The organism is Streptomyces sp. NPDC047028 (assembly GCF_040644095.1).
In the GTDB taxonomy this organism is placed as follows: Bacteria; Actinomycetota; Actinomycetes; order Streptomycetales; family Streptomycetaceae; genus Streptomyces.
Genome location: NZ_JBEYVS010000052.1, coordinates 1 through 43,620, shown reverse-complemented (window position 1 = coordinate 43,620; position 43,620 = coordinate 1). Strand labels below are relative to the sequence as shown.

The 43,620-nt window shown below is 70.5% G+C and carries 42 protein-coding genes; 7 read left to right on the top strand and 35 right to left on the bottom strand.

Features of this window, described 5'->3' with window-relative positions; all coding sequences use genetic code 11:
* Positions 1-324 precede the first annotated feature (324 nt).
* From ABZ854_RS32310 to ABZ854_RS32205, 22 genes are all read right to left on the bottom strand, one after another.
* Positions 325-3,831, bottom strand: a complete 3,507-nt coding sequence (locus tag ABZ854_RS32310) for a hypothetical protein (protein WP_361218109.1) — start codon at positions 3,829-3,831, stop codon at positions 325-327.
* Positions 3,831-4,283, bottom strand: a complete 453-nt coding sequence (locus ABZ854_RS32305; RefSeq protein ID WP_361218106.1) for a Tad domain-containing protein — start codon at positions 4,281-4,283, stop codon at positions 3,831-3,833. Before ABZ854_RS32305 ends, ABZ854_RS32310 begins: the two co-directional genes overlap by 1 nt.
* Positions 4,280-4,762: a TadE family protein gene (locus ABZ854_RS32300; protein ID WP_361218103.1), complete on the bottom strand. Its 483-nt coding sequence runs from the start codon at positions 4,760-4,762 to the stop codon at positions 4,280-4,282. The genes ABZ854_RS32305 and ABZ854_RS32300 overlap by 4 nt, the downstream gene beginning before the upstream one ends.
* Positions 4,741-5,166 (bottom strand): TadE family protein, encoded by a 426-nt coding sequence (locus ABZ854_RS32295; RefSeq protein WP_361218100.1) that lies wholly within the window; start codon positions 5,164-5,166, stop codon positions 4,741-4,743. The genes ABZ854_RS32300 and ABZ854_RS32295 overlap by 22 nt, the downstream gene beginning before the upstream one ends.
* Positions 5,166-5,504 carry a hypothetical protein gene (locus tag ABZ854_RS32290; protein ID WP_361218098.1) on the bottom strand — a complete coding sequence of 113 codons (339 nt, stop codon included), beginning with the start codon at positions 5,502-5,504 and terminating at the stop codon, positions 5,166-5,168. The genes ABZ854_RS32295 and ABZ854_RS32290 overlap by 1 nt, the downstream gene beginning before the upstream one ends.
* A 41-nt stretch (positions 5,505-5,545) precedes the next feature.
* On the bottom strand, positions 5,546-6,430 hold the full coding sequence (locus ABZ854_RS32285) for a type II secretion system F family protein (protein ID WP_361218095.1): 885 nt from the start codon (positions 6,428-6,430) through the stop codon (positions 5,546-5,548).
* Entirely contained in the window at positions 6,427-7,380 is a 954-nt protein-coding gene (locus ABZ854_RS32280) for a type II secretion system F family protein (protein ID WP_361218092.1), read from the bottom strand. Before ABZ854_RS32280 ends, ABZ854_RS32285 begins: the two co-directional genes overlap by 4 nt.
* Positions 7,377-8,867 carry a CpaF/VirB11 family protein gene (locus tag ABZ854_RS32275; RefSeq protein WP_361218089.1) on the bottom strand — a complete coding sequence of 497 codons (1,491 nt, stop codon included), beginning with the start codon at positions 8,865-8,867 and terminating at the stop codon, positions 7,377-7,379. The genes ABZ854_RS32280 and ABZ854_RS32275 overlap by 4 nt, the downstream gene beginning before the upstream one ends.
* The gene (locus tag ABZ854_RS32270) at positions 8,857-9,684 is read right to left on the bottom strand and encodes a hypothetical protein (protein ID WP_361218086.1); all 828 of its coding nucleotides are present in this window, start codon (positions 9,682-9,684) and stop codon (positions 8,857-8,859) included. The genes ABZ854_RS32275 and ABZ854_RS32270 overlap by 11 nt, the downstream gene beginning before the upstream one ends.
* Positions 9,684-10,391 carry an SAF domain-containing protein gene (locus tag ABZ854_RS32265; protein ID WP_361218084.1) on the bottom strand — a complete coding sequence of 236 codons (708 nt, stop codon included), beginning with the start codon at positions 10,389-10,391 and terminating at the stop codon, positions 9,684-9,686. The genes ABZ854_RS32270 and ABZ854_RS32265 overlap by 1 nt, the downstream gene beginning before the upstream one ends.
* Positions 10,392-10,421: 30 nt before the next feature.
* On the bottom strand, positions 10,422-11,309 hold the full coding sequence (locus ABZ854_RS32260; protein WP_361218081.1) for an ATP/GTP-binding protein: 888 nt from the start codon (positions 11,307-11,309) through the stop codon (positions 10,422-10,424).
* Entirely contained in the window at positions 11,303-11,911 is a 609-nt protein-coding gene (locus ABZ854_RS32255) for a hypothetical protein (protein ID WP_361218079.1), read from the bottom strand. The genes ABZ854_RS32260 and ABZ854_RS32255 overlap by 7 nt, the downstream gene beginning before the upstream one ends.
* A 548-nt stretch (positions 11,912-12,459) precedes the next feature.
* Complete coding sequence (locus tag ABZ854_RS32250) at positions 12,460-13,353, bottom strand: replication-relaxation family protein (RefSeq protein WP_361218114.1); 894 nt, start codon at positions 13,351-13,353, stop codon at positions 12,460-12,462.
* Positions 13,354-13,370: 17 nt separating this feature from the next.
* Positions 13,371-15,998 carry an ATP/GTP-binding protein gene (locus ABZ854_RS32245; protein WP_361218077.1) on the bottom strand — a complete coding sequence of 876 codons (2,628 nt, stop codon included), beginning with the start codon at positions 15,996-15,998 and terminating at the stop codon, positions 13,371-13,373.
* Positions 15,974-16,354 carry a hypothetical protein gene (locus ABZ854_RS32240; RefSeq protein ID WP_361218074.1) on the bottom strand — a complete coding sequence of 127 codons (381 nt, stop codon included), beginning with the start codon at positions 16,352-16,354 and terminating at the stop codon, positions 15,974-15,976. Before ABZ854_RS32240 ends, ABZ854_RS32245 begins: the two co-directional genes overlap by 25 nt.
* A gap of 275 nt (positions 16,355-16,629) precedes the next feature.
* Positions 16,630-17,739: a bifunctional lytic transglycosylase/C40 family peptidase gene (locus ABZ854_RS32235; protein ID WP_361218071.1), complete on the bottom strand. Its 1,110-nt coding sequence runs from the start codon at positions 17,737-17,739 to the stop codon at positions 16,630-16,632.
* A 38-nt stretch (positions 17,740-17,777) separates the two neighbouring features.
* Positions 17,778-20,552, bottom strand: a complete 2,775-nt coding sequence (locus ABZ854_RS32230; RefSeq protein WP_361218069.1) for a hypothetical protein — start codon at positions 20,550-20,552, stop codon at positions 17,778-17,780.
* A 1-nt stretch (position 20,553) separates the two neighbouring features.
* The gene (locus tag ABZ854_RS32225; RefSeq protein WP_361218067.1) at positions 20,554-20,892 is read right to left on the bottom strand and encodes a hypothetical protein; all 339 of its coding nucleotides are present in this window, start codon (positions 20,890-20,892) and stop codon (positions 20,554-20,556) included.
* On the bottom strand, positions 20,892-23,582 hold the full coding sequence (locus tag ABZ854_RS32220) for an ATP-binding protein (RefSeq protein WP_361218064.1): 2,691 nt from the start codon (positions 23,580-23,582) through the stop codon (positions 20,892-20,894). Before ABZ854_RS32220 ends, ABZ854_RS32225 begins: the two co-directional genes overlap by 1 nt.
* Positions 23,579-24,160: a hypothetical protein gene (locus tag ABZ854_RS32215; RefSeq protein WP_361218061.1), complete on the bottom strand. Its 582-nt coding sequence runs from the start codon at positions 24,158-24,160 to the stop codon at positions 23,579-23,581. The genes ABZ854_RS32220 and ABZ854_RS32215 overlap by 4 nt, the downstream gene beginning before the upstream one ends.
* Positions 24,157-24,498 (bottom strand): hypothetical protein, encoded by a 342-nt coding sequence (locus ABZ854_RS32210; protein ID WP_361218058.1) that lies wholly within the window; start codon positions 24,496-24,498, stop codon positions 24,157-24,159. The genes ABZ854_RS32215 and ABZ854_RS32210 overlap by 4 nt, the downstream gene beginning before the upstream one ends.
* Positions 24,495-25,424 carry a conjugal transfer protein gene (locus ABZ854_RS32205; protein ID WP_361218056.1) on the bottom strand — a complete coding sequence of 310 codons (930 nt, stop codon included), beginning with the start codon at positions 25,422-25,424 and terminating at the stop codon, positions 24,495-24,497. Before ABZ854_RS32205 ends, ABZ854_RS32210 begins: the two co-directional genes overlap by 4 nt.
* 683 nt (positions 25,425-26,107) lie before the next feature.
* Here ABZ854_RS32205 and ABZ854_RS32200 point away from each other — a divergent pair.
* Positions 26,108-27,571, top strand: a complete 1,464-nt coding sequence (locus tag ABZ854_RS32200; RefSeq protein WP_361218053.1) for a hypothetical protein — start codon at positions 26,108-26,110, stop codon at positions 27,569-27,571.
* A 239-nt stretch (positions 27,572-27,810) separates the two neighbouring features.
* Here the strand turns inward: ABZ854_RS32200 and ABZ854_RS32195 are convergent, their stop codons facing one another.
* A complete protein-coding gene (locus ABZ854_RS32195; RefSeq protein ID WP_361218050.1) occupies positions 27,811-28,458 on the bottom strand; it encodes a hypothetical protein in 648 nt (215 codons plus the stop codon).
* Here ABZ854_RS32195 and ABZ854_RS32190 point away from each other — a divergent pair.
* On the top strand, positions 28,457-29,002 hold the full coding sequence (locus tag ABZ854_RS32190) for a hypothetical protein (protein WP_361218048.1): 546 nt from the start codon (positions 28,457-28,459) through the stop codon (positions 29,000-29,002). The genes ABZ854_RS32195 and ABZ854_RS32190 overlap by 2 nt on opposite strands.
* A 150-nt stretch (positions 29,003-29,152) precedes the next feature.
* Entirely contained in the window at positions 29,153-30,364 is a 1,212-nt protein-coding gene (locus tag ABZ854_RS32185; protein ID WP_361218045.1) for a UDP-N-acetylglucosamine--N-acetylmuramyl-(pentapeptide) pyrophosphoryl-undecaprenol N-acetylglucosamine transferase, read from the top strand.
* Here the strand turns inward: ABZ854_RS32185 and ABZ854_RS32180 are convergent.
* Genes ABZ854_RS32180 through rfbB form a run of 4 tightly spaced genes read right to left on the bottom strand, consistent with a single transcriptional unit; the run spans position 30,318 to position 33,754 of the window.
* Positions 30,318-30,656 carry a low molecular weight phosphotyrosine protein phosphatase gene (locus tag ABZ854_RS32180; protein WP_361218041.1) on the bottom strand — a complete coding sequence of 113 codons (339 nt, stop codon included), beginning with the start codon at positions 30,654-30,656 and terminating at the stop codon, positions 30,318-30,320. The two genes, ABZ854_RS32185 and ABZ854_RS32180, sit on opposite strands and share 47 nt — an antisense overlap.
* Complete coding sequence (locus ABZ854_RS32175; RefSeq protein WP_361218039.1) at positions 30,638-31,735, bottom strand: aminotransferase class I/II-fold pyridoxal phosphate-dependent enzyme; 1,098 nt, start codon at positions 31,733-31,735, stop codon at positions 30,638-30,640. The genes ABZ854_RS32180 and ABZ854_RS32175 overlap by 19 nt, the downstream gene beginning before the upstream one ends.
* Positions 31,732-32,739 carry an ATP-grasp domain-containing protein gene (locus ABZ854_RS32170; protein WP_361218037.1) on the bottom strand — a complete coding sequence of 336 codons (1,008 nt, stop codon included), beginning with the start codon at positions 32,737-32,739 and terminating at the stop codon, positions 31,732-31,734. Before ABZ854_RS32170 ends, ABZ854_RS32175 begins: the two co-directional genes overlap by 4 nt.
* The gene (rfbB, locus tag ABZ854_RS32165; protein WP_361218034.1) at positions 32,732-33,754 is read right to left on the bottom strand and encodes a dTDP-glucose 4,6-dehydratase; all 1,023 of its coding nucleotides are present in this window, start codon (positions 33,752-33,754) and stop codon (positions 32,732-32,734) included. The genes ABZ854_RS32170 and rfbB overlap by 8 nt, the downstream gene beginning before the upstream one ends.
* 252 nt (positions 33,755-34,006) lie before the next feature.
* Between rfbB and ABZ854_RS32160 the strand changes: the two genes are divergently transcribed.
* Positions 34,007-35,275 carry a helix-turn-helix transcriptional regulator gene (locus ABZ854_RS32160; RefSeq protein WP_361218032.1) on the top strand — a complete coding sequence of 423 codons (1,269 nt, stop codon included), beginning with the start codon at positions 34,007-34,009 and terminating at the stop codon, positions 35,273-35,275.
* A gap of 188 nt (positions 35,276-35,463) precedes the next feature.
* On the opposite strand, the gene ABZ854_RS32155 is transcribed toward ABZ854_RS32160, so the two are convergent.
* From ABZ854_RS32155 to ABZ854_RS32130, 6 genes are all read right to left on the bottom strand, one after another.
* On the bottom strand, positions 35,464-36,369 hold the full coding sequence (locus ABZ854_RS32155) for a hypothetical protein (protein ID WP_361218029.1): 906 nt from the start codon (positions 36,367-36,369) through the stop codon (positions 35,464-35,466).
* A gap of 110 nt (positions 36,370-36,479) precedes the next feature.
* A complete protein-coding gene (locus ABZ854_RS32150; protein WP_361218027.1) occupies positions 36,480-36,833 on the bottom strand; it encodes a hypothetical protein in 354 nt (117 codons plus the stop codon).
* A gap of 65 nt (positions 36,834-36,898) precedes the next feature.
* Positions 36,899-37,930 carry a phosphoadenosine phosphosulfate reductase gene (locus tag ABZ854_RS32145; protein WP_361218024.1) on the bottom strand — a complete coding sequence of 344 codons (1,032 nt, stop codon included), beginning with the start codon at positions 37,928-37,930 and terminating at the stop codon, positions 36,899-36,901.
* A 36-nt stretch (positions 37,931-37,966) separates the two neighbouring features.
* Positions 37,967-38,575 carry a DUF6248 family natural product biosynthesis protein gene (locus ABZ854_RS32140; protein ID WP_361218021.1) on the bottom strand — a complete coding sequence of 203 codons (609 nt, stop codon included), beginning with the start codon at positions 38,573-38,575 and terminating at the stop codon, positions 37,967-37,969.
* Positions 38,572-39,204, bottom strand: coding sequence for a hypothetical protein (locus tag ABZ854_RS32135; RefSeq protein ID WP_361218018.1), 633 nt, complete (start codon positions 39,202-39,204; stop codon positions 38,572-38,574). The genes ABZ854_RS32140 and ABZ854_RS32135 overlap by 4 nt, the downstream gene beginning before the upstream one ends.
* Positions 39,205-39,285: 81 nt before the next feature.
* Positions 39,286-39,456 carry a hypothetical protein gene (locus ABZ854_RS32130; protein ID WP_361218015.1) on the bottom strand — a complete coding sequence of 57 codons (171 nt, stop codon included), beginning with the start codon at positions 39,454-39,456 and terminating at the stop codon, positions 39,286-39,288.
* Positions 39,457-39,660: 204 nt separating this feature from the next.
* Between ABZ854_RS32130 and ABZ854_RS32125 the strand changes: the two genes are divergently transcribed.
* Both ABZ854_RS32125 and ABZ854_RS32120 read left to right on the top strand, forming a co-directional pair.
* Complete coding sequence (locus ABZ854_RS32125; RefSeq protein WP_361218013.1) at positions 39,661-39,990, top strand: hypothetical protein; 330 nt, start codon at positions 39,661-39,663, stop codon at positions 39,988-39,990.
* Between the two features lie 148 nt (positions 39,991-40,138).
* Positions 40,139-40,465 (top strand): nucleoside triphosphate pyrophosphohydrolase, encoded by a 327-nt coding sequence (locus tag ABZ854_RS32120; RefSeq protein ID WP_361218011.1) that lies wholly within the window; start codon positions 40,139-40,141, stop codon positions 40,463-40,465.
* A gap of 132 nt (positions 40,466-40,597) precedes the next feature.
* Here the strand turns inward: ABZ854_RS32120 and ABZ854_RS32115 are convergent, their stop codons facing one another.
* Both ABZ854_RS32115 and ABZ854_RS32110 read right to left on the bottom strand, forming a co-directional pair.
* Positions 40,598-41,935 carry a methyltransferase domain-containing protein gene (locus ABZ854_RS32115; RefSeq protein WP_361218008.1) on the bottom strand — a complete coding sequence of 446 codons (1,338 nt, stop codon included), beginning with the start codon at positions 41,933-41,935 and terminating at the stop codon, positions 40,598-40,600.
* 15 nt (positions 41,936-41,950) lie between these two features.
* Complete coding sequence (locus tag ABZ854_RS32110) at positions 41,951-43,021, bottom strand: LysR family transcriptional regulator (protein WP_361218112.1); 1,071 nt, start codon at positions 43,019-43,021, stop codon at positions 41,951-41,953.
* A 208-nt stretch (positions 43,022-43,229) separates the two neighbouring features.
* On the opposite strand from ABZ854_RS32110, the gene ABZ854_RS32105 reads away from it, so the two are divergent.
* Complete coding sequence (locus tag ABZ854_RS32105; RefSeq protein ID WP_361218005.1) at positions 43,230-43,586, top strand: hypothetical protein; 357 nt, start codon at positions 43,230-43,232, stop codon at positions 43,584-43,586.
* Positions 43,587-43,620 lie beyond the last annotated feature (34 nt).

Below are 43,620 nucleotides of genomic sequence, written 5' to 3'. Positions count from 1 at the left end.
CACGGCACTGATCGCCACATCCACATTACGAAGAGCCTCCCGACGTGGGAAAACGCCGGTGGTCATGCCCCTAATCAGCGGTCTGTCAGTGCCTCCGGAGCCGGTGACACCACCCCCCAGGCCATGCACTCGACAAGGGGAGGCAGTCATGCCAACTCCGAAGGCCGGTAGCCCTGTTGCGGGGCTACGAAGACGGTAATGGGGGGGTGGGCGCAGCCGCCCGCCGGGGTTCAGCGAGGCGGCCTTGAGTGAACTGCTCGCTCACGCGGCCCGGGACGTTGCGTCCAGCCAGTAGCGGGCACCGCGCGGCCCTGCACCCCACGGCTACGGAGCTTTGGGTACCGCCGTGCCCGAGCCGTTGAGGAGCTCGTTGATGAGCTGCGTGGTCTCCATCTCCAGGGAGCAGTCGAGCGCGTGGTTGACTTGCTGGACGCGGGAGATGGCCATGTGCAGCCCCTGCCGGTTCCCGGCCGCATACTCGATCCTGAGCCAGTCCCGATAAAGGAGCTCCGCGGTGTCGTCTACGTCGAGGCCGGTTGCGATGGCCTGGCGGGCGGCGCTGAGGTCGTGGTGCGGGCCCGCAGGGGTGCGGTAGGTGGCCACTGTGTGTGCTACGTCGATGATGCGCGTGACCATTTCCTGCTGGTAGGGCTCGGCCCAGGGCAGGGCCTTGCCACCGAAGGGCCGGCCGCGTACCAGAGTGAGTGCCTTTTCCAGGTGGGTCAGGCCGGAGGGGCCTTGCGGTAGGGCGTGTTCGACGAGTTGCAGGAAGTGGGTCCAGTCGCAGCGTACTGCTGGGGCGAGTTGGTAGGAGTCGGTGCCGGATTTGCGGCGTGGGACGTAGGGGTTGCCGGCGGGGTCGTTGCCCAGGGAGCGGCGTAGGCCTTGGAGGCGGGCGTTGAGGGTGCTGGTGGACCAGGGGCTGATGGGGTCCATGTCGGTGCACAGGGCGTCGGCGCTGCGGCCGGGCTTGAAGATCAACAGGGCGGCGAGTTGTGCCATGCGTGGGCCGTGGCCGGTGGCATCGACGCCGGTCACCTCGATGGGGCCCAGCACTCTGATCTCCGGAGCGGGTGCGTCGTGAGCTTTGCCCTCTCCCGCTTCTGTCATGGGGTGTCCCTCGAGGGCGGCGTCGTGGTCGCTGCCTCTCGTGTAGTCGTGACCGGCGGTGGACTCCAACCGGGTTGCCGGCGCGGGAGCCGGGCGCGGGGGCGGGGACCCTGGGGGAGTGCGTGGTGGGCCGGGATCGTCGGCTGCCGGAGTTGCGGGCGTGGCGTGGGGTAGGAGCCGTAGTCCGGCCGGATCGGCGTTAGCGGCCAGCAGCGCCGGGAATACGTTGCCGCCGGCGTCGGAGGCCGCCGCCAGCGATCCGCTCGGGACGGTGGCGGCCGCGGTCCCCGCCGACTCCTCCCGCGCAATCTGCTCAGGCTGCTGCGCGCGGTCGGACTCGTCCGGGACGTCTTGCCAGGGGCCTTCGGCCGGATGGGATGCCTGCCCGGATACCTTCAACGCGGTGCTGATCTGCAGGTAGGCGGCATGTTCGAGGCGCTGCACCGTGATGTCGGTGCCGGCGTAGTCGAGGTTTTGCGGTTCGTGGAGGGAGGCGTTGAGGATTTCTGCCTCGGTAAAGTGCGCGGCCGCTGTACTCGCGGGTGCGATCAGAGTGACGGGGACAGTGCCCGCCTTGTCGATGAGGTCGGCGAACTGCCAGGCGGTGTCCGTGTCCAGAGGCGACGCGCACAGGAGCAGGTATGGCTGATGCTGGGTTTCGGGCATTTGGTGTGTTTCCAGCAGCCGTTCGCTTAAGTCGCGTAGGGCGTGCGCGGCCTGTCGCATGTGGGCGATGCGTGCGGTGGGTAGCAGGTGTGGCAGGTCTTCGCCGAACCCGACGGTGACGATCTCGGCTTCGCTTGCCCATGGGCTCATTGCGAGTTCCAGGGCGAGGGAGGTGCACACCTCGGTGATGTGGACGGGGTTGCCGTCGAGCAGGAGCGCGGGCAGGTGGGCGAGGTTGAGGAGCAGGAGATCGCCCGCCTCGGTGCTGCCGATCGTGACCAGCCCGGGATACGGTGCGGGCACCTCGCGGGCGTCGTCTTCGTCCAGCACCTCGGCATCGGTGGGCAGGGCCCACCATCCGCCCTGCCCCAAGACGAAGGGCGCCGCAGGGCCCGCGGTTGGATCTTCGGGCAACACCTCCACCGAGCGGGCGCCGATCCGGGCAGCCCGCAGCGCCGGCAGGATCGCGACCTCCTCCTGGGCCGCCTGGTGGGCGAGCGTTCGCAGCGCCACGTCCAGACGGACAGCGCCGCCCGGCTCGGCGGCCGCCGCCAACTGGGCCTCGGCCGTGGACGTCTGTGACGCGATGGCGATCTTCTCGCCGGGCCTGCGCCGGCGCCGCTGCAGCGTACGGCGCAGTGCAAGAGCACCGGTGATGGCGGCCGCCAGCAGCGCGCCGGCACCGAGAACGGTGCGCAGGTTCAGCGGGCTGGCGGTCGGAGCCGTCGCCGGGGTCTCGGACGCCGTGGAGGCGGGTGAGGAGCCGGCAGTGGAGCCGGACGTTGCAGTCGACGCCGACGGTGAGGCGGCAGTGGGAGGCGCGCTGGCGCTGGGCTCGGGGGTCGCAGAAGCCGTCGCCGAGGGCGACGCTTGATCCTGTCCGGGTTGTTCGGAAGAGCGACGTGCCGGTGCACTGGGAGTCGACGACCGCGGTGTGGGCGTGGTGGTCTGGCTCGGCGCGGGCGTCTGGTTGGTTGCCGTGCCCTCGCCGGACCTCTGCTCACTGCCTGGCTTCTGGCCGGCCGCCGGGGGAGTGGTCTTCTGGCTGCCCGCCTCATCACCCCGGTCATGGTCTTGGGGTGGCTGGTCGGGCTGGTTGCCGGGCACGGTGACCTGCTGCCCTGCGTAGATGACGTTCGGGTCGGTGATCGCGGGCAGACCGTGCGGCTGTTCCTGGCCCCTGCTGGCCTTGAAAAGCTCGGGCCATTGGTCTCCGTCGCCGAGTTCCTTCTCCGCGATCTTCGACAGGTAGTCGCCCGAGCGGACTGTGACGACGTGCTCACTCTTCTCGCCGGCAGCCGGCGCAGCCTCACTCAACTGCGTACGGAGGCCTCCCACTCCAGCTGATGTGTCGGGCATCTGAAGCTGCCAGCCGGGCTGCAGGAAGCTGTTCGCACGGAAGGTTGTGCCGTCGGCCATGGTGTGGCCGTCGTTCAGGGCGGCGATCTCCCGCCACCTTTCGCCGTCCCCCAGTTCCCGCTCGGCGATGCCCCACAGGCTTTCCGCGGGCCGGGTCTCGCGCACCGTGTACGTGGTACGGGACTCACCGGACCCCCGTGTGTTCGTCACCGAAGCGTGAGCCTGATCGGTTTCGGCTGCGGGCCGCGCCGGGGCCTGTCCGGGGATCCGGGCCGCGGTGGTGGCCGGGGCGGCCTGGGCGTCGGAGGCCAGCGCCGAACCCGTCGGCAGTAACACGATGATGCTGCCGATCAGGAGAGCCGCGGCGCGCTGCGAGGCGCCCATCCCCCGCGGGGCGCGCCATGTACGGCCCCGCAGCTGGGCGATCAGCTCGCGCACGGCGCAGAACGCGAACTGCGCCCAGCCGATCCAGCCGGCGCAGGCGAGCATCAGCAGGAACACGCTGCCGGTGTCCTGCCGGTCCAGCAGGTGCATGACGTCGTTGTGGGAGGCGGCCCAGATGACCGGGGTGGCCCACGCCAGCAGCAGCGGCAGCCCGGCGAGCGCGACCGCCAGGACCAGCGCACTCGAGGCGGCCTTGAGTGTCCGTGCCAGGGTGCGGCCGTCGGTTGCGGCGGGGGAGGGGGTGGTGCGCATCAGTTTCCTTCGGGAGCCGTGACGCCGTGCAGGAGAATGGCCTTGCCACGCCCGGTCACCGGCAGGGAGTTGATCCCTACCACCGGCAGGAACTTCGTGTCGTAGGTGCCGGTGACCGTGACGGTGAGCGTCTTGCCGTCGCCGGACACGCTGACGGTGCCGGTGGCGCCGGCGGAGTGCAGGTAGGCCTTGGCTGCGGCGGTCGCGGCCTGCGGATCCACGACGATCGCCGTTCCGCTGATCGCGTCGGCGGGATTGATGGCCTGTCCGCCGGCCCGGGCGGCTTCGCCGGCGATGTAGTCGGCGCGTTCGGTGGCTCGCATCTTGCTGCCGCCGTCGACGGCGACGCCGATGATTCCGATCAGCGCGATGACGCACACGGCTACGAACACGGTGACGCCTCCCCGGTCATCCCGTAGCGTTCGGCGCAGGCCCCTCTGGCGGAAGATCATCCATCCCCCCGCTGCCGGTACAGATCGACTACCGAGGTGGCGGTCGATGTGAGCGTCTTGGCTCCTGGCACGCCCGGGAGTAGCAGGTCGGAGAGGTTGACCGTGCAGGTCACGGTGGCGGTGACCGTCCCGACCTGCCCCACCGGCACGCTGAGACCGCCTGTGTTGATGTTGACGCTGGTGGACGAGCACGTGATGCCCTGGTCGTTCAGGGACTGCGCGGCCGCCGCCTGCGCGGCGCTCTGCGCGGACCCCGCGGTGCGGTGAAGGGACGCCTCCCGCGCCGCGGCCTCGGCTGCCGCGTCGATCTTTGCACCGGAGGTGACGATGCGTCCGCCGGCGATGGCCATACAGATGAACATGATCAGCGCAGGGAGGACGATGGCAGCCTCGATCGCCGCGCTGCCCTCGTCGCTGCGGAGCCTTGGAGCCCACCGGGCCGTTTTTCGCACGTGGTTCACCCTCCCGGGACGGTCCATCTCTCCACCGGGCCGGACGCGGACTGGGTGATGTGAAGGCCTGAAACGCCCGGGATCATCGACATGGCGGTGCCGGACACCTGCACCTGCACCCGCTGCCCGTCGCTGCTGGCCGAGACGCTGTAGCCGCTCAGGCTGTCACCCGCGGTGCGGCCCAGCACGCTGCGTGCCTGAGCCGCACCGGCGGCCGGGCTCGACTGGTAGGCGCGGGCCGCACTGGCGCCCTCGCGGGCAGCGGTCAGGGCAATCTGCCGCGCGTAGTACCACATGGACGCCTGGATCACGGCAACCGTGGCGAGCAGCACGAACGGAAAGACGATCGCCATCTGGAGGGAGGTGTCCCCGCGGTCTTCGCGCCATCTTCGCCCCTGCCACCAGTCCTTCAGCCGCTCGGGACCAGACATCACAGTCCGCTGAGCTTGCCGTTGTACTTGGAGATCACCATGGCGATCGTCCCGGCGATCAGGACTGCACCGGTGACGGCAGCCACCCAGATGATGACGGTCGTGGTGGAGATGTCACCCCGGTCCGGCCGGCGGGAGGCGTCCTCAATGGCTGCCTGTACTCGGGTGGTGAGCCGGACGACTGCACCGTTGGCCTGTGCCCAGGCACGTGCGCCCCGGCGGCCCCGCCCCGGCCGGCGGGAAGCAGTGGACGGGCCGGGGTGTGGGGCGGTGTGCGGGTGTGGGTGGGTGGTCGGGCGGAGCACAGCACGGCGGGTGCGGGCTGTGGTGTCCTTCATGTTCCTCTGCCTCTCTTGAGCGTGGAAAGGGTCGGTGTGGTTTAGACGGTGAGCATGCGGATCACAGCGGGGAAGGCCATCAGCAGCATCACTAGGACGGCCAAGAGCGCGCCCGGCGCGGTCATCTTTTCGCTGGCCGCGTTCGCCTCGGCAGCCTGAGCGGCCAGCAGCTCGGCGTTGAGTGACGCGCTGCGGGCCCGCAGGGCCTTGTAGACGGCGGCACCGTCGGTGGCGGAGCCGCGCATGATGTCGGCGACGTCGTTGAGGACGGGCAGGTCGTATGTGTGGGCGAGTTCCGTGAGCGCTTGATACGGCGGGATCTTCTCCAGCCGGGCCCGGCGCAGCGCGCCCTGCAGATACAGGAAGGGCCAGCCCTTCCCGACGGCGGCGGCCTTCTCCAGTGCCTCGGCGGGGCCGGCGTCGGCGGCCCGCTTGAGAGCGACGAGGTCGAGGTAGGCGGACAGGGCGTGCGCAAACTCCTCCCGTGCCCGCCTGGCCTGGTCCCGCACAGCGAGGTCCGGGGTGACGAACAGCAGGCCGGCGATGATGAGGCCGACACCTGCGGGCACGTAGAACGGCAGGCCCACGCCCGCGACGATCCACGGAATCGTTGCGATCACTGGGCAGAGCAGCCCCAGCGCGGCGAGCGCGGTCTTCTTGAGTATGAACTGGCCCGGCCCCTGACCGAGCAGGGTCAGGTTCGTGGTGGGGACCTTCACGCCCGGGAGCCGCTCGAGGCGGGCCAGCAGCCACCGGCCCCACACCTCCTCGCGGTCCAGCTCCACCTCGGGCATCGTCAAGGACGCCGGGGCACTGCGCTGGAGGGCCGGCCCCAATGCGGGCTGGGACTGCAAGAGTTCCCGGATCAGCAAGGCGACGCCGGCGCCGACCGTACCGCCGGTCACGACAACGGGGAGCAAGTTCACGAGGCGGCTCCTTCCGGTTCCCGTGCGGTGATCGGCGGCTCCGGCTCCGGGACGGGCGCGGGCAGCCGGACGGTGCTGGCTGGGTCGGTGATCAGGAAGCGCGGGACGCGCCGGAAACTGCCCAGCTGCCGCATCAGAGCGAGGACCCCGACGAAACCGGCCGTCAGGAAGGCGAGTACGAGCTGGCCAAGCAGCGTGGAGTACGGCCTGGTGTAGGACGGCACGAAGAACCCAGCCACCACGACGCCCACCGTGATGATGGTCATCCACCGCACGGTCGTCCTGGGCTTGGCCCGGTCCGCCTCGACGGCGCGCTTCTTAGCGACCTCTTCGCGGACAGTGCCCGACAGGTCCTCAAGTGCCTGAGCCAGGCCCGGGCCGCGGTCGTTGACCGACAGGATGAGCGCGGCAACCACCTTGTCCGCGGTGACATCATCCAGTTCCTCGGCGAACGCGCGCAGCGCTCCGTCCGGCCGCCACCCCAGGCGCAGCCGGTCGGACAGGTTAATGATCTGGGGTGAGAGTTCGTCCGGCGCTCCCTGACGGCTGGTGATCATCGCCTGTTCCAGGCCCATACCGAGGCGCAGCAGCCCCGCCAGCCGCTGCGTCCACTCGCTCAAGCCCTCCAGTTGACCGATACGGTCCTGCGCCATCTGCGCCGGGCTGATCAGCCAGGGCACGCCGATGACGGCCGCACCCAGCAGCGCACCCCCGACGAAGTTCCCCGAGACCAGCCACACGGCCACGAAGACCACGACGGCCGCGGCCATGAGGGTCCGCCGCCGCATCCGGGCGTCCTCGCTCTGGTTCTTCCCACCGCGCAGAGTCGCCTGCCAGCGCTTGAGCAGCGAGGCCCGGCGCGGCGCAGCCGTGCCCACAACACCCGCCACGACACCGATCAGCCCGCCGACCACAGCCATCCCGGACAGCAGCGCCCACAGAAGGATCACCGGGCCGCCCCCACCTTCAGCGGCAGCGGCGCCGTCCAGGCCCCATACGGCTCCTGCAGCAGGCTGGAGTCGAAGCCGACGCGGCGCAGGTCGTCGATGCAGCCCGGGTCCATCCGCGGCACCGCCCGCAGTTCCCCCCACTCAGCTCCGGGGGAGAAGACCTCGTTGGTGGCGGGCCGGCCGTTCTCGCCGATCCCGGTCAGCTCCAGCACGTGGGAGACGTAGCGGTGGCGGCGGCCGCCGATCTGCGTCTCGTCCGTCATGTCGACGTACACGACGAAATCCAGACCGTTGGCCGTCTGCCGGTAGGCCAGCTGCTCGGAGAGGTTCTCCTGAGCGAGCGCGTACAACTCGGCGATCCGGTCGAAGATGACGTCTGGGCGCCGCGCGTGGATGGTGCACAGGTTGCCGCCGGAGCCGTTCGTCAGCGCCTGCATCATGGCGACGACTTCCGGACCGCGGACCTCGCCGACCACGATCCGCTCCAGCGACAACCGCAGCGCAGGATGCATCAGGTCCAGCAGTGTGACCTCGCCGGCACCGCGGCCGGTGACGTCCTTCTCCCCGTTGGACTCGCGCCCGACGAGGGAGACGACCTGCTTGTGGTAGCCGTTTTGGTGGGCGAACAGCTCGTCCTCGGTCTGGATGGTCGCGAACCGGCACTCCGCGTCGAACTCCTTGAGCATCGCCCGCATCAAGGTCGTTTTCCCGGCCTTCTGCTTCCCCGCGATCATGATGTTCTTCTCGGCGCGCACGGCGGCGCCGAGGAACTCGCGCAGGATCGGGTCGATGGTGCCCAGCCGCACCAGATCGTCGAGATCCGCGTGGGAGACCCGGTGCCGCCGGATGACCGCATAGGTCATCGGCCCGAGCCCCGTGATGGCCTGCAGGCGGGAGCCGTCCTGCAAAGACAGCGCCAGGGTCGGGTTCGCGGTCGAAATGGTGCGCTCGCTGTGCCCAGAGCCCCTAGCCAACTCCCGCAACAGCTCCAGCAGTTCCTCTTCCGAGTCCGCGATCGGCCCGACCCGGCGGCGTTCGCCATCGCCGTAGTCGAGCCACACCTCGTGCGGGCCCTGGATGATGATGTCCTCAACCCGGTCATCGTCCAGGTACGGCTGGAGCCGGCCGGCCCGAAAAAGGAGGTCATACACGGCGCGCCGCAGCGCCTCATCCTCTTGCGGCGTCATCGCCTGGGCGTCCGACCACAGCGCGACCGCCTCAGCGATCCAGTTCAGGCAGCGCTGCTCTTCACTGGCCCGGTCCATGCCGGGCTTGGTCTTGAGTAGTTCCTCGCGCTGCTTGGCGACCTGGGACGCGATGTCCCGGGCCACCCGGTAGTCGACGGTGATCTGCGGAACCGCCGTACCGAGCACCTGCGAACTGGAGGCAGCACCTGCACCAGCCGACACTCCGTTGGTCTGCTGCTGCCCCCACTCCTGGGGCACCGGCGCCACCGAGGGGTCGTGGTGCAACGGCCTAGCGCGCACGGGTCACCTCCCCGCCTGCAGCACGGGCACCGCGTGGATCAAGCCGGGCCCGGCGCATGGCAGCCCGCTGCACCAGCAGCGTGCTGCCCGTGCGGGCGGCCTTCATCAGCGGCGACTTGTGGAAGCGGCGGGGCTGTTCGGCACTGTCGGACAGCACCCGGGCGTCCTTCGGCGCATACGGCAGCGTCGCGATCACCGGCACCTGCAGCACACGCTGCACCTCGCCCGCCGGATACGGCCCCTCGTTGATCATCAGCACGCTGACATCACCGACGCGCTCCTCCAGTGCACGCACCCGGCCCTCGGCTGCCTGCAGGCAGCGCAGGGTGTTGCGCACGACCACGAACGTGGCGTCGGCCTGCTCTGCCAGCACCCCGGAGGGCCCGTACGCACCGCGGCGGCCGAGGTCCATGAGGACGTCGTGACCGCTCTCGGCCTCGATGCCACGGAACATCTGCGCAAGGACCTTCCACACCTGGCCCAGGCTCGCCGACTGCGAGGGGTCGGTGATGCCCGGCAGCAGCAGCCGGTCACGCGGGGAGTCCTGCTTGCCGTCCTCACCGCTCAGGTCGATCAGCTGCCGCCAGAACGCGTCGCTGAACTCGCCTTTACGGGCGGCAACCGAGAGGTTGCGCAGCCCGTACCGGTCGCCGAGCGTGCCCTGCAGCAGACCGTGCAACACGGCCCCGCCGTCCGGGTCGCACTCAGCCAGGATCATCCGCCGGCCAGCCTCCAGCGGCCACGACAGCAGCAGCGCCAGGGCGCTCGTGGTCACGCCAGGCGCGCCGCTGCAGCCCGCGAGGGCGATGACCGCCATCAGCTACCGTCCGGAGCCGCGAGGACCAGGCGCAGGGCGCCGGCCGCCTCCCACGCGGCGGCCGTGGGACCGTCGGCGGCAGAGGCGGCCACGTCGACGACCACGATCCCGGTACCGGGGGCGGCGGCGGAGGCCTTCACGACCCGGCCGTCGATGGTCTGCGGCGCGTCGTCGGACGTCTTCCCGGTGTCCGTCGTTCCCTGAGCCGGGACGTGCACCAGCTCCACCTTCTGCCCCGGCACCAGCGCGGTCGCCGGGATCTGCTTGGGCTCCAGACCGATCGGCACCAGCTGCTCGCCAGCATGCACCAGGCTGTCCTTCGTCACCTGCGAAGGCGAGAGCAGGGAACCGGGCTTGAGCTCCACAGCCGCCCGCTTACCCACCACCGACTCCAGGTTGTCGGCCCGCACCGCCTTGACAGCCGGATCCAGGGCGACGGACGCCTGGCCCAGGTCCTTGTCAGTGAGGACCTGACCAACCTGGACGTCACGGACCACGGTCACCACCTCGGTGCGATGGCCCGCCTGGAGCAGCAGGACCGCAACACCCGCGCCGCCGGCAGCGATCAGCGCCAGGGCCAGGGCGATGACACCGGGTCGTCGCCTGCGGGCTGAAACTCGCGGGGGAGTGACGGGGCCGGCCGCCGTTCCCAGCTGGGGCAGGCCGTTCGAGCTGGGTGTGTCCGCACGTTCTTGGGTCTTGCTCAACGTCAACGCTTCATCCTTCCAGCGTCCTGCCTATCGGACGACCTGCAGCTCGCCGATTGCTACTTGCTCGTGGGACTGCCTTATCTGGGTGAACTGGCCGCTCTCACCAGCTCCGTCTACCTGCCAGTCGACCGTCCAGGCGGCTGTCGCCGTCACCGTGAACGTCCCGCGTTGCCGGGATGCTGACGTGCGCGTGTAGGTGTGGCCGCAGGTAGGGGAATCCTGTTTGCCATACGCCGCCGTGTACTTGGTGCCCGGGCCCTGGCAGGTCCGGGTGATGCCGTCGCCCGTATTCCAGTCGATCTTCGTGACCTTGGCAGTCGCGGTGACGGTGACGCCCGCCAGGGATGCCGAAGCAGTGTTGGGTCCATAGGTCGTGGGGCTTCGATTGACCCACATCCACACCGGCATGCCGACGAGATACCTGCCGGCCGGAGTAGGGCTGGCGATGTCCGGACCGGTCAGGAGCATGCGGTCGACCGCTTCCCGGGCGAGCTGCTCCGGATCCACATGGACCGCAGGCGTCTTAGGGGACCAGAACACGTCGGGGAACATGTCGGCTCCGGCCGCCCGGCCGAGCACGTCGCCGAGGCAGACTCGGGCGTAGATCGCGCCGTCTCCCGGCTTGTGCCCCTTCCAGACCGGGTCGCTTGCCGGTGGCTGCGGGTCGAGACGCTCGACCGCGCACGTCTGCGGGCGAGGCTTGGACTCTCCGTTGCTGTGCTTGCCCGACGCCCTGGGTGTCTTGCCATGGCCTGATGAAGTGCCCGGATCCTGACGGCAGACCGTGACCCATGAGCTCTCACCCTCGCAGTGACCTCCGATGACAGGGCCGTCGTCGGCCAGGGCCGGTCGAGCGTTCATGATGCACAGCACGCTCAGTAGCAGTGCCAAGGTCGCTGCCGCCGACCTCAGCATGTCCGATCCCCGTCCGGCTCGGCGTCAGTGATCATCCACTGCTTTCCCCACTTCTCCGCCGATACCGTCGTGACGTATCGCAGAGGCTGCTTCGACGGGAACGGCTTGACCTTCCCCGTCTTCCGCATCACCGTCCTCCAGCCCGAGATATCCAGACAGTCCTGGAGGCTAGCTGTGGGGATCTTCCGAGCGAGTGTCAGCGACGTCACCTTGACCTTGTGGCTCGGGCTGCCGGTCGTGGCCGTCCCGGCCTTCTGCATCACCAGCAGGTCCCCCATCACACGTGTCAGCGCCTTTTTCGTGGCGTACTTCTTCAGGCGGGTGCCCTTGATGTCGGCCTGTGCATAGGCCTTGGCCTGCTCATGCCAGTAGCGGCCGTAGGCCTGCAGCAGTGCCTTTTTCTCCGGGGCCTCAGGATCAGCTGTGGCGGTCGTCGGGGCGGCGGAGGGGGACGTCCGGGGTGAAGACGAAGCGGTCTTTCCGTCGTCGTGACTTGAGCTGCATGCGGTCAGGCCAACCGCGGCCGACAGCGCAAGAGTCAGGCCGACGGCATTTCGAAAGCGAACAAGAGAGCTGCGAATTCGATGTGCGCGACGGTTCACGTGGCCTACCCCCGTTGAGCGGTGTACGGACGACCCCTCACCAGGTGCATCCAGCTTGGTTTCCGCCGGTGAACCCTGGGCAGGGCGCGCTGGTGAGCCATGGGTAGTCGCTAGGTTACGCATATGCCGACCAAGTTCCCAACAGTGTGAGCAAGTTGAGATACGCAACTCCGAATGTATTCGGCCACTTCAGAAACAGGGGGAGCGGCTTGTGCTCTGTGCATTCGTGAAGTGATGACGCTGCAACCGGGATGGTGTGGGCAGCGAGCGTGAGGCCGCAGCGATGCGGCTGTATCGCGGCACGAGTCGCGCAGGCCGTGCGACATCACCCACGGCGGCCGGCACGCGGCGCATGTTGTGGAAGAGTGGATGTCCCGCGCTACCAAGCCCGAGAGTCGCCGGCGGCGATCAGTACGAGGCCAAGGCGATGACGCGCGCACAGCGGCTACTTTCCCCGTCGCCCCGCCTGCCAGGATGCTTTCCGCGACGGTGAGGGCGAGGAGCGGAGCCGTGATCTGCGATCGGATGGTGACCATGCGGGCGCTCACCTACAGATCGGTCCACGGGCGCGGTTCGCCGCCGGCTAGAGGGATCCAGACGTAACCGGTGGGCCCCCGCTCCTCGAGGTCCTCCAGGACTGCCGCGCCCATCGGCACCTGCCGGGCCAGCGTGCCCACGAGCGGGTGCTCCGCCACCATGGCCTGCAGGTCACTGATCCGGTTGCCCAGGACGTACCGGGAGGCCCCGGTCAGTACGAACAACACTCGGGGGAACACGGGATACCAGCGCAGCCACACCGCCCCGGCGGCGGCGGGCTGTCGCGAGCGGGACCGGCCGACGGCTTGCGGCTCGTACGACCACAGCCGCGCATACTCGATCAGCTTGGAGGCGAGCCGCTCGCTGCCCATGGTCGCCCGGTCGACTTCGACGAACGCCCGCAGCTTGGTGCGCTCCTCGTCATCGATGAGGGTGTAGTGCATCACCGCGTCCGGAATGATCCGCTCACCGTCGCTGAGCGGGTGGGAGACCTCCGGTGTCCAGTCCAGGTGGCCGTGCTCGTCGCCGCGCCGGCGGGCGTCGGTGACGAACGCGAGGTGGGTTCGGACCACGGTCAGCGTGTGCGGGGTCTTCAGGGAGGCCGCCGTGGCCGAGTTGATCGGGTATGTGGGACGTCCGCGCAGGGCGGGGAAGTCTCGGGTCAGCCGGGCACCTTCGCTCGTCAGGTACCAGGCGCGGGATCGATTGGACTGTGGCAGGACGGTGTAGTCCACCAGGCCGTCGCGGCGCAGCTTGTTGAGCGGTGCGGAGACGGTCTGTCGCGCTGCGCCGGGCCGCAGCAGTGCGTGGAGCTGGTTGGTGGTTGCCATCCGGTGCTGGCCGAGCACGGCCAGGAGCTGGTGCGGCAGCGGTTCGATGGGGCTCGGTGTACGGCCGGACGGCATGGTCTCGGAGGTGGTGGTCACTTGTAGTTCCTCTTCTTCTGCATTTGGGCGGCCGGCTGGGTGGCGGAGGAGTGCTGGGTGAGGAAGGCGCTGACGCGGATGAGCTGGCTTTGGGCCCGGTCGGTGAGCTGGGCCAGCGGGGCGGCGCCTGCCGTGGTTTGGGCTGCGTGCTCCAGGGCGTTGGCCTGGCCGGGGCGGGCGTAGTGGGCGAACACGTCGTCGAGGTGAGGGCCAGTGATCTGGACGGGACCCACGCGGCGGCCCTCGACGGTCAGTGACATGTAGTGCTCGAACCGGTCCAGCATGGAGACGACGTCTGCAGGGGGACGGTCGCCCCACTCGGCGGTGATCGGGGCGATGGCGGACTGCGAGCCGGCGGTCGAGGCCAGGGTGGAGGCGTTCTGTATCAAGGAGAGCCGCACCGGGATGGGGAGGCGTGCGAGCAGCTGGGTCATGCCGTGGACGTGGACCTTGTACTTGCGGAAGTCCTCGAACATCGCGGCGATCGTTTCCGGGGCCGCGCCCGTGAGGGTGATCAGCTCGTCGAAGTAGGGGCGGAACGGGACCCGCCGGTCTTCTGCGGTGTCCCTTCTGGAGCGCACGGCCCGCAGCAGGTCCCGGGCCAGCAGCGCGGTGACCAGCCGGTCGGTGGGCCCGTTTCCGCCCGGGCACACCCACACGATCATCCGCGAGTCCATCGCGGCCCGGATGTTGTAGATACCGGCCGGCTGACCGAGGAAGGCGCGGGTGACGGGGTTGGCGGCCAGGCGGGCGATCGGGTTGAGGACGACGGCGAATGCGTCGGTGGGCAGCGTCGGGAACACCGTCCGCCACCAGGAGCGGGTCTCCTCATCCAGGCGCCCCTCGACCGTGGTGAGCGCCGTCGTACGGAAGACCGGGTCGGTCAGCAGGGACCGCACGTGAAAGATCGTGGCCTGGTCTTCGGGCCGCCCGGCCTGGCAGGCGGTCTCATTGACGGCCACCAGCACCGTCAGGGCGGCGGTGAAGATGGTCAGCGCGCGGGGAGCGGTGGCGTCGTCCCAGCCGAGCACGGAGGCGTAGGCGTCGGCGGTCGCCTCGACGACCTCGTGAGCGACCTGGCCTTGGTGCATGCCAATCGGGTTCCAGCAACTGAGCTGCGGCGCAGGCCCGCTGGCGTTGAGGTCGATCAGCGCGATCCGCGGCATCAGGTGGTCGTGGGCGAGGAACGGCAGGGCACGCGGCCACGAGTCGCGGTGTGGGTCGAGGAACATCAGCCCGCCGCCGGCATGCGCCCAGCTGATCGCCTGGGCGAGGGCGCGTTCTGTCTTGCCGCCGCCCGCCTTTCCCACCCCGACCTCGAACAGCGTCTCCTTTGCGTAGGTGGCGACCAGGCGCCGACGGCCGTCCGGGCCGCGGTAGGTCCCCTGCAGCAACAGTTCGGGGTTCCCATGCTCGAACGTCGGCAGGTCGCCGGCGAGCAGAGGTAGACGGCAGTGCGCGGTGGGCGGCTTGAGCAGGCCGGTCAGCTCTTCCAGGCGGACCCAGTTCGGACGGGGTGGCTGAGAGTGCCCCAAAGCCCACCGGCGTTCGAAGCCGCGCCGGCTGGGCCAGCGGTCCGCCCCGAACCGCCAGGGACCTATCCTCCAGCCACGCATCGCCCAGCGGGAGCCGCCGCCGAACACATCGAACGCGGCCTGGAGTTGAGCGAGTCGGGCTTCGGCGCGGCCTTCGGTGTTCGACGCGCACATCACCAGCAGCTGCACCCGCACCAGGTGGTCGTCCTCGGCGAGCTTGCCCAGCGCCTCCTCCGGGTCCACCCGGCGCGGGACGGGCGGCATGACCAGTCGGCGGCCGCTTCCGCCCTGCTTGCCGGCGACCAGTTGCTGCAGCTGCCAGGTGAGCGAGTCCTCGATGCCGGTGGCGTCATGGCGCGCCCACCGGGCGGCCCGCTGGGCCTCGCGCCGCTCGGCGCGCCGCGCGTCGCTCATCAGCTGCAGACGGCGGGCCCGCAGTGCCCACATGGGGGCGCGCTGGATGTCGAGCCGGATCTCGGCGAGGTCCCCCAGCTCGGCACGGAGGTCCGAGACGGCGTCGATCAGCGGCTGCAACGGGTCAGGGCTCAGCGGAACCTCACGCAGGGGTGCGGTCGGCTTGCCCCGCAGGATGAACTCCGCCCGCACCACGTGGTCACGGGGCTTGTCGAAGAGGGGACGGGCCCGGTTCACCGTGACGGCCGGACCGAACGGTGTGATGGACAGCAGGCGTTCGCCGCCGGCAGGGCCTTCGATGCGGTAGCGCAGCGGACTGGAGCCGTCGGCGCGGAGCCTGATCTGCACCGTCTTCGACCGGCGCGGCGCCCACCACGGCATGCTCGTAGACGCCCGGGCGAGTTGCACACCCCGGCGGAAGATTTCCTCCAGAGCAGGGTCGAAGTGCCGCGAGGGGACGAGTTCCAGCGCCATCCGTTCGGCCGAGGCCTTCCGCGCCAGATGGCGCACCGCCGCCTCGCCCGTGGCCGAGACTGCCACGGCGGCCAAGGCCACCACCCACCAGTAGGTGATCGCCCAGCCGGCCATGTCAACGATGCCCAAGACGAGGCCGAGCACCTGGCCGGATGCTGATGCGGAGGCCTGGCCAGTCAGGTACGGGGCTGCGGAGTCCACGTGGACGCCCCCTTCTGTGTGGTGGTGCGGGTGAAGTGCCATTCGGTGATGCGCAGATCGGTGAAGGTGCCGCCGCGGTCCATGCCGGCCCACACCAGGTGGACCACTGCCTTGTCGGGACTGCCGTTGCGGCGGGCGATCGCGGCCTGGATGCGGAAGCGGGCGGTGGCGAACGCCGGGGCCACCTCCTGGAGCGCGTCGGGAAAGACCGCGGGCCACTTCGCGCGGCCGATGCCGGTGGCGTCCGCGCGTAGCAGCGCGCGCCCGGCGGTGAGCAGCTCCCGCTCGTCGGCGGCGGGAAGGTCGGCGGGCCAGGCTGCCTGAAGCGAGCACTGGATGGCCTTGTCGCCAGCCACGCCCTCGCCGTGCGGCGGCAGCGCCGACTCGAGGACCGACGGCGTCGAGAGGGCGGGCGTCGTGGAGGAAGCCGTGCTGACAGTCGTCCCTCCTGCGGGATGCCTACTGGCTGATTGGGACGGTGACGGATCAGTGGTCGCACTCGCGGTCGGCGACGGTGCCGAGTCGGGGGGTGGCTCCCTATGACTGTGCGGCAGGCCCAGCAGGGCGACGCCGGCGACGGCGAGCAGGGCAGTGCTCAGCAACAGCAGACGTCGGGAGCGTGGGGTGGTGGTCACAGCAGTCGCGCTCCCCCCGCGAAGCCGGACATGGCGTTGACCGAGTCCAGCCGGACGACAGTGCCCGGGCGGGGGGCGTTGATCATCTGCCCGCTGCCGACGTACATCCCGACGTGGTAGATCGTGGAATCGCGGCCGGGGGCGTAGGCGTAGAAGACGAGGTCGCCCGGCCTGAGGGCACTCGTGCCGAGGCTGGCGGGGATGCGTTGGCCGACACCGGCCTGCGCGGCCGCGGTGCGCGGCAGGCTGACACCGGCCTTGGCGTACGCGTACAGCGTCAGGCCCGAGCAGTCGAAGCCCTTGATGTTCGCGCCGCTCTTGCCGCTGGGGGAGCAGCAGATGCCATACGACTTGCCGCTCGCGTTGCCGCCGCCCCACGAGTACGGCACCCCTCGCTGAGAGAGCGCCGCCTCGATGGCGGTTCGGACCTTGCCCGAGACGTTCTTCAGGTCCGGGTCCTTGGCGGCCGCGGTGTACTGGTCGATCCAGCCCAGCACGCCTGCGACGTACTCGCCCGAGTGGTTGTACTGCCAGATCGCGGCCTTGAGCTGGGCACGCTTGGTCAGGTCGCGGCCGCCTCCGCAGAGGTAGATCGCGGCGCCGAGCGCGGCGTCGTCGGCGTTGTGCGGATCGGCGATCTTGTCGCCGTTGCCGTCCTTCCCGATCGACTCCCAGGTGGAGGGCATGAACTGGAAGGGGCCGATGGCGCGCTCACCGGTGGCGGTGCCGTCCCACTTGCCGTGGTCGGTGTCGGGGACGTCGGTGGTGTTGCCGCCGGTGCCGGAGCCGTTGAGGAGTACCCCGTAGATCTTCGGGCGGATGTCGCCGTTGTCGGCGATGTTGCGGCCTACCGCGTGGTTGGACTCGACCTTGGCGATGCCGGCGAGGATCGGCCAGCGCATGCCCTGGCACTTGGGCACGTACTTCCCGACCTGCTGGACTGCCTTCTTGTAGGCGGTCAGCATCCGTGGCGGGATGTCCGCGGCACTGCCGCCCTCGGCGATCCCATCGTCGTCCTGCTGCCCCGTCTTCAGCGCGACGTAGGCGCTGATCGCGTTCCCGACCGGTGCAGCGCAGCACACGGCGGCGAACAGCAGCAGCATCATCACACACCCCCACCGTGCCAGACCGCGCCCAGGCGAGCTCACTCGTCCTCACCGTCCTGCGGCTGCCGGGCCTGCTCCTGGCGCCGGCGTTCGGCGTCGGCCGCGGTGCGCCGCATCAGGTCCTGGAACCGGCGATGTGCCTCGTCACGGGTGCTATTGCGGGCACCGCCTCCGCCCGGGAGGACCGGCCCGGACCGGGCCGGGCCCTGGTGCGCCGGACGCCCCGGCCTGCCGAGGTCGGACCGAGGCGCTGGCGCAGGGCCGTTCCGGCGGGGGAGCGGCGCCGGAGGCGGAGTTGGGGCGGGCCCGCTCGCAGGCGTGGTCGGCGGTGGCGAGGCTGGGGTCGGACGGCCCGAAGGACGACCGGCGGGCGCAGGCTGCGGACGCGGTGCCGGGCGCGGGGTGGCGGCGGGAGTGGCTGCGGTCGGCAGGCGGCGGCTAGTGAACGGACCGGTTCCGCCGCTGTCGTCGGTGTGGTCGCGGATGACCCGGGCGACATGCTGTCCGGTGTCGCCCCAGGCCCGGCCGTCTTCGCGGACGGTGGTGCCCCACACCCGCACCTGCTGGCGGGCGTCGTCGGAGTAGCGCGAGCCGCCCGCCCGGGCCCGTCGGACGTTGGCGGGCAGGCCGACCGTCGCCCCGTACGCGGCCCGACCGCCCCGGTGCAGGATGCGGTAGCCGCGGAAGCGGACCAGCCGATTGTGTGCCCGGGTCGACAGCAGTGTGCGGTCGCTGTTCTGGTCGTGCAGCACCTGGCCGGTGTTGCGGTCGACGACCTGCCCCTGCTCGTTGCGATACCGGTCGGGCGGGCCTGAGGGCCGACGCGGTCCCGTGCCGCCTGAACCGCCGTCCCCGCCGTCCAACGGCCTGCCCGCGCCGTGGTCGCCGTCTGCGGTGGGCTTGCGCCACTTGGCCAACTGCTCCTTGTCCGGGCGACGCCCGATCAGCAGCCAGCCGGCACCCTTGACGCCGAGACGTGCACCCAGCCCGCCCACGGCCGCGGCCGCCGTCAGCGGGGCCAGACCACGCCTGGCTTCGGCCGTGGCATCGGCGAGGAGGCCACCGGGATCAACGGGCAGGCCCGCACCGTCGGTGACGGAGGCGAGCGCGCCCATCAGCCGCTGCCGGGTACCGAGCATCCCGAACCTGCCGCCTCCACTGCCGGCGAAAGCGCGCAGTCCGCCGCCGTACGCGCCCATCGCTGCGGGGGAGTTCATGGCGAGTGCGGCGCCGAGTTCGGAGGTGTCGCCGGGCATGTGGGTTCCGCCGACCTTGGCGTAGCGCATCCGCATGGCCATGCGACGGCCGAAGGAGGTAATGCCGGTCAGCAGGCGGCGGTGGCCGGCCGCGCCGGCGATGGCGAGGACGTCGATGAGCAGGATCCGTTCGACCATCAGGTCTGGGCCGTCTGTGATGGTGGCGTCGATGGCGATCCCGAAGAAGGGAATGAACGCGCAGATCCCGACCACGGCCAAAACGGCGATCCCCCACACGGACAGCCACTTCCACACCGACTGTCGTGCGGGCCCGGGCAGCATGCCCGCGACGAAGGTGATGCCGCCGACGGCCGCCGCGGCCGCGCACACGCCCTGGGTGCCGAGGAGCACGATCGCGCTGGACAGCAGCATCCCGCAGATGAACAGCGCGGCGATCAACAGCAGGAAGGCGCCGCCAACCCGCCACCAGGTGGGCTTCTCGGCGTAGGCGGCGCAGGACTTGCCGACGGGGCCGGCCTTCTTCATATCGGAGAGGAACGCGGCGAAGGCTTGGTCCTCGTCGGTGACGATCGGATGGGCAGCGTTGAGGAGTTCTCCTCCGGGTGTGAGGGAGGGAAGATCGTTCTCGCTGCTCGCATTGCCGTCGACGTCGCGCTCGCAGTACTTCTTGCCCGGCCCGTGGACAAGACTGCAGGCGTCTTTCGCCTTGCCCGAGGGACTGTCCGGCAGGTATCCGCCGGTGACCCACTTCAGGTGGACGGCATAGGCCTTGCGATCGGAAGCCTTGGCCGGGTCGAGGATGCGCCCGTACTGAAGGAGCATGTACGGCTTGACGATCAAGGCGTTGGTGATTGAGTCCTGGATGGGGCGGGCCACCTCGGTTGAGGAGACCGGTCCCTCGCCTTCCCGCTGTTCGCACTTGATCTCGGCGTTGCCGGCCATGCCGGCGCACGGATCGTTGCTGGAGATCTTGCCGCCCCAGTCGTAGGAGTTGACGCTCTGCTGCGCGACCTCGGCGGCCACCTGCTGGGACTGCCCCAGTGGGCCGTCCGGGCCGAGCAGGGTGTCGGGGCGGATGAGGGCCGAGGCGGCGATGGCCCCGATGAGCAGGGTGAGGAAGATTTCACCCAGACCGCGGCCGACTCGGCCACGCACGATCATGAACCCGGCGAACACAAACGCCCAGGCGAGCAAGAGCCCTTTGATCCCGAGCGTGTCGACGACCACGGTGTCGTAGGTGTCGGCGACCTTCTGCGCGGGATGGGTGAGGAGCTTGAGCAGCGGGAACCGTAAGGCCACCTCGATCGCCCACCCGGCCAGCCCGACCAGCAGCCGGATCAGCGTGAACAGCCCGGACAGGGCGAACGCCAGGGCCTGGGTCTTGAAGGCGACGATGGATCCACCGGAAGCGTTCAGGTCGTACCCGTCGATCGGCACACCCTCGGACGAGTAGATGTTCAGCGGGGCGAGCAGGTCTCCCGTCTCGCCGTTGCTGCCGGCCGCGTACACGACCTGGGTGTTCACCATGAGGAACACGCCGGTGAGCAGCACGACGAGGCCGGCCGAACGCAGGGTCGCGCGGTCTGGACGGAACACGTCAGCGCCGCCCTTGCCCAGCGGCGCCGCGCAGCCGCCACACCACGAGAGCACCCACACCCGCACCGGCAGGCACCAGCCTCCACGCTCCGCCGGCCACGTCCTGATGACCGGCGGCGGCGCCGCGCTCGCAGTACGCCTTGGCCGGACCCACGATCAGGGCGCAGGGACCCCGGTGCCCGGCGTCGGCGGCGAAGGCCTGCCCGGTGTGCGGCCACCACCCCTGCGGCACGCCCACCCCGAGGACGAGCACCACCGCGGCGACGACGACGGCGATCACGGTGAGGACACTCAAGGCGGCGGCGACGCGCTTCGAGCGGTCCCGCGACGAAGTGGTCATCAGATGGTTTCCTTCGGGCGGGGCTGTGGGGCCTCACCAGCCGGCGGCTCCGGCACCGCGGGGGAGACAGCGCTCGTGCGGCGTCCCGGCGTGGTGGTGATGGACGTGGTGATGCGCTCGATGCGGGGGATGGAGACCTTGATGCGGCCGGTGTTCTGCCGCGGGCAGGTCAGCAGGAACTCGCCCTCCCGGCCCCTCTGGCCGACCGGGGACAGGCCGGTGGTCACCAGACGCAGCAGTTCGCCGTCGTTCGGTTCGAGCCCGACGAACTCCAGACCGCGACGGGCGCGTTCACGGTCGACGGTGCGCGCGAGTGCCCGGTAGGCCATCAGGCCCCGGTCCGGGCCGAGTTCCTCGGCGTCGTGCGAGCCCGCCAACAGGCCGGCGCCGTGCTTGCGGCCGTCGTGGAGGATCTCGTGGACCAGGGCCGTGCCCTCGGCGGACGAGGTGAGCCAGTACAGCTCGTCCAGGACGACCGCGGTGAACCGCTCGGGGTCCTCGAACGCGGTCTGGCGGGCGATCGCGGCGATCAGGTAGAGCACCGCGCGACCGATCAGCGCCTCCAGCGGCTGCTGGTGAAGGACCTCGGGGTTGGCGAACGCCGCCTTCGGGGGCAGCTTCAAACCGGTGGTGGTGATCACGATCATGTCGGAGGCGCTGGAGGCGTCCAGCCGCACGGGCGGCAGCGTCGGGTCGAACACCATCCGGGCCAGGGAGTTGGTCGCGACGACCCGGATGAGCCCGGCGAGGGTCGCGGCCGCGTCCTGCCGTTTGCCCACCTCGCGCGTGGCCATCTCCTCAAGGACCTCAAGGACACCGTGCATGGAGGGGGCGTCGCTGAGGACGGCCTGTTCGACGGCGTGATGGAGGACCTCGCCGCTGGTGCTCATCGGGCCGATGCCGAGCTGCAGGGTCAGGTAGGACAGGGCGTAATGGCGGCCCTCCGGCCCGTCGAACATCCGCAGAGGGTCGATGGACACTTCGGCCTGAGCGGCGTCGATGATCTGGACCCGGCCCTTGGCCGCGGTCCGGGCAAATGTCGCCCACTCGCGGACGGGGGTGCGGTCGATGCAGATCGCGCAGCCGCCGCGCGCCCACACGGCCTCCGCGATCAGCTTCTGCATCACACTCTTGCCCGCACCGAGATCCCCCACGATCCCCATGGACGCGGACGCGTCGACCTTGGGCGCATCCGCCACGTTGATCATGACAGGGCGGGTGGTGCCGCAGTCCAGGTCGAGGCCGAGGAACATGCCGTTCGGGTCGCCGACCTCCGCGGCGGTGAAGGCACCTGAAAGCGCCCAGTCTTCGGAAACCTGGTGCTGGGTGAACTCCCGCACAACACCCGGTCGCACGGTGCCGGGCAGGCCCAGGGCGAACAGCGCCTCCTGCAGGCCGGCCGGGCGCACGGCCCGGTAGTCGGCGCCACCGAGCAATGCGGCCAGGGCACGGGCCCGGGCGTCACAGACGGCGGCGGCCGGCCCCCACACCGTCAGCACCGTGACGGACTGCACCTCCACCTCGACCGACGTGCGCGACAGCCGGGCATCGAGCTCGCCCAGGTCGCGGGCGGCCTCGGTCAGGGACGCGGGCATCCCGGTGGGGCGAGCGTCATACTGGTCGGCCTGGTCGATGAGTTCGTTCTTCTTGCGCCGCACTTGGTCGCGTGCCTTCTCCGCAGGCACCAAGGTCAGGTCGACGGTGTAGTCGACCGGGAAGTCGAGCATCTCCAGCTGGGCGAACAGATCGGCGGCATCCTGGCTGACCGCTGGCGGACACTCGGCCAGCGCCAACTGCGCCTGGTAGCCAACCCCGCTGTCAGACTCGACCTGCAGCCAGCGCCGCCCCAGCGGCGAGCCGGTGTTCACCCGCCACCAGGCCTTCCGCCCGGATCGGGTGATTCGGCCCACGCTCTTGAGCTCGTCAACGTCGTCGAGCTCGGGGTCGATTCCTCCCTCCTGCAGGCGCACCTGCCCGAGGTCGGCGTAGCTGGGGCAGCGCAGCACCCCCTCACGGATCTGCCCGCCATACAGCTCACTGGACTCGGCCTCCGCCAGCAGCGGCTCGGCAAGGCCACGGCGCAGCGCGTGCTGGATCATCCACACGATCTCCGCCGGGCGGCCCGGGCGGAAAGCGATGCCGCCGGCGAGCGCCGCCTCCACCCGCGAGGCCTGCTCCCGGTAGGCACTCACCTCGCGCCGGGCCACCGGCGCCGGCCGCATGCCCAGCATCGGCGCGACCTCGGCCCACGCTGCACCGAGCGACGCCGACACCTGCAGGCTGCCTGTTTCTGTCTGCAGGGGTACGGCCAGCCACAGGGTGCGGCGGTGCATCTCCTGGTCGTCCAGCAGATCCAGGGCGGCCTCGACGTTCTCCACCCACGGGTGCCGGCCCGTACCGGGTGCCTGCTTGGCCGGCTCGATTCCCTCGATCATCTGCAGGGCGACCTCGCCTGGGTCGACCTGGGCGCACAGGCCGTACAGGCGCGGGGCCCCGGACAGCGAGCGCACCAAGTGGGTGATCTTGGCGAGCTGTTCGTCGCGGACCGGGGAGGGCACGTAGGTGCCTTGGACGGTTTCCTCGCGGCGCCCCTGTGCGTCCGGCCCCGGGTGCAGGCGGTAGATCGCCCACACGCTGCCCTGCGTCGACCACACCAGGTGCCCGGCGATGTGACGGATCGGAACCCTCATCGCGCACCCCCGCGCTGCTGGGCGAGCGCGAGCAGCTGCTGCACGCCCGACACCGGCCCTGCCGTTGCTGCGGGAGCAGCCGGCTGGGTGCGGCGGGGTGCGGTCGAGCGGTCTGTGGCCGGGCTGGGGCGCGGCGTCCGGGCTGGACGCCGCTGCGCTGCACGGGAGGGTGCGGCCTGCGCAGCGGGGCCGGGCGTGGGAATTTCCTCGATGGTGAAGCCGCCGAGCAGCGGGTGGGGAGCGCGGTCGCGGGCGGCCCGCCCGCCGATCCGCCCTCCGCGGGGCTGCCAGCCGAGCAGCATCCAGCCCAAGGCAGCCTGCATCGGGGCACGGCCCCGGATCTTCGGCCGGCGCACCATCCAGATGACCAGGCCCCATCCGACGATGGGGACAGGCCCCATCCACGACCACCAGCTGATGGTCTTCACCAGGAGGAAGCCGCCGCCGACGGCGACCGCGATCTGTGCGGGCGTGTAGGGGCCGAGCGGGATCTTCCAGTCGGCGACCTTGCCCAGTACCCAGGGGTGGCGGCGGGCTGAGGTGTAGAAGCGGCCCACCCGGGCCGCGGCCGCGGTCACAGCCAGCCTCCGACACTCGGCGAGTAATTATTCGAGGCCGTGGGTTCGGACCGGACGACCCCAGGAACGACGGGCGCCCCCTTGGACGGGTTCTTCACCTCGTCGGTGAACATGTTCGCCAGGTCGTTGCGGGAGTTGTATAGACCGAGCGCGATCACCATCAGGAGCAGGGCGCCGATCCCCGCCTTCAGTGAGAACTTCTGGATCATGATGACGACGACCAGGCAGATCAGACCGGCCTGAAGGCCCTTTGTTGCCCACTCCTTGAACATGTTGATCCAGCTATTGCCGAGGTCGTCCAGCTGGCCGGCGAGCATCAGGCTGTGCACTGTGTTCATCGGGCACCCCCGCCCTGAGTGCCGGACTGAAGCGCGGCGACTTCCCACCGGCCCGAGCGGGCCTTGAGCGTGAGCTCGTACGCCAGCGGCCACCGGCCGGTCGCGTCGCGGGCTTCCACTGCGGCGAGCACCCGCACCGTCGTACCGTCCGCGGGCACCGTCTCGGCGGCCGCGGCCTCCTCGACCGCGGATACCTCCTGGACGGTGACTACGGTGTACGGGGTGGGGGAGACGGCAGTGAGCTTCACACCGGGCGCGAGGTACCGGTCGACCTCACCAGCCCCCGTCAGGTAGGCGTCGAGGAACTGCCCGATGGCGGAGGACAGATCCCCTTTCGGGACGCTCACGGCGTACGACGACTTCGGTACCTCGGCCCGGGCCGGGCCGGGCACCACGCCGGGCGCGCCGGTCACCGTGAATGAGGAGCCCGTGCTGTCGGCGGCCACCGGCACGGCGTAGTACCGCACCGATCCGCCTGCGTATTGCGCAGCCACCGTTACCGACCACGCCCCGCCGGCGCGCTGCGCACTGCGCACCGCCGTCACGGACTGAGGCGCCGATTGCGCGTCGGCGGCCGGGGTGGGCAGTTCGACGTCCGGCGCCATCGACTGCGCAAGTCGCGCCCGCGCACTCCTCTCGTCGTCCACGCTGCTGCGCAGCCACGCTCCGATGAACACCTGCGCATAGCCGCTCGGGTCGGTGGCGGATGTCGCAGTGCGCAGGGCGGTGGGCTTGGTCGCGGGGGCCGCCGCGATCGTGGTCGGGGTGGAGGAGACGGCGACGCACAGGGCGATGGGGCCGGCCGCGATGACGGTCCAGACCGCTACGCGTGAGAGGCGTACGCGGCGGCGCATTGCCTCCAGCCGGGCGTCGGCCGCCATCGGAGCAGCGGCCTCGCTCTGTGAGGCCTGCGTGCCAGGGGACATGGTCAAACTCCCAGGTCAGTACGGATGTTGCTGACCTTGAGAAAACCCGTCGACCCCGACCCGACCACCGACCATGAACCCCCGACCATGGTCACGATGGGGACACGAAGTCCATGGTTGGGGTCATGGTCGGGCCGACCATGACCCCAACCATGGGTCAGCCGCGAGCCGGTGCCAGGCCATCGCGTCCGGGGCACGTTAACCGGCCGGGGACCGCGGTGTGATCACGTGCCGCCCGGCCACAGGGCCCGGACGCCGATGCGCAGACGGAAGCCGGTGGGGCCGTGTCAGAGGCCTGCGCAGTGCGCGTTACGGACCTGCGCAAGAGAAGATCAGGAAGCGCGTCCGGGCTGGGCAGTGGCCCCAGCACAACTTGACCCCGCAGGATCCCCGGACCGGTTGCGCAGCCCGATTGCGCAACGCCCGTCCGGGGCTGCGCAATCACTGGGCGCCCGGGCTGGAGGCGCCGTGGTCGGCCCGACCATGGCTGCTAGACGGCTCCGTTGCCGGATCGTGACTGATGGTCGGGGCTCGTGGCCGTCAGCGTGGTTGGGGTCGGCGGGTGAGCTGACGCCATGGAACACACGCACGCCTCCACGCCCAGGACTACCGACCGCCCCACCCTGGCGGACTCGGTGTCCCGCCGTGGCCACTGCGCTCGGCAGGCGTCGGGGGGCAGGGCGGTGAGCCGCTTCGGGAAGGGGATCCGCCGGGGTGTTATGGCGACCGATCACTTCACCCAGATCGCCAACGCGCTGTTCCGTGACTCTGGGCTGTCGTTCAAAGCGAAGGGCATTTTCGGGTACGTCAGTACGCACAGGAACGGCTGGCAGGTGACAGTCACCGACCTCGTCCGCCTGGGCCCGGACGGACGCGAAGCGGTACGCACCGGGCTGCAGGAGCTCGAGGCGCGCGGCTACCTGATCCGTGAACGCCTGCGCCGTCCTGACGGCACCCTCGGCGAGATCGTCTACTGCATCACGGACCGCCCAGCCACCTTGGACATCGCGCTGATCGAAGCCGGCTTGGGGGCCACGGCTCCCGAGGCGGAGTACGTCGACGGTCTCCCGGCGGGGATCCGCCGGGGCGTGATGGCGGCCGATCAGTTCACCCAGATCGCCAACGGCCTCTTCCGCGACGTCCAGTTGTCCTTCAAGGCCAAGGGTCTGTTCGGGCTGCTCTCCACGCACCGGGACGGCTGGCGGATGACGGTTGCCGACATCGCCCGCCGCGGCCGCGACGGTGACTCAGCCATCAAGAGTGGGCTGAAGGAACTGGAGAAGCACGGCTTCCTGGTCCGGGAACGCGAGCGCGGCCCCGACGGCACCCTCGGCGCGGCCGCGTACTTCCTCACCGACCTGCCCACTCTGCAAAGCAGCAGGTCCGGGCCAGAGTCGGGTTTTCCACCAGTGGATATACCTACGTTGGCTGATCGGTCCACTAAGAACACCAACAGAAAGAAGACCAACAAGCAGAACACCAGACCCCTCCGTCCGTGCGGGCGCAGCGAAGCGATGCGAGCACCTGGACAGACGGACGGGCCGGATACGCCGAAGCTCTCGCCGACCGTGCCGGCGGATGAGATGCACCCGGGGATCCAACTGCTGCTCGAACTCGGAGCGGATCGCCCGGAGCTTCTCCTGACCGGGCAGACGCTGACCGACCAAGGCCGCGTTGTAACCGTGATGCTGGAAGCCGACTGGAGTCGCGAGCAACTGCGGCACGTCATTGCCGATCGGCCGCTGCCGAAGCCGGTACGCACCTCGGTCGGCGCGATCATCGCCGCCCGGCTCCGCGCTGCCCAGGCCTATCCGCCACCCGCCACCACCACCACCACCGCCGCCGGCGGCGGCCAAGACGATCCCTTCTTTCAGGAGCCGTTGACGCTCCCGGCCCGCCGTTCGTCGGCGGCTCCGGCGGCCCGCACCGTGAGCGAAGCCCTCACCTACCGGGCCCTCGTCGAGTGCGCAGGCTGCGGCAAGCCCGGCACTGCCCCCGCCGAAGACCTTTGCCCGGCCTGCCTCGACTGGCCCCTGTGCCACACCTGCCCCGGGCCGACCCCTCGTCGCGCTCACCCCAACGGCGACGGCCGCTGCACCATCTGCACCGCCGCCCTGATCCACCCTCTGGAAGCGAGCACCGAATGACGGACACAACCCAGCCCCGGATGACACCCCAGCCGCGTCTGCGCTCCTTCGCCCGCGACCCCCGCCGGTGGGAGGACAAACAGGAGCGTGCGCTGAGCACCGGCCACGTCTGCCGCGACACCGCATGCAACGGCAGATGCCAGCCCGCGCTCGTGCACGAGCGCACCGGATGGGGCTGGCTGGCCTGGACTGTACCCGGTGACGGCACTTGGCCCGAACGCCCACAGCAGATCGGGGTGCTAACCCCGGGCGCAACCAGGACACAGCGTCTGGCCATGCGCTGGCTGACTAGGCGCCCCGCCCTCCGCATCGCCCTGACCCGTACCAGCCCTGTGCCCGTGCGGTTCTCCGCGGCCGTCGTGGGGGTCATTAGCCTCTTCGCAGCCCTGTTCGCCCTCAAGCGAGGCGTCCCCGCCAACACGGTGCTGCCGGCGATGCTGCTCGCACCCCTGCTGGCCGAGCACCTGCCCGACCGGATCGACGAACGGGCCGGCGAACACGTCCGACGCGTCGAAGACGCCGCTGCCTGCCAGTACCTGCAGCGCCTGGCCGCTCTGCACACCTACCTCGTCCAGGCCGCCGCCGAGAACGACCGCTACGAGCTGCGCCGTTCGGCCGAGATCGGCCAAAACCTGCTGTGGGACGCCGCAGGCCTGCTCCAGGACCGGGACACCCGCACGGTCTCGGCTCAACTCATCGCTCCCGAACGCCTGATGGCCCAGCTCGCCGACCAAGTCATTCATCCTGGAGCGCATCCGCACCCAGGCCCGCTCCGGCGAAGCGAACCAGCCCGGCGGCCACGAGGGCCCGGCGGGCCCGGCGGGCAGCCAGCCGGCCGCACCTCGCCCCACACCCAGCACCTCACTATCGAAGGGAATTGCGTCCATGCCCCTGCCAGCGTCCAGCGCCGACCACACCCCGGACGTCTACCTCCTCTTCGCGCACGAGCCGTACTACCCGGGGCCCGGCGCTCAGGAGATCAACACCACCGTGGTGGCCGCCGCCTCCCTGCTGCACCCGCAGGTGCGCCAGCCCGACGGCGCGTGCATCCACGATCTCCTCACCCGCGGGCGTCGATCCGGCGAGATCATTCCGCTGGCCACCCTCACCCACGAACTGAGTGGAGGTGCCGACTGGCCGAAGGTCGGCGGCTGGGAGGGCGTCACCGGCGACCTGGTCCAGCTCGTCCACGCCGGCCGGTGCGACGCCCTCAGCCTCGGCCTGCCCGAGATCGCGCGGGCCCTGCTGTGCACCGGGCCGAACAGCCACGTCCGCGCCTACGACGCGGCGGGCGATGACTTCCTTGTCCACGGGGCCACTGAGCGCGAGACGGTCCTGGCGGAGGTCGGTATGTACCTTGCCGAGCTCGTGGCCGAGCAGGCTCTCTGGCCAGGCGATGGTCTGTTGCTTCCGCTCGTCGACCATGGCTGATACCGAGGTGTACGACGCCGGCTGAGGGGGGGGCTGAGCCGATCGGATGTCGGCGCGTGGCGTGGATTGGCGGGAAGGCGGGCAAGCGGTGCTGCCGTAGCCGCTAGGGTGGCGGCTCGCCTGATCGCCGTTTCGCCGAGGAGCAGCCCGATGCACAGCGCCCCTTTCCGTCTCGTCGTCACAGGCGGCGGGACTGGTGGACACACGTATCCCGCGCTGACGGCGGTGCGCACGTTGCAGGCCCGGCTTGCCCTCGAGGGGCGGGCGCTCGAGGTGTTGTGGATCGGGACGGCTGACGGGCTGGAGGCGCGCGTTGCCCCGGCCGAGGGCATTGCCTTCACCACGGTGGCGACCGGGAAGATCCGCCGCTCCAAGAACCCGATCAAGCTGGTGTCACCGGCCAACGTCAAGGACATGGCGCGGGTGCCGCTCGGCGTGCTGCAGGCGCGGCGGGCCATCGACCAGTTCCAGCCGGATATCGTCCTCGCGACGGGCGGCTACGTGGCGGTCCCGGCCGGTCTGGCGGCGCGGATGTGCCACCGGCCGCTCGTGCTGCACGAGCAGACGGTGCGGCTGGGACTGGCGAACCGCAAGCTGGCGGCGTCGGCCGCACGGATCTGCGTGTCGTCGGAATCGACGCTGGAGCTGCTGTCGCAGTCGGCGCGGGCAGCCGCCGTGGTGACCGGGAACCCTGTGCGGCCCGAGGTGCTGTCCGGACAGGCGGAGCGGGCTGTCCGGGCACTCGGCCTGTGGGGCTTCGACCGGAGTCTGCCGACGGTGTACGTGACGGGCGGGGCGCAGGGCTCGCAGCAGATCAACGAGCTGGTCGGCGAGTCGTTGCCGTGGGTTCTGCAGCGGGCGAACGTCATGCACCAGTGCGGTCCCGCGAACGAGGCGGCGCTGCGGGCGCGGGCGGCCGGGCTTCCGGCCGAGCTGGCGGCCCGCTACCACTTGGCGGGGTTCGTCAGCGGCGAGCTGCCCGACGTCCTCGCCCTGGCGGACGTCGTGGTCTCCCGGAGTGGGGCGGGGACGCTGGCGGAGCTGACCGCGCTGGGCAAGCCGGCCGTGTTCGTGCCGCTGGCGTCGTCGGCGGGCAACGAGCAGGTCCACAACGCTCGGCATCTGGAGCAGGCCGGGGCGGCGGTCGCGCTGGCCGGCGAGGTGACGCCGGGCCAGCTGCAGATGGCGGTGGGCCCGCTCCTGGCCGATGCCCACTTGCGGCAGGCGATGGCGGAGCGGGCTCGTGCGTACGGCCGTCCGGACGCGGCGGACAGGCTCGTGGACGAGATCCTGGCCGCCGCGCAGAGGCGGCCGGTCACTGGGTCGGCTGGCCGACGTGGAGAGCCGTCCCTGCGTCGATGAGGACGGCGCACGCGTTGAACGTTTCCTGGTCCTTGCCCATCGGGTCGGGGACGTCGCGGTCGCCCAGGTACAGGGCGAGCTTGGGTTGCATGTCGTCGTCGGCGATTTCGCGGAGGACGTCCAGCACGGGGGCATCCATGGCCAGGACGCTGTCGGCCCAGCCGAGCATCTCCCGGGTGAGCTGCTGACAGTGGTGGCCGGTGAGGTCGAGGCCGAGCCGCCTGGCGGCCTCGAGCATCTGCTCGTTGGCGGGCTGGCCTTCCCACTTCCCGATCAGCCCGGCGGAGCGCACCTCGAGTCGCCGGCGCCCCGCTTGGCGAGCGCCAGGGCGGCGAACGGGCTGCGGCAGTAGTTGCCGAGGCAGACGGTCAGGACCGTGCGCACGATGCGGCTCCCAAACTCTTGAGGGCCTGACCGAGAACGGTGATGACCTGGTCGATGTCGTTCCCGGTGAGGTGCTGGTGGAACGGCAGCGTCAGGACCTCGCGGCCGGCTCGCTCGGTGGCGGGCAAGGCGCGCTGCGACCAGGTGCACGCCGTCCAGGTCTGCGAGCGCCCGCCGGTAGGCCCGCCACAGGATGCGGCGGGTCCTCTCTGCCTTCTCGAAGTGGTCGAGCTGCGCCAGGCCGATGGCGGCGTTGATGCCGGACATCTGGTAGCGCAGCCCGAAGCCGTTTACCCGGTAGCTGGTCGTGCGGCCGCGTTCGGCCTGGGACTGGACGACGCCAAGCATCCGGATCCGGCGGATTGTGTCGGCCTCGGCGGGGGTGCGGGGGACGACGATGCCGCCCTGCCCGCACGTCAGGTTCTTGATCGGGCCGAAGCTGAAGCAGGTCAGGTCTCCGGTGGCGCCGACGCAGCGGGCGCGGTTGCGGGAGCCGAAGGCGTGCGCCGCGTCCTCCACGATGGCGATGTCCCGCGCGTCCAGCTCCTTGTGGACGCGGGAGAAGTCGATGGCCCGGCCGCCGAACAGGACTGGCATCACGGCGCGGGTGCGGTCGGTGACGGCGTCGATGACGAGCTGATCGGTGACGCAGAGCGTGGCCGGGGCGATGTCCACGAAGCGAGGCGTGGCGCCGACGGAGAGGATCGCCTGGACGCTCGCGCAGAACGTCATGGACGGCACGACCACCTCATGACCGGGGCCGACTCCGGCTGCGAGCAGGGCCGTGTGCAGGGCCGCAGTGCCCGAGCAGACGGCGACGGCGTCACGGACGCCGAGGAAGGCGGCGATACGGCGCTCGAACTCCTCGGTGACCTCGCTGTGCCCGTACTGGCCGCCCTCCAGCACGCGGGCGACCGCGGCGGCCTCCTCGCCGTACAGGTACGGCGTGTTGTTACGCCCCGCGTCGGGCCGGACGGTGGCCGTCATGCGACGGCTCCCTTCGGGGCGGCTGCTACCTCCAGCTCGGCGACGTCGCCGACGCGCAGCGTCTCCATATAGTTCGTGAGGAACACGCCGGTGCGGTAGGTGAGCAGGTCATGGTCGACCGGCAGACCGAACAGGCCGTTGACCATCTGCCCGACGAGGTCCGCGCCCGCCGCCTCGGTCAGCGCGTATCCCCCGGCGATGCGGACGTTCAGCTCGGTGATCGTGATCCGGCCGTCGTCGGTGATGAACCCCTGCACGCAGCACAGCCCTTGGGCGCGGACGGCGCGCAGCGTGTCCACCACCAGGTCGTGCGCGGCCTGGTCCTCGAACGTCGTGGAGACGGCGACGCAGCCGCCTTTCACCAGGTCGCGGCGGCGGAGGATCGCGGAGGCGTGGCCATCGCGGTCTACGAGGCAGTCGGCAGTGAACTCGGTGCCGTAGATGCGTTCCTGGACTATCGCTCCGGGGATCAGTTCGCACAGCACGCGGGCGTGCCGCAGCGACGTCACCGTGTGCACGCCATGGGAGCCGTGGCCGCGGCGCGGCTTGACGACCAACTCGATGCCGGCGGGCACCAGGTCGAGGTTCTCGGGCTTCCAGGTGCGGGGCGTCGGGATGCCGTGGTCGGCGAGGGCCTGGTGGAAGCGGGCCTTGTCGATGCAGCCGTGCACCGACTTGGCGTCTGGCAGCCACAGGCGTACGCCGTCGGCTTCGAGGCGGGGCCGCAGGTCGAGCAGCGGCGGCAGGTCGTTCTCGGTGCCGGCGACGATCGCCTCCACGGCGAGCGCGCGGCACAGGCCGATGATGGCCTCGGGGTAGTCGGGGTCCTTGGCGAGCGGTACGCGGTACGGCGAGACGTCGCCCAGGAAGAGGCCGGGGGCGAGCGGGTTGGCGTCGACGGCGACGACGCGATGGCCGAGGCGGAGCAGGCTGCGGGCTAGGCCGAAGCCCGGGTTGGCGCCGACACCGGTCACGAGGATTCGGCGCGGGGGCTGGTCAGGCATGCTGTCGCTCCTTTTCGGAGGTCGGAGTGGTGCGCGGGGAGGGCAGGGCCGGGAGCGGGCTTCGGGAGAGCGGCGCCCACCGGTCGGCGTTGCGCCGGTACCAGTCGGCGGTCTCCTCCAGCCCAGCCTGGAAGTCGCGATCGGGCTGGTAGCCGAGGGCGGCGATCTTGCTCCAGTCCATGGCGTATCGCAGGTCGTTGGACAGCCGGTCCGGGATGTAGGTGACGCAGTCCCAGTCGGCGCCGCAGATCCGCAGTAGCTTCCGCGTCAGTTCCTTGCTGGACAGGTCGGTGCCGCCGCCGATGTTGTACATCTCGCCTGGCGCGCCCGCGCGCAGGACGAGTTCGATGCCGGCACAGTTGTCCTCGACGTGCAGCCAGTTCCGGACGTGCTGGCCGCGGTCGTGAAGCGTCACCTGTTCGCCGCGCAGCAGGCGCGTCACGAACAGCGGGATGATCTTCTCCGGGTGCTGGCAGGGCCCGTAGTTGTTCGAGGACCGGGTGACGCAGACCGGCGCCCCGTACGTCTGCCAGTAGCTGAGCGCGATCAGGTCGCTGGCGGCCTTCGACGCGGCATACGGGACGGTCGGGCGCAGCGGGTACTCCTCGGTGGCCGCGCCTTCCAGCAGCGGCCCGTACACCTCGTCCGTGGAGACGTGCACGAATTTGACGACGCCGTGCCGCATGGCGGCGTCGACAAGGGTCTGCGTGCCGATGACGTTCGTGGTGACGAACGTGCCAGCCGTCGTGAACGAGCGGTCGACGTGGGACTCTGCGGCGAAGTGGACAACCGCGGTGTGCCGGGCCATCAGGTCGTCAACCAGGGCGGCGTTGCAGATGTCGCCGACGACGAATTCCAGTCGCGGGTTGAGGAACGCTGCCCCGAGGTTGCCGCGGCTGCCCGCGTACGTCAGCGCATCGAGGACGGTGACCTGCTCGATTTCGTCGGCGCGGAGCATGCGCCGGACGAAGCGGGAGCCGATGAAACCGGCGCCCCCGGTAACCAACAGCTTCATACCTGCCTCCGATGAGGATGACCGGCCGGCCGCAGGGGCGTGCCGCGGTTGGGGGTCCGGTCGTGGAGACGCCCAGCGAATGCCGGGTGCGGTCCTCACCATGGCGGCCTACGCAGGCCGTGCAGAACGGGCGGCGGGGCAACGGCAACTGGTGTGCGGATCCGGCACACGGTGTGCCTCCGCGCGCCCTCCCAACGTCTCCAAGGCGGCGCTAGGTTCTGCACCACCCATCCTGGGACCAAGGAGGTGCCCATGGGCGCGGTCGAGATCGGTGCCCTCTTACGCGTGGCGCGCTGCGTCGCGAGGCTCACACAGACCGAGGTGGGCCAGGCCTGCGGCTATTCGGCGTCGGCCGTCTCTCGCATCGAGAGCGGGAAGCTGCATATCGACTACTCGACCCTCTTGAAGTTCGCCGCGTTCTTGCGGATCACACCCGAGCAGCTGCGTGCGTCCGCCGCACCTGGCATGACCAATGTCGCTACGGTGGCCGAAGGTTGCCGGTCGGACGAGGAGGACGAGGTGCGTCGTAGGGAGCTGCTGACGGGAGTGGTGGCAGCGGGAGCGACGGCCGTCGTCGACACCGGCCCCGCCGCTGCCGCGCCGGTCGATCTGGACGTGGCGTTGTTCCGGCTGCCGCAGGCGGAGCCGATGCCGCTACCCCGGCTGGTCGCGCAGATCGCTGCCGCGCGCCGGGACTACTGCGCCGCCCAGTACGCCCGTCTCGGGCACACGCTGTCCGGCCTGATCGCGGCCGCGACCGCGACACGGGATGCCTCGACGGGCCGGGCCCGGGAGGAAGCGGACCTGGCGCTCGCCCGCTCGTACGTGCTCGCGGCCGAGCTGGCGGCGAAGCAGCACTCCGATGCGGCGTGGGTGGCCGCCGACCGGGCACTGGCGGCCGCGCGCTGCAGCGGCATCCCGGTGGCCGTCGGTGAAGCCTCCCGGCAGCTGGCGATCGCGATGCGTCGCTCGGGCCGCTCCACGGCCTCGGTGCACCTGCTCACCAAGGAGGCGGAGGACCTAGACGCCTCCCGCGACCACACCGGCGCCGTCCGGACGACGCTGCTGCTGACCGGCGCCTACTCGGCGGCGACCGGCCGGGACCGGACGACCGCCCTGTCGCTGCTGGAGGAGGCCGAACAGGAGACGGGGCGGCACCCGGCCGTGCCGGGCCTGTTCACGGTGGAAGCGACCCGGACACAGGTCGACGCCTACCGGATCAGCGTCCTCAACGCTCTGGGCACGCCGGACGAGGCGGTGACGGTAGCGAACCGGCTGAACATCGGCCGGATGCCGACAGCGGAACGACGGGCGCGGGCGTGGACAGACGTCGCCCGCATGTGGAACGCGCTCGGGAACGGCAAACAGACGTTCGCTGCGCTGCGCCGGGTCGAGCGGGAGGCGCCGCAGGAGGTTCGCCGGCCAGCATTGCGGGCGCTGACGGCCGGGTTGCTGTACGGGCCGACCCGTCTCGAGGGCATCCGCGAGTTCGCGGCCCGCACCGGGGCGCTGGCTGGCTGAGCCGCTCAGCAGCAGATCTGTAGCGATGGCCGGTCCGCAGCAGCCTGTGGCTGCTGCGGGACGCGGTGGCGAACCGCGTCATGCCGGCCATCGTGCGGCGTCTGGCCCGCCGGGAGTTCGTCGGTCCCTTAAACCAGAGGCCGCGGTCTTACGGTATCCCGCCTGCGGCGCGGGTCGGTGTGCTGCAGTCAGGAGGGTGAGGGGCGGCGGGATGCCAGGTCTTCGAGGCGGGAGCGTTTCCAGCGCTGCTGACGGGGGCGGCCGGCGCTGCCGCGCCGGTAGGCGTATCCGTCGGGCTGCTCGAGGTCGGGCAGGAGCCCGTGCCCGAGTGCGCTGTTGAAGCTGTCGGCGCTGCTGTATCCGAGGATGCGGGCTGCCTCGGCGGCGCCGACCAGGTCCTCGTTCTCGTCCTGGTTGGCCGGCGGCAGCACTCCACGCTTGCGGGCGGCAGCGACGACGGTCGCCCGCCGCCACTTTTTGCGGCCCGGGCCGCGGCTGCCTTCTTCCTTCACCTGGGTGTCCGGTTCGGGCAGTTCGGGGATGCGCCCCTGGTAGAGGGCACTGGAGAAGGAAGCCGGGCTTCCGTAGCCGAGCAGCGCAGCGACCTCGGCTGTACCGAGCAGCTCGTCGGGGTCGCCGTTCGCCGACACCTCAGGCCGCGCTGCCGCCGGAGCGGAGCTGCGCCGGCCCTTGCCGGGACGGCTTGCGACCCAGGCCACGATCGTGCCGCGGCGCCACATGGGGCCGTCGACATCCTCGTCGGGCTCCGGGAAGTAGCCGGGCCGGTCGCGGAAGTAGCCGTCGATGGTCGACGTGCGGGTGTAGCCGAGAAGCTGGGCCACCTCCCGCTTGGTCAGCAGCTCGTCCTGGTCGGCCTCGAGTACCGCGGCCGGCAGCGCGCGCTTCTTCGGCGCACGCTGCGCGAAGAACGCCGCGACCTCGGCGTGGCGCCAGAACCGCTTGCGGCCCTCCGTGTGCGCGACCGCGGGGAAGCCGCTGTCCGGGTTGTTGCTCCAGTCGCTGATCCGGGGCTTGCTCGTGCCGAACTCGGACACGATCTGCGCGGTGTCCACGAGCCGGTCGGCGGAAGACATCAGGGCCCCTTTGGAAGGATCAGCACGGCGGTGCCGGCACTCGGACGAGCGCGACATGTTCGATAATGCCAAAGGAGGTGGTTTGCTGTCCAGCCTGACGCCAAACCGGCCTACAGCACTTCCTCGCCCAGCAGGCACACCCCGAAGTGCGCCGCACGCTCCGCCAGCTCCGTGTAGGCCATCGCGGCCGGCGCGGCATCCCACGTCATGAAAGCGAGAGCGGAGACCGCCTCGCTGCGCGTCATTCCCTCCTCCCACGGCACGCACGCAGCGGCGCACCGCTCGGCGAGCTCGGCGTCGGACAGGCTCGTGGTCTCCCGGTCAACGCCGGCCTGGACGTCGGCGACGCCCTCGCACCAGGCGCGGTGGCCCCTGGATAGCAAGTCGTGCAGCGTGTCCGGGTCGCTCGCACGCTGGGCCTGGGCGGCGAGTTCGAGCAGCAGGGCGGTGGGGTTCGTCTCCATGGTCATCTCCTCCATCCACTGTAGGGGGCGCCCGCCGCGCCGAGCAGCGCAGCGGGCGGTGGTCATCAGCTGTGCACGGTGCAGCCGTCGCACAATGCGCGGCCGGCGCGGCGGGCCAGTTCGGGTTCCTTGCGGGGCTTCTTCTTCAGCGCCGCCCGTACCTGCTTCTTGAGGGCGGTGAACTCCGGGCCGTCGTCCGGGCAGACGACGCCCGGGTCGGGCGCGCCGCACTGCTCGGCGTGCCGGATCAGGTCGGTGATGCGCCAGTCCGCGCGGAAGCTGTCGCCCCGGACCTGTTCGACCTCGGCGTACAGGTCGGCCAGCCGCGGCCGCCGACCGATGGAGAGCAGTACGTCGTGGCGGGAGGCGAAGACGCACAGCGAGCAGGAGCAGCGGGAGGTTCCAGCCCAGTCGCCGGCCCCGGGCACCGAATCGTATGTCCAGGAGTACGGCACCGGCGCATCGGTGTGCCACTCCTTGACGGCAGCGGTCGACCAGTCCTTGACGGGCAGCCACTCGTCCACGATCCGCGCCCCGTTGACCTGCACCGTACGTAAGGCGGCACGCTTCTTGCGGTCGGGGCCCTCGTCGCTGCGCAGGCCCATGACCTTCAGGATGCGTACCGGCCGGCCGAGCTCGCGCCCGAGCTGGCGGACGATGGGGGTCCAGGCGCTCGAGACCACGCTCTCCTTGGCGCTCTTGCGGCAGTACGGGCTGCCCTTGCGCGGGAAGCGCCCATACAGCGCGATCTCCGTCAGCAGACTGTGCGGCATCCGGATCCCATCCGGGCCCGGCATCGTGCGGGTGACCTCCAGGTGCCGGTCGGCCGGCACGCCGAACGCGGCGCTCTGCAGGGCCGCGATCTCGGACACCCCCGGGTATCGGGTGCCGTCGAACACGACGGACGGCCACTCCAAGACTCCCAGACTGGAGTGGTACGAGATGACCCGGTCGGCCACGCCGGCGGTGCGGGCGGCTTCCATGAACACGGCCATCATGACCGCGCTGTCCTTCCCGCCGGACAGCTGGGGCGCGAGCAGATCGTACGAGGTCACATCGGGTGTGGTGGGCGGGTGGCTGCTAGGGCGCGAAGACATGTCAACTCCAGTGAGACGAGCAGCAGACGGGGGAACTCAGGGCAGACGGCGCCGCGGGAGCGTAGGCGGGCGATGGTTCGGAGTCGGGCTCGATCGGGAAGGGCACGGCGTCTCACCGCCGGTGGCCTCCTCCGGCAGACCGGCGCTGGCGAAGAGGGACATCTGCCCGTCCGGTGCGAGCGCGGCCACGGACTTCGAGGGGCGCGTCGTCGACCGCCGGGCGGTCGGCTGCCCCTCGGGGGCGTCGACGGCGTCGGCCTCCTCGGCTTTGCCGTCGGGCGAGTGCGTGCAGGGGCAGATCCAGCGGCAGGGCCGCTGGCCGGGGCCGCAGCGGATCACCGCGACGACGAAGCCGCGCCGGTCGGTGATGGTGCCGGCGTCGTCGTCGACGCGGGGGCCATTGCGGCTGATGCACTGGTCGTGGTGGCCGGTGCGGCAGGGGTGGCAGGTGCCGGCCTCGCACGAGCACCACCGGTGGAAGCCGTGGGGGTAGGCGTCATCGATCTTGCGCAGCGCCTTGGTCCAGGCGTGCGCGCGGACCCAGGCACCCTCCTCCACGGTCATGGGGGAGGCCACAGTGGAGGGGACGGGGTCGAGGATGCCCATGATCGATGCGCCCACGTAGCGCAGCCAGGTCGTCGTCATGCGTCGTCTCCGAACAGGGTTGGGGTGGTGTGGAGTTCGTTCATCCAGGCGAGGAGGCGGGGGAGGTTGGTGTCGGGGCCGAAGGCGAGGTAGGTGCCGTCGGCGCTGGTGCAGCCGAAGGCCTGCGCGATGCGCAGCCGCCGACGAGAGTTGACGCGGCCCATGTGGACGTCCAGGCCGCGCTCGCGGGCCTCAACGGCGAGGCGGTGGGCGGCCGGTGAGGTCTTCCACTCGGTGCTGCCAGCCAGGAACAGCACGTCGATCAAGTCCCAGGGGATGAGGCCGTGCTCGCTGCCGTCCTGGGCGTCGAAGGCGGCCGGGATGCCCAGGGAGCGAATCTGCTGCAGCCAGGGCAGCGACTCGGGCAGGGTCGCCGTGGCGTCCATCGGGACGTCGGGGGCTACGGCCCACAGGCAGCGGTCTGGGCCGTAGCGGTCGAGGGTCGCCTTGAGCCAGGCGAACCAGGCCTCGGCGCCGGGCCAGCCCTTGCCGAACTTGCCGTTGTCGCAGGCGTACAGGCAGCCGGGCGGGATCACGTTGCCCTGGGCCGGGGTCGTCATACAGGCCAGAAGTCCGGCCCGCATGGCGGCCCGTACATCACCCCCGGACGGCGTGGCCAGGTACAGCACGGCGCAGAGGACGAGATGTATCAGGGGGTAAGGCCAGGGGCGCGCGCAAGAGGTGTCCTTCCGGGGGAGAGGCGGGGTGGTTCAGGTGAGCGGGAGCTGGGCGGTGGAACCGGAGGTCAGGGCGTCCCATGCAGGCTCGAAGTTCTTGTCCTGCTTGTTGATCACGCGGGCGGGGGCGGTGGTGAAGAGTTCCTCCGCTGGGGACGCGAACGCAGGCGCCTCGCCTATTTGGAGAGCCTCATTGCCGAGCATGAACGCGGGCGGCCCGAGGGAGGCACGACATGAGCCCTGAGCCGGATCCGCCGGAGGAGTTGAGCGTCAAGCTGCGGACGGCCGCCGACCGGCTGCTGGCCGGGACGCCGCTGCACTCCTCGGGCAAGCTCACCATCCTTGACCTGGCCGAGGAAGCCCAGGTCAAGCGGTGGCTGCTGACACACAAGTATCCGAAACAAGCTCATGGCCAAGTACCAGGCGGAGTTCAAGGCCGCCCGGCACAAGAGCGAGCCGGTCAAGAAGGCCGAGGCCGAGCTCGACAAGCTCCGCGAGGAGCTGGCCCGCGTCCGCAAGGAGAAGCGGCAGCTGACGGAGCTGGTGGGCACCTACGCAGTCATGATCGAACAGCTGGCGAGGGAACGGGCCGAGGCCCTGGCCGAACGGGATGAGGCCCTCACCGCGAGGGACGCCGCCCTGGGCGTCACCGCCCTGCCCACCACCCCGCCGCAGCAGCGGGCCGCCCCTTCCGGCGGACGGACCCGCCGCCCGCTTCCACCGCGGGGACGACGGTGACGAACCGCTGCGGCGGCACGGGGTCCCTCCGAACGGGTGGGATTGGCGGTTCGCATGGCGAGTGGTGAGGCGACTTCTCTAGGCTGCGGCGGCATGAAGGGGCGGCGTCCGGCGACCGCCTCACGAAGACAGGTGCGGGAGAGCACGGGTGGAGCCCTACAGCAGGCACGGCAAGTTGGTGCGGGACCGGATTCCGCAGATCATCCGGGAGGACGGCGTCGAGCCGGTCACCTACACCGCGGGCCGGGAGGAATACCGCGGCCGGCTGCGGGACAAGCTCGGCGAGGAGGTCGCCGAGTTCCTTGAGGCGGATGAGGACTCGGCGCCGGAGGAACTCGCGGACGTGCTGGAGGTCGTGCGCGCGCTCGCCGCAGACCTGGGGGTCGACGTGGATCAGCTGGAAAAGATCCGTGAGGCCAAGGCGGGTGAGCGGGGCGGCTTCGCCGACCGGATCGTCTGGACGGGCAACCGCTGACCGCAGGCCGTCCTCGGCGACGAGTCGGTACACGAATTCGTGCACAACTGCGTACGCGGCTGGGGACGTTGGTTGGTACGCGGCTTCGTGCACCAGGATGCGGGTGATTGGGGACGTTGGGCGGTACGCGATTCATGTCCGGGGCTTGGCCAGGACGGCATGGCAGACCCCGGGCAGCGGCAGCACAGGGGCACACTCGGCGGGGGCGAGCCCGGCCCGGCGGGCGAGGGCGGTGATCTCGCCCGGGTCGATGCCGCGCTGGAAGGTCCCCTTGCTCTGGCTGGACCAGAAGCCGTCGTGGTGGGCGGTCCAGCCGCCGTCCGCGGCGGCCTTGGTGATCTCCTCCGGTGAGCGGGTGACCACGACGACATGGCCGCCGGGGCGGGCGAAGGACGCCGCGTCCTTGAGGGCCTGGATCCGCTGCCAGGGGTCGGGCAGCACGTTGAGGACGAACATCGAGGTGACCAGGTCGAAGCCGGTCCGCTCGGGGTGGGGCCAGCCGAAGTCGTCGTGAGGGTCGAACCCTTCGGCATCCAGGCCCGCCGAGCGGTAGTGGGCGACGTCGGCGCCGCGGCCGCAGCCGTGGTCCAGGACGCTTTGGACGCCGAGGGGGCCGGTCAGGTGCTCGGTCACGGCCCGGGAGGCTGGAGAGGGGCCCTGGCGGCTCATCGCGGTCTTGTGGGGCTGATACTCCCGCTGGGCCGGGGCTGCGGCGGTCTGGCCGGTGAGCTCGCTCAGCGCGAAGAGCACGTCGTCCGGCTCGGCCGCCTGGCCGGTGACGGGCAGGTCGATCAGCAGCGCGGAGTGGTCGGTGAACGCCTTCGGGCCACTTCGCACAGTCGCGTCGGGGGTGACAGTGGTCGTCGCGGTCAGGTGGTCGCTGAGCAGGGCGAGGTCGCAGCGGAAGCGGCTGGGCTTGCCGGAGAAGACCCGCTCGAAGGTGAAGGCGGGCGCCGTCTCGGCGGTGGTGTCGACCAGGCCCGCCCCCTGCATCAGCTGCCTGAGCGTCTGCCGTTCGGCGTCGGTGGTGAAGGTGCTGGTCTCCTCGCCGAACAGGCCGTCCTCGGGGCGGGGGGCGAGGTTGAAGTCCCCGCTGATAAGCAGCGGGCGGCCGTCCTCGGCGGCGGCCATCGCGGCGAGTTCGGCCAGCTGGGAGGCCCGGGCGGCGCTGGCATAGGCGTCGAGATGCACCTGGAGGACAACAAGCCACTCCAGCTCGATCCGCTGGACCCACGTCCTGGGTGAGGACACGGCGGGCAGGGCGAGGTCTTCGCTGGTCCAGGCGGCCAGGTGTCCGTCGCCGCCGGCGAAGGTGAAGCCGCCGAGTGCGGGCGGTGTCCGGTCGGCGGGCTTGAACGGCTCCTGGGCGAGCACGGCCTTGACGCCGTGCTCACGCAGCCAGGCGGCGAGGTTGGAGTGGGCGCTGGCGGCGCCGAGACGCTTGTTGAGGTTGACCGAGGCCAGCAGCACGAGGGGTCCTTAAGGTCACAGGGGCAGGGGCCTGCCGGAGGCGGCCTCGTCACGGAAGGCGTCCCACAGGATGTTCAGCGGGTGGGAGGCGTCATAGGTCTCGCGTTCGCCCTTGCGGGCGAAGACACCGGAGACCAGCTGGAGCATGGGGTCGAAGTCGTCGGCGAAGTCGATGAGCCGGAAGTCTTCGCTGGTGGGCAGGCGCCCGTCGACGGCGGCCTCGCCGATGGAGCGGGCACACAGCATGCACCCATAGGTCATGCGGGACCGCAGCAGGGCGAGTCCGTAATAGATGTCGTCGATCTCGGCGGCGATCTGCAGTTGCGAGCGGAAGTCGGGGCCATACCAGCGCTCGACGAAGTCGGTTATCACCCCGCGGGAGGGGATGACCAGCGGCAGCGTCCGCAGCCGGTCGACGCCGACGGTCCTGGCGGCGAGCTCGCGCACCGGCAGGTTCGTCAGCAGGGCCAGGCCCTCGCGATGCCATTCGAGGAAGTCGTACTCGGGGGCGACCCGCTCGGCGGCGGCCTCGGCCGCCAGCCCGCCGCACAGCAGGTCGACCTGGTTGGAGTCCAGGCGTTTCCAGAAGTCGCGGGTCCGCACATGCATGACCTTCAGCTCGACCTCCCGCTCCAGCAGCTGCGGGGCGACACGCTCCCACACCCGGCCCAGGAAGCCGAGGGTGAACTCGGTCGTCCCCACCGTCAGCGTCGAGCCGAGCCGGCGGCGGGAGTCGGCGATGCCCTGCAGCCAGTCGGCGAAGGTGGCCCGGGCCCGCTCGACGACCTCCAGCCCGGTCGGGGTGAACAGGAAGTCCCGGCCCCGGCCCTGCTTGACCACCAGCAACTCACCGGTGAGGCCCTGGAAGTTGCGGTTGAGGATGTCGAGCTGCTTCTGGACGCTGGACTGCTCACGCCCCAGGACCTTCGCTGCGGCCAGCGCGGTCCCCGCCTCACGGACGACGATCAGCGTCCGCATCTGGTCCCAGGTCAGATCCAGCAAGTCCGGGGAACACGCCAGCAGATCGCCACGGAACCCCTCCGGGCCCGGAACCTTCAACGGCCCGGACGGCAACGACGGCACCATCACGCCCCCTCCCTGACGCGGCCTCAACCAGCTTGCATTGTCCGCACGGCCAGCAGAACTGAACTTCTCCGCATTTCACCCCGAGAAAACCTTTAAATGTCCTATCGGACATATGGATATCGCGGACTATCCCGGGGAACATTTCAGCAGCCGCCTTCGATCCGAAAGGCGATGCCCACAGCGCTGCCTACATCCCCGGGGGTGAGCCATGCTCTCAGCCGAGTCGATCACCTGGCTGATCAGTCAGGGCGCCATGGAATGGCCCGGCCAACTCCGCGGCGACGGACTGCTGTTGACGCTCGGCTCGCCGCTGCAGCCGCTTTCGGCACCGGGCACGCTGGTGATCGACCTGGCCGACCAGTCCAGCATCGACGACCTCTACGGCGAGCCGGTCACCGAGTGGAAGACCCACGAGCTGACGCCCGGCGAGATGCTGCTGGGCGCGGTCGAAGAGCCGCTGCGGCTCGGGGCCGGGCTGATGGGCATGATCGGCGGGCTGAGCCACCTAGAGCCTGTCTCTTTGTCCGGTGATTCTTGTGGGGGGGTGGTTAGTCTGCTGCGATGACGGACAGCGAGCTGATCGTTGACCTGCGGGGTCG

Bases quoted from the DNA above. Each gene is read 5' to 3' on its own strand.
- ABZ854_RS32310 (WP_361218109.1), bottom strand. From the start codon at position 3,831: ATGCGCACCACCCCCTCCCCCGCCGCAACCGACGGCCGCACCCTGGCA.
- ABZ854_RS32305 (WP_361218106.1), bottom strand. From the start codon at position 4,283: ATGATCTTCCGCCAGAGGGGCCTGCGCCGAACGCTACGGGATGACCGG.
- ABZ854_RS32300 (WP_361218103.1), bottom strand. From the start codon at position 4,762: ATGGACCGTCCCGGGAGGGTGAACCACGTGCGAAAAACGGCCCGGTGG.
- ABZ854_RS32295 (WP_361218100.1), bottom strand. From the start codon at position 5,166: ATGTCTGGTCCCGAGCGGCTGAAGGACTGGTGGCAGGGGCGAAGATGG.
- ABZ854_RS32290 (WP_361218098.1), bottom strand. From the start codon at position 5,504: ATGAAGGACACCACAGCCCGCACCCGCCGTGCTGTGCTCCGCCCGACC.
- ABZ854_RS32270 (WP_361218086.1), bottom strand. From the start codon at position 9,684: ATGGCGGTCATCGCCCTCGCGGGCTGCAGCGGCGCGCCTGGCGTGACC.
- ABZ854_RS32260 (WP_361218081.1), bottom strand. From the start codon at position 11,309: ATGCTGAGGTCGGCGGCAGCGACCTTGGCACTGCTACTGAGCGTGCTG.
- ABZ854_RS32250 (WP_361218114.1), bottom strand. From the start codon at position 13,353: ATGCCGTCCGGCCGTACACCGAGCCCCATCGAACCGCTGCCGCACCAG.
- ABZ854_RS32235 (WP_361218071.1), bottom strand. From the start codon at position 17,739: ATGATGCTGCTGCTGTTCGCCGCCGTGTGCTGCGCTGCACCGGTCGGG.
- ABZ854_RS32225 (WP_361218067.1), bottom strand. From the start codon at position 20,892: ATGACCACTTCGTCGCGGGACCGCTCGAAGCGCGTCGCCGCCGCCTTG.
- ABZ854_RS32220 (WP_361218064.1), bottom strand. From the start codon at position 23,582: ATGAGGGTTCCGATCCGTCACATCGCCGGGCACCTGGTGTGGTCGACG.
- ABZ854_RS32210 (WP_361218058.1), bottom strand. From the start codon at position 24,498: ATGAACACAGTGCACAGCCTGATGCTCGCCGGCCAGCTGGACGACCTC.
- ABZ854_RS32205 (WP_361218056.1), bottom strand. From the start codon at position 25,424: ATGTCCCCTGGCACGCAGGCCTCACAGAGCGAGGCCGCTGCTCCGATG.
- ABZ854_RS32190 (WP_361218048.1), top strand. From the start codon at position 28,457: ATGCCCCTGCCAGCGTCCAGCGCCGACCACACCCCGGACGTCTACCTC.
- ABZ854_RS32195 (WP_361218050.1), bottom strand. From the start codon at position 28,458: ATGGACGCAATTCCCTTCGATAGTGAGGTGCTGGGTGTGGGGCGAGGT.
- ABZ854_RS32185 (WP_361218045.1), top strand. From the start codon at position 29,153: ATGCACAGCGCCCCTTTCCGTCTCGTCGTCACAGGCGGCGGGACTGGT.
- ABZ854_RS32175 (WP_361218039.1), bottom strand. From the start codon at position 31,735: ATGACGGCCACCGTCCGGCCCGACGCGGGGCGTAACAACACGCCGTAC.
- ABZ854_RS32170 (WP_361218037.1), bottom strand. From the start codon at position 32,739: ATGCCTGACCAGCCCCCGCGCCGAATCCTCGTGACCGGTGTCGGCGCC.
- rfbB (WP_361218034.1), bottom strand. From the start codon at position 33,754: ATGAAGCTGTTGGTTACCGGGGGCGCCGGTTTCATCGGCTCCCGCTTC.
- ABZ854_RS32160 (WP_361218032.1), top strand. From the start codon at position 34,007: ATGGGCGCGGTCGAGATCGGTGCCCTCTTACGCGTGGCGCGCTGCGTC.
- ABZ854_RS32155 (WP_361218029.1), bottom strand. From the start codon at position 36,369: ATGTCTTCCGCCGACCGGCTCGTGGACACCGCGCAGATCGTGTCCGAG.
- ABZ854_RS32150 (WP_361218027.1), bottom strand. From the start codon at position 36,833: ATGGAGACGAACCCCACCGCCCTGCTGCTCGAACTCGCCGCCCAGGCC.
- ABZ854_RS32145 (WP_361218024.1), bottom strand. From the start codon at position 37,930: ATGTCTTCGCGCCCTAGCAGCCACCCGCCCACCACACCCGATGTGACC.
- ABZ854_RS32140 (WP_361218021.1), bottom strand. From the start codon at position 38,575: ATGACGACGACCTGGCTGCGCTACGTGGGCGCATCGATCATGGGCATC.
- ABZ854_RS32130 (WP_361218015.1), bottom strand. From the start codon at position 39,456: ATGCTCGGCAATGAGGCTCTCCAAATAGGCGAGGCGCCTGCGTTCGCG.
- ABZ854_RS32125 (WP_361218013.1), top strand. From the start codon at position 39,661: ATGGCCAAGTACCAGGCGGAGTTCAAGGCCGCCCGGCACAAGAGCGAG.
- ABZ854_RS32110 (WP_361218112.1), bottom strand. From the start codon at position 43,021: ATGGTGCCGTCGTTGCCGTCCGGGCCGTTGAAGGTTCCGGGCCCGGAG.
- ABZ854_RS32105 (WP_361218005.1), top strand. From the start codon at position 43,230: ATGCTCTCAGCCGAGTCGATCACCTGGCTGATCAGTCAGGGCGCCATG.